This window comes from Streptomyces sp. NPDC051041 (genome assembly GCF_044456065.1).
In the GTDB taxonomy this organism is placed as follows: Bacteria; Actinomycetota; Actinomycetes; order Streptomycetales; family Streptomycetaceae; genus Streptomyces; species Streptomyces glaucus.
The window spans coordinates 27,877-84,983 of sequence record NZ_JBITFM010000012.1 but is presented as its reverse complement, the minus strand read 5'-3'; the positions used below and the strand labels follow the sequence as shown (position 1 = coordinate 84,983).

The window sequence follows — 57,107 nt, the reverse complement described above, 5'->3', positions numbered from 1 at the left end:
GCGCCGAGCAGCTGACCACCCCGCCGAGCCCGGCCCGCCCCTGCGCCCAGGCGCCGATGGCGTCCAGCCACGGCTGCCGGTCCTCGTCGGTGAGCGGGGTTCCGGCCGACATCTTGGCGATGTTGGCCTGCGGGTGGAAGTCGTCGCCCTCGGCGTACGGGACGCCGAGCCGGGCCGCGAGCAGGGGACCGATGGTGGTCTTGCCGGTGCCCGCGACGCCCATGACCACGACGACATGGGGGGTGTTCATGGCTGCCTCACTGTCCGCTGTCTTCGTCGACACGTGATGTCGACGCCACTGAAACCCATTAGGTACGACGAATTCAAGAGCCTGTGACAAGTAAGTCTGACTTTTGTAGGCGTGACCTGCCGCGTACTCTGAGTCGCATGAGCACAGCGGGCCGGGGGCTGCACGGCCGTGTACTGGACACCCTCGGCCCCGAGATCACCGCGGGCGAGTACCCGCCGGGCAGCGTCCTGCGCACGGACGAGCTCGCCCAGCGCTTCGACGTGTCACGGTCCGTCATGCGCGAGGCCGTCCGCGTCCTGGAGTCCATGCACCTGGTCGAGTCCCGCCGCCGCGTGGGCGTGACGGTCCGCCCCCGCTCCGAGTGGAACGTCTACGACCCCCAGGTCATCCGCTGGCGCCTGGCGGGCACCGACCGCCCGCAGCAGCTGCGCTCGCTCACGGTGCTGCGCTCGGCGGTCGAACCGGTGGCGGCGGGCCTGGCGGCGAAGCACGCCACGGCCGAGCAGTGCGCCGAGCTGACCGAGTGCGCCCTCGGCATGGTCGCCAACTCGCGCGGTCACCGGCTGGAGGAGTACCTGGTCCACGACGTGGCCTTCCACCGGGTGATCCTCGACGCCTCCGGCAACGAGATGTTCGCCCGGCTCGGCGACGTCGTCGCCGAGGTCCTGGCCGGCCGCACCCACCACGACGTGATGTTCGACGACCCCGACCCGGCCGCCGTCACCCTCCACGTCCAGGTCGCGGAGGCGGTCCGCGCGGGCGACGCGGTCCGCGCGGAGGAGCTGACCCGCCAGATCACGGTGGGCGCCCTGCAGGAGCTGGACGTCCTGGCGCCGTAGCCGTCGGCCGGCAACCCCGCCCGGAGGATCCCCGGCCGTCGCCGCCGGCCGGGGATCCCGGCGCCCGTCAGTCCAGGAACTCCCCGTCGACGTACACCCACGCCCCGTCGAGCCGCTCGAAGCGGCTCCGCTCGTGCAGCGCGCCGCCCCGGTAGGAGGCCCGGAAGGTCACGGTCCCGGTGGAGTGGAAGGCGGACCCGCCGCTCGTGCCGAGGATCTCCAGCCCGGTCCACCGCGTCCCCGGATCGAGGGCGAGCCGCTCGGGCCGCGTCCGCGGGTGCCAGGTCCGCAGCAGGTATCCCGCGTCCCGCTGCACGAAGGCGCTGTACCGCGAGCGCATCAGCGCCTTCGCGGTCGGCGCGGCCGCGGCCCCGGAGTGGAAGCGGCCGCAGCAGGTCTCGTACGGCTCGGACAGCCCGCACGGGCAGGAACGCGTGGTCATGCCGCCATTCTGCCCGGCGGACGACGGTGCCCGGACAAGCGGAAGACCCCTGGCGAACCAGGGGTCTCGACCGGTGTCCGAGGGGGGACTTGAACCCCCACGCCCGATAAAGGGCACTAGCACCTCAAGCTAGCGCGTCTGCCATTCCGCCACCCGGACAAGGTGTGCGTCGTGCGGGCCTGCCCGCGGCGACGACGTAAACATTACCAGGCTTTCGGAGCCGGCCGATCACCCCCGTCCCGTGTGAACGGCGTGTGACGGGCCGGGACCGGTCTTGGGCGCGGGCGGCGGGGGAGGGAGGATGAGGGGGACCCACCAGCAGTGACAGCGGGAGGAAGCACGTGAGCGAGACGGGCACGGCCGGGACCGTCACCGGCGAGGACGAGGTCGTGGACCTCTGCCGCGAGCTGATCCGGATCGACACCAGCAACTACGGCGACCACTCGGGGCCGGGTGAGCGCAAAGCGGCCGAGTACGTCGCCGAGAAGCTCGCCGAGGTGGGCCTCGAACCGCAGATCTTCGAGTCGCACCCCGGACGCGCCTCCACGGTGGCGCGGATCGAGGGCGAGGACCCGTCCCGGCCCGCGCTGCTCATCCACGGCCACACCGACGTGGTCCCCGCGAACGCCGCCGACTGGACCCACGACCCCTTCTCCGGCGAGATCGCGGACGGGTGCGTGTGGGGGCGCGGGGCCGTCGACATGAAGGACATGGACGCGATGACGCTGGCGGTCGTCCGCGACCGGCTGCGCAGCGGCCGCAGGCCCCCGCGCGACATCGTCGTGGCCTTCCTCGCCGACGAGGAGGCCGGCGGCACCTACGGCGCCAAGTACCTGGTGCAGCGGCACCCGGAGCTCTTCGAGGGGGTCACCGAGGCGATCGGCGAGGTCGGCGGGTTCTCCTTCACCGTCAACGAGAAGCTGCGGCTCTACCTCGTCGAGACCGCCGAGAAGGGCATGCACTGGATGCGGCTCACCGTCGAGGGCACCGCCGGGCACGGCTCGATGACCAACACCGACAACGCGATCACCGAGCTGTGCGAGGCCGTCGCCCGGCTCGGCCGGCACACCTGGCCGGTCCGGGTCACCAAGACCGTGCGGGCCTTCCTGGACGAGCTCTCCGACGCGCTCGGCGTCGAACTCGACCCGGAGAACATGGACGAGACCCTCGCCAAGCTCGGCGGCATCGCCCGCATGATCGGCACGACGCTGCGCAACTCGGCGGCGCCCACCATGCTCGGCGCCGGCTACAAGGTCAACGTCATTCCCGGCCAGGCCACCGCGCACGTCGACGGCCGCTTCCTGCCCGGCTACGAGGAGGAGTTCCTCGCCGACCTCGACCGCATCCTCGGCCCGCGCGTGAAGCGCGAGGACGTGCACGCCGACAAGGCCCTGGAGACCGACTTCGACGGCCGCCTGGTCGACGCCATGCAGAGCGCGCTGAGCGCCGAGGACCCGATCGCGCGGGCCGTGCCGTACATGCTCTCCGGCGGCACCGACGCCAAGTCCTTCGACGACCTGGGCATCCGCTGCTTCGGCTTCGCGCCGCTGAAGCTGCCGCCGGAGCTGGACTTCGCGGGCATGTTCCACGGCGTCGACGAGCGGGTGCCGGTGGAGGGCCTCAAGTTCGGCGTGCGCGTCCTCGACCGGTTCCTCGACGCCTCCTGAGCCGGCATCCGGGCGTCCTTATTCGCCCAGGTGTGCGGAGGTGACCGGGAAGGGTGAATGTGACCATACGCTCGTAGCCCCATTACTCCCTCCTCGTTACTGGTCATGTGATCCGCAACTGGGATCGCGTGTGCCAATGAGGAGGAATCAATGATCAAGAAGGTCGTCGCTGTCGCGGCCGCCACCGGTGGGCTGGTCCTCACGGGCGCCGGCATGGCCGCCGCCGACTCGAGCGCCCACGGTACCGCCGTGCACTCCCCGGGCGTCCTGTCCGGCAACGTCGTCCAGGCGCCCGTTCACGTCCCCGTGAACGTCTGCGGCAACACGGTCTCCGTGATCGGGCTGCTGAACCCCGCCTTCGGCAACACCTGCATCAACAAGTGACGTCGCGCCCCGCCCCCCTGAGGGCCTGAGCCCGTCGGCCCCGGAGCGCGCGCCACGCGCTCCGGGGCCGACCGGCCTTTTCACAGCCCCCTCGGGGGCGGGGCGGAGTCTCGAAGGAGGGAATCAGCAGTGCGACAGGTGACCCGCAAGGGCCTGATGACGGTGGCCGCCGCGACGGGCGTGATCGCCGCCGCGAGCGGCGCGGCCCACGCCCACGGCGGCGCGGCCGCGAGCGGCTCCGCCTCGGGTTCGCCCGGCGTGCTCTCCGGCAACCTGGTGCAGGCGCCGGTGCACGTCCCGGTGAACGTCTGCGGCAACACGGTCGACGTCGTCGGCGTCCTCAACCCGTCGGTCGGCAACACGTGCGCCAACCACGGCGACGGGTCGCCGGGAGGGTACGGCGACTCCGACGGCCACGGGGGGCACGACGGCCACGGAGAGCACGGCGGACACGGCGGCTCGCAGGCCGGCGGACACACCGCCGACTCGCCCGGCGTCGGCTCGGGCAACCACGTCCAGGTACCGATCCACGCCCCGGTGAACGTCTGCGGCAACAGCGTGAACGTCGTCGGCGTCGGCAACGCCGCCCTCGGCGACGACTGCGCGAACGGGAGCGGTTCCGGCGGCGACCGGCCCGCCACCCCGCCGGGCGGTCAGCCCGGTGATCCGGGTGCCCCGGACGGTCCGGGCGGCTCCGGGGACCCGGGCGGCCCCGGTGACCCGGATCGGCCGGACGGTCCGGCGGAGTCCGGCCGGCCCGGCACCCCGGCCGCACCGCCCTCCTCGGGCGAGGCACGGGACGGCGGCTCCCCGCACGCCAACCAGCCGGTCACCCTGTCCGGGGACGGCGCACAGCTCGCGCAGACCGGCAGCGGCCTGCCACTGGGCGCCACGCTGCCGATGAGCGCGGGGGCGCTGCTGGCGGGCGCGGTGCTGTACCGCAAGGCGCGCGCCTCGGCATAGACGGACACGGCGGGCAAGCGGAGCGGGCCCCGCGTGGGCGGGGCCCGCTTCGTATGCGCCACCTCGGATCATCGTGTGTTCACCACGTGGCGCGTACCTGGCGGATGATCCGCCGCCGCAGCCGTACCCGGCGGCTGCCGTCGCGCAGCAGGCTCAGGCGGTACAACTCCCAGTGTCCGTACTCGGCATGGTCCGTCAGCAGTCGTGTCGTCTCCTTGCGGGAGACCCCGCGCGGTACGTACACGTCGACAAATTCGTATTCCGGCATCGCATCTATTGTGCGGTCCGGGGCCCGGTACGGATAGCGTCTGCAGTATGTCTGATGCTGCGCAGCCCACCGCTGCCGAGGTACGCGCCGCCGCCGAGGCGGTCAAGACCGCGCTCGACCGCCACCTGGCCGCGGTCGAACGCAGGTCGGGGGAGGACGACCCGGCCGTCCACGAGGCGTTCAACCAGCTGGCCGCGGCCGCCGAGGCGTACGACGAGCTGCTCTACGACCGCTACGACGAGGTCACGCCCTTCGAGATCCCCGGTGCGGAGGACACGCTGCCGCCGTACACCGGCCCCGAGGAACCGAACGCGCTGAGCGTGCTGATCCGCCGCGACTACGCCGTGGCGGAACCGCAGCGGCTGCTGGCGCAGGCCCGGCGGATCGAGGCGGCGGACGACGAGGCGGGCGCGGACGTCTCCGGCACGGTCCACGGGGCGCTCGGCCTCCTGTTCGGCGAGTTCGAACCGGACGAGATCGCCTCCCGGCACAAGGAGTTCGGCCTGGAGGAGGGCGACTCCACGCTCTGGGTGACGGCCGCGGACGAACCGGCCGAGCCCGGGGAGTGGCTGGAGGCGCCGTTCGAACAGGCCGACCCGCAGCGGGTGGTCTGCCGCTTCGACGTGAGCGCGGTGTTCGACGACGAGGCCGACGACGACCTCGACGACGAGATCGACGAGATCGACGACGAGGCCGAGGACGACGAGGACGATCTCGACGACGACGGCCTGGACGACGAGACCGAGGACGATCCGGAGGACCTGGAGCCGCTGGACGTGAACCACCGGCGGTAGGAGAGGCGACGGCGGCGGCCGCGGGGCGTGTCTGCCCGCGGCCGCCGCCGTCGTCCGTGCGCGAGGACCGGGTCAGCCGGCCGCCGGGACCTGCGAGGCCAGCAGCACCGGCAGACGGGTCGTACGCGGCTTCGCCGGGACCTCGGCCACCGCCCGGTGCAGCGCCTGCTCCACGCCGTGCACCACGGACAGGTGGCGGTCGGCCCGGCCGAACGCCGTGTACACCCAGGGCCGGCTCAGCGCCTGCGCGGCGTCGCCGGGCAGCACCACGACCACCGCGGGCCACCGGCAGCCCGCCGCCTGGTGCGCGGTCAGCGCCCACCCGTGCCGCACGGAGTGCTCCACCTGCTCCCTCGGCACGACGACCGTCTCACCGGCGCAGGACAGGTGCAGTCCGTCGGCGTCGGCCTTCACCACGTGGCCCGGCCGCGTACGGCCCGGGGCGGGGGAGTGGACGACGCGGTCGCCCGGGTCGAAGCCGCCGAAACGGCCGGGACCGGGGTTGAGCCGCTCCTTCAGCGCCGCGTTCAGCGCGCGCGTCCCGACCGCGCCGCCGTGGCCCGGCGTGATCACCTGCGTCTCCTCGGCGGGCACGCCGATCGCGCGCGGCACGGAGTCCACCACGAGCTGCACGGTCCGGTGCACCGCCTCGCCCGCGTCCCGCACCGGCACGATGACGACTTCCTTGCCGGGGGCCGCCACCTGGTTCAGCTCGCCGATGCCGATGCCGGAGACCAGCTCGCCGAGCGGTCCGGGATCGGGGCGCCGCGAGGCGATCTGCGGGCAGATCCGCGCCGCCAGCAGGTCCGCGAAGACCCGCCCCGGCCCCGCGGACCACAGCACCGCCGGGTCTCCGGCCAGCACCAGCCGGGCCCCGTCCGGCAGCGACTCGGTGAGCAGGGCAGCCGCCTCGACGTCCAGCTGCGGGGCGTCCAGCACGACGAGCAGGTCGAGGTCCAGCGCCCCCTCGGCGTCCCGCCCCGGCCCCTCGGCGCCGGCGAGGAGCCCGGCGACGGTGGCGACGGACGGGCCGGCGACGGGGGCGGCCGGGGCGTCGGCGTCCGACGCGGGCCCCGTCGGCGGGGCCGCCCGGCGCAGCAGGGCCGCGAAGCGGTCACGGCCGATCGGGCTGTGCGTGGCGGCCCAGGCGCGCAGCCCCAGGGCGTGCGCCGCGTGCAGCAGCGCCGCCGGCTCCGCCAGGGACGCCTCCGCGCCGGTGTGCAGCACCAGGCCGTGGGAGGCGACCGCGCGGATCAGGTCGGCGGCCGAGCCCTCGGCCGAGGCGGCGGCCCGCTCCCACGCCCCGGCCGGGCCGTCCTGCTTCGGCGCCGAGTTCACCAGTCGTGCCAGGCCGTCGGCGAGGCTCTCCTCCGCGAGCGCGTACCGCTCCAGCCCGGCCAGGACGCGGACCGGGCGCTCCTCCGCGTCCTCGGCCTCCTCGCCCCGCCGGGGCCCGGCCTGTTCCAGGGCGTCCTGGAAGACCAGCGCCTCGCCCTCCGCGACCGTGTTCCGCACGGCCGCGTCCGGGTCCGGCACCCCCCGCTGGGCCAGCGCCGCGGCGAGGGCCGGCAGCTCCAGGGCCGTGTGCCCGGCCAGGGCCGCCTGCTCCAGCAGCCAGACGGTGACCGCGCGGCCCCGCCGCTCGTCGTCCGGGCCGCACTCCGCGCCGAGCAGCGCCCGCGCGAACCCGTCGGCCTGCTCGGGCCGCACCCCGGTGACCCGCAGCAGCTGCCAGGGGTCCGCGCGCAGCAGCTCGTCCGCGCCTTCGCCGAGGACCGCGGCGATGCGGGGGGCGAGCGTCTCCGGCGCGCCGCCCTCGGCGAGCACGCGGCGCACGGCCTGGACGGCTTCCGGCGCCGGGGCCGCGGGGGCGCCCGCCGGCCCGGCCGGCACCGGCTGGGACCGGCGTACCGGCTCGGGCGCGGGGCGGCGCGGGGCGGGCTCGGGTCCGGGCTCGGGCTCGGCGAAGACCTCGGTCACCGGCTTCTCGCCGCTCTCCACGGCCCGCACGGCGGCGAGCAGGTCGGCGGCCTTGCCGCTGAGCTTGGCGCCGGCCTCGATCGGCCCCTTCCTCTCGGCCTTGCGCCGCTCGATGCGCTCCCGCTCGATCCGCTGGGCCAGCAGCTCGGCCTCGGCCTCGGACAGCTCGGTCCCTGTGCCGCCGGCCTCCCCGGCCGACCCGGTCCCCGCGTCCGCGGCGTCCTGTGCGTCCGCGGCGCTCTCCTCGGCGGCGTCCTGCGCGTCCGTGACGCCCTCCCCCGCGGCGTCCCGGGCGCCGTTCTCCCGCGTGGTGCCCGGCGTCCCCGGCTCGGCGTCCTCCGCGGTCTCGGGCTCCGTGCTCACAGCGTGCTCCAGTCGTGATCGGGATAGCGGTGCACGGGCGCCGACACGTCGTCGAGCGCCCGGCAGATCTCGTCAGGAAGACTAAGCGCCTCCACTGACAACGCCGCCGCGAGCTGCCGCGCGTTGCGCGCGCCGACGATGGGCGCGACCACGCCGGGCCGGTCCCGCACCCACGCGAGGGCCACCTGGAGCGGGGTCACCGCGAGCCCGTCCGCGGCCGTCGTCACGGCGTCCACGATGCGGCTCGCCGCGTCGTCGAGGTACGGCGCGACGAAGGGCGCCAGATGCTCGGAGGCGGCCCGCGAGTCCGGCGGCGTCGCGTCGCCCCGGTACTTGCCCGTCAGCACCCCGCGGCCCAGCGGCGAGGAGGGCAGCAGGCCGATGCCCAGGTCGAGGGCGGCCGGCAGCACCTCGCGCTCCACCCCCCGCTGCAGCAGCGAGTACTCCATCTGCGTGCTCGCCAGCCGGGTCCGCGTGCCCGGCGCCGCCAGCTGCCAGGTCGCCGCCTTGGCCAGCTGCCAGCCGCAGAAGTTGGAGACCCCGGCGTAGCGGGCACGGCCGCTGCCGACCGCCAGGTCGACGGCGTGGAGCGTCTCCTCCAGCGGGGTGTGCGGGTCGTAGGCGTGGACGTGCCACACGTCGACGTGGTCCGTGCCCAGGCGGGCGAGCGAGGCGTCCAGCGCGGAGAGCAGATGGCCGCGCGAGCCGTCGAAGCGGCGGTCGGGGTCCGGCACGCTGCCCGCCTTGGTGGAGATGACCAGGTCCTGGCGCGGCACCAGGTTGTCCATCAGTTTGCCGAGCAGGTACTCGGCCTCTCCGTCGCCGTACACGTCCGCGGTGTCGACGAGGGTCCCGCCCGCTTCCCAGAAGGTCTTCAAGAGGTCCGCCGCGTCGTGCTCGTCGGTGTCCCTGCCCCAGGTCAGGGTGCCGAGACCGATGCGGGACACGCGCAGGCCGGTGCGGCCGAGATGCCTCTGCTCCATGAACGCCGAGATTACTGGCCGGAACCTGCCGTGTGGGGGCCTGTGGACAACGGTTTCCGCACGTCGGCCGGAAGCCGGGCCCCCGCCGCCCGGCCCGCGGCCCCGGCCCGCGGCCCCGTCCCGCCGCGGACACTGCCCCGGCAGCCGCCCCCGCGCTAAGGTCTGCGCAAAGGGACGTTACTGATCGGTAAGGGGAATCGGCCATGCAGCTCGGGATCAACCTCGGCTACTGGGGTGCGGGAATGGACGCGGACAATCTCGCCGTGGCCCAGGAGGCCGACCGGCTCGGGTACGCCGTCTGCTGGGCCGCGGAGGCCTACGGCTCCGACGCGGCCACCGTGCTCACCTGGGTCGCCGCGCAGACCGAACGCATCGACGTCGGCTCGGCCATCTTCCAGATCCCGGCCCGCCAGCCCGCGATGACGGCGATGACCGCCGCCACCCTGGACTCCCTCTCCGGCGGCCGCTTCCGGCTCGGCCTCGGCGTCTCCGGCCCGCAGGTCTCCGAGGGCTGGTACGGCGTCAGGTTCGACAAGCCCCTCGCCCGCACCCGCGAGTACGTCGAGATCGTGCGGAAGGCGATGACGCGCGAGCGGCTCACCCACGAGGGCGAGCACTGGACGCTGCCGCTGCCCGGCGGCCCGGGCAAGCCGATCAAGCTGACCGTGCACCCGCAGCGCGAGCACATCCCGCTCTACATCGCCGCGATCGGCCCGAAGAACCTCGAACAGACCGGTGAGATCGCCGACGGCGCGCTCCTCATCTTCCCCTCCGCGGACCACCTGGAGGAGACCGCGATCAGGCACCTGCGCGCCGGCCGCGAGAAGGCGGGCAGGACCCTCGACGGCTTCGACGTCTGCCCGACGCTCCCCCTCGCCGTCGGCGACGACAAGGACGTCGCCGCGCTCGCCGACACCTTCCGTCCCTACACCGCCCTGTACGTCGGCGGCATGGGCAGCCGCAAGCAGAACTTCTACAACCAGCTCGCCCGGCGCATGGGGTACGAGCGGGAGGCCGCCGAGATCCAGGACAAGTACCTGTCCGGCGACAAGCAGGGCGCCGCGGCCGCCGTACCGCACGACCTGATCGACAGCACCACGCTGCTGGGGTCGGTCGACCGGATCGCGGACCGGATGAAGGCCTATGCCGCGGCCGGCGTCACCACCCTGACGCTCGCCCCCGCGGGCCTCACCCTCGACGACCGGATCGCCTCGCTCCGCGCCGGCGTCCAGGCCCTGGAACGCGCCGGGCTCGCCTAGGACGCGCCGGGTCCGCCCGGACGCGTGCGGCCGGCGGAGCTCTCCGCGGCCGTGGTGGGGGCTCGGGGGCCCGCCCCGCCACGGCCGTCGGGAGGACCAACGCGCGCGTGCCCCCTCGGTTACGCCTCCCGCCCCCTGGTCGGGCCGCTCGACCCGTTCTGTGCGGAGCCCGCGCAGGGGGTGCGGCCCCCGGGAAGGGCTCGGCCGATGTTTTCGGCCAAGAGCGTGTTCCGGCGCGGGGGGCAGGGGAGCGCCGTCGTCGACGAGTCGTTCCGGCCGCCGTGTCCCGTCGCGGCCGACGGGGCACGGGGCGGCCGGGAGAGCGCGCGCATCGCGGCGCCGGCCGCCCGGCCCCGGCGGGCCGGGCGGCCCCGCGGCCTACAGCCAGCCGCGCCGTTTGAAGAGCCGGAAGACCAGCACCTCCAGCACGGCCATCACGGCGATCAGCGCCGGATACGACCACACCCAGTGCAGCTCCGGCATGTGGTCGAAGTTCATGCCGTAGATCCCCGCGATCATCGTGGGGATCGCGGCCATGGCCGCCCACGCGGAGATCTTCCGCATGTCGTCGTTCTGCCGCACGCTCATCTGCGCCAGATGCGCCGACAGGATGTCCGACACCAGCCGGTCCAGGCCCTCCACCGACTCGTTCACGCGCGTGAGGTGGTCGTGCACGTCGCGGAAGAAGGGCCGCGCCTTGTCGTCCACGAAGGGCACCGCGGCGCCGAACGGGCCGTTGCCCGCGAGACGGGTCAGCGGCAGCGCCAGCGGGCCGGTGGCCCGGCGGAACTCCAGGATCTGCCGCTTGAAGTTGTAGATCCTGGACGCGGTGTGGCGCGAGCCGCCGTCCTCCGGCGAGAACACCTCCGCCTCCAGCCCCTCCAGGTCGGCCTGCAGCTCGGTCGCCACGTCCAGATAGTGGTCGACGGCGGCGTCGGCGATCGCGTACAGCACCGAGGTGGGGCCCTTCCCGAGCAGCTCGGGCTCCTGCTCCAGGCGGTGCCGCACGGCCTTGAGCGGGGCGCCCTCCCCGTGACGGACGGTCACCACGAACGCGTCCCCCAGGAAGACCATGACCTCGCCGGTGGAGACGGTGTCGCTGTCCGGCTCGTACCCGACCGGCTTGAGGACCATGAAGAGGGAGTCCTCGTAGACCTCCAGCTTGGGCCGCTGGTGCGCCTTGAGGGCGTCCTCGACCGCCAGGGGGTGCAGCGCGAACTCCTGCGTGACCAGGTCGAACTCCTCCTCGGTCGGTTCGTGCAGCCCGACCCAGACGAAACCGCCCGCTCCCCGGGCCTCGCTCAGCGCGTCGGAGAAGTCCTCAGGGCCCTCCGTACGGTGGCCGTCACGGTAGATGGCGCAGTCGACGATCACCGAACGTGTTCTCCTCTCATCCGTGGGCCGACGGGCCCCGTCTTCTCCTCCCCCGCGGCAGGCGGCATACGCCTACCCTGGGCCGCATGCCCACGCTGATCCTGGTCCGGCACGGACGCTCCACCGCCAACTCCGAGGGACTGCTCGCCGGCTGGACGCCCGGCGTCGGCCTCGACGAACGCGGGGCCGCACAGGCCGCCGCCCTGCCCGGGCGCCTCGCCGGGCTGCCCCTCGCCGAGATCGTCACCAGCCCGCTCCAGCGCTGCCAGGAGACGATCCGGCCGCTGCTCCAGGACCGGGGCCGCACGGCGCACACCGACGAACGCATCGGGGAGTGCCACTACGGCGACTGGTCCGGCCGCAAGCTCGCCGATCTCAAGGACGAGCCGCTGATGGAGGTCGTGCAGGCGCACCCCTCGATGGCGGCCTTCCCCGGCGGCGAGTCCATGCGGGCGATGCAGACGCGCGCCGCCGAAGCGGTGCGCGAGTGGAACGCGCGCGTGGAGCGCGACCACGGGCCCGACGCGGTGTACCTCATGTGCTCGCACGGCGACATCATCAAGTCCCTCGTCGCGGACGCACTCGGACTTCACCTCGACCTCTTCCAGCGGATCTCCGTCGAACCGTGTTCCGTCACCGTGATCCGCTACACCCGGCTGCGGCCGTTCCTCGTCCGCCTCGGCGACACCGGCGACTTCGCGTCCCTGGTGCCGCGCGAGACGGACCCCGGCGACGACGCCCCCGTCGGGGGCGGTGCGGGCGCACCGTGATCGTCGGCCGCAGTAGGGTGAAGCGGTCGCAGCAGTGCCTTCCCCGACTCTCAATGGAGACAGGACGTGTCCCGTCAGGTGTTCCTCTACGACCAACCGGACCGCTTCGTGGCCGGTACGGTCGGACTGCCCGGGCGTCGTACGTTCTTCCTCCAGGCCTCCGCCGGCTCCCGGGTGACCAGCGTGGCCCTGGAGAAGACCCAGGTCGCCGCGCTCGCCGAACGCATGGACGAGCTCCTTGACGAGGTCGTGCGCCGCAGCGGCGGCAGCGCCGCCGTCCCCGCCGTGGCGCCCGCCGAGATCACCGACACCGCCCCGCTGGACACCCCCATCGAGGAGGAGTTCCGGGTCGGCACCATGGCGCTGGCCTGGGACGGCGAGGAGCAGCGCATGATCGTCGAGGCGCAGGCCCTGGTGGAGCTCGAAGCCGACTCCGACGAGGACCTCGCCGAGGCCGAGGAGCGGCTCCTGCAGGACGAGGAGAACGGGCCCCCGATGCTGCGGGTCCGGCTGACCGGCGCACAGGCCCGGGCCTTCGCCAAGCGCGCCCTCGACATCGTCAACGCCGGGCGGCCGCCGTGCCCGCTGTGCAGCCTCCCGCTCGACCCGGAAGGACACGTATGTCCGCGCCAGAACGGATACCGCCGCGGAGCGTGACGGCCGCCGACCTGCTCGCGCACGGCGAGCTGACCGTGCGCGGCCGCATCCGCGAGGCGTCCAACGCGGCGCTGTACTGCACGGTGACCCACGAGGGCGAACAGGCCGCCTGCGTCTACAAGCCGGTCGCCGGTGAGCGCCCCCTGTGGGACTTTCCCGACGGCACGCTCGCCCGGCGCGAGGTCGCCGCGTACGAGGTCTCCGAGGCGACCGGCTGGGGCCTCGTCCCGCCCACGGTGCTCCGCGAGGGGCCCTACGGCGAGGGCATGTGCCAGCTGTGGATCGAGGCCGTGCCGGACGCCGAGCTGCTCGCGCTGGTCGAGGGCGAGGAGCCGGAGCCGGGCTGGAAGGCCATCGGGTTCGCCGAGGTCGGCGAGGGACGGACCGCGCTGCTCGTGCACGCCGACGACGAGCGGCTGCGGCGGCTGGCCGTGCTGGACGCCGTGATCAACAACGCCGACCGCAAGGGCGGGCACCTGCTGCCCGCCGCCGGGGGACGGCTGTACGGCATCGACCACGGCGTCACCTTCAACGTCGAGGACAAGCTGCGCACGCTGCTGTGGGGCTGGGCGGGGGAGCCGCTGACCCAGGAGGCCCTGGCGGTGCTCGGCCTGCTGCGGGAGGGGCTGAAGGACGGCGGGGCCCTCACGACGAGACTGGCCGAGCTGATCACCGCCGCCGAGATCGACGCCACGCGCGCGCGGGTCGAGGCGCTGCTGGAGTCCGGAAGGCATCCGGAGCCGGGCGGGGCATGGCCGGCGATTCCCTGGCCACCCGTGTAGGCACGCACCGGAGCGGCGGCGGAGCACATCGGCCGGCCGGGCGCAAGAACGCCGCACCGGCCATCCGGCCTGGTCCGGTTCGTATCCGGAACTTCCGTCCGGTTAGGCTCATGACATGCATGCCTGGCCCGCTTCCGAGGTCCCCGCCCTGCCCGGTCAGGGCCGCGACCTGAGGATCCACGACACCGCGACCGGCGGCCTCGTCACCCTCCGCCCCGGTCCCGTCGCCCGTCTCTACGTCTGCGGCATCACCCCGTACGACGCCACGCACCTGGGGCACGCGGCGACCTACAACGCGTTCGACCTCGTGCAGCGCGTGTGGCTCGACACCAAGCGGCAGGTTCACTACGTCCAGAACGTCACCGACGTCGACGATCCGCTGCTGGAGCGGGCCGAGCGGGACGGCGTCGACTGGGCCGCCCTCGCCGAGAAGGAGACGGCCCTCTTCCGCGAGGACATGACGGCCCTGCGGATGCTTCCGCCGCAGCACTACGTGGGCGCCGTGGAGGCCATACCCGGGATCGTGCCGCTCGTGGAGCGGCTGCGGGACCTCGGCGCCGCCTACGAACTCGAAGGCGACGTCTACTTCTCCGTCGGGTCCGACCCGAACTTCGGGAAGGTCTCCCGGCTCGACGCCGCGGCCATGCGGCTGCTGTCCGCCGAGCGCGGCGGCGACCCGGACCGGCCCGGGAAGAAGAACCCGCTCGACCCCATGCTGTGGATGGCGGCCCGCGACGGCGAGCCCAGCTGGGACGGCGGCTCGCTCGGCCGGGGCCGGCCCGGCTGGCACATCGAGTGCGTGGCCATCGCCCTCGACCACCTCGGCATGGGCTTCGACGTCCAGGGCGGCGGCTCCGACCTCGCCTTCCCGCACCACGAGATGGGCGCCTCCCACGCCCAGGTGCTGACCGGCGAGTTCCCGATGGCCAAGGCGTACGTGCACGCCGGCATGGTCGGCCTGGACGGCGAGAAGATGTCCAAGTCCCGGGGGAACCTGGTCTTCGTCTCGCAGCTGCGGCGCGACGGGGTCGACCCCGCCGCCATCCGGCTCGCGCTGCTCTCCCACCATTACCGGTCCGACTGGGAGTGGACCGACCAGGTGCTGCGGGACGCCGTCGCCCGGCTCGGCCGGTGGCGCTCCGCGGTGTCCCGGCCCGACGGCCCGTCCGCCGACGCGCTCGTCGAGGAGATCCGCGACGCGCTCGCCGACGACCTGGACGCCCCGGCCGCGCTCGCCGCGGTCGACCGCTGGGCCGCGCTCCAGCAGGAGAGCGGCGGCACGGACACGGGCGCGCCCGGTCTCGTGTCGCGCGCCGTCGACGCGCTGCTCGGCGTCGCGCTCTAGGCGTTCCTGAGGGGCGCCCGCTCCGCCGTTCCCCCGGCGGAGCGGGCGCCCCTTCTCGCCGGACGGCCCCGGGGGCGGCCGTAGGGGAGGGTGCGCGCGTCCGCCGGCCGGCCCCGGCCCGGACGCATCGGGGCGCCCGGCGACCGCCCGGCGCCCCGCCCAGGACCCCGCGCCCCGCCGAACCGGCCGGGTTCAGTCCTCGGGCGGCTCCTCGTCGTCCGCGCCCGCCTTCGGCGGCTTCGGCGGCCGGGTCCGGCCGCCGGGGTTGTCCCGCCGGTACGGGGTGCCGGGCGGGCCGTCGCCGCCCTCCGCCGTGGCGTGCCCGCCGGACGGGCCGGCCCCGTCCCGGCGCCGCAGGTACCGCTCGAACTCGCGGGCGATCGCCTCGCCCGACGCCTCCGGCAGCTCCGCGGTGTCCCGGGCCTCCTCCAGCGTCTGGACGTACTCGGCGACCTCGCTGTCCTCGGCGGCCAGCTGGTCCACGCCCACCTGCCAGGCGCGCGCGTCCTCGGGCAGCTCGCCCAGCGGGATGCGCACGTCGATCAGGTCCTCCAGGCGGTTGAGGAGGGCCAGCGTGGCCTTCGGGTTCGGCGGCTGCGACACGTAGTGCGGGACGGCCGCCCACAGCGACACCGCCGGCACGCCGGCGTGCGTGCACGCCTCCTGGAGGACGCCGACGATGCCCGTGGGGCCCTCGTACTTGGTCTCCTCCAGGTCCATGCGGCGGGCCAGGTCCGGGTCGGAGGTGGTCCCGCTGATCGGGACCGGGCGGGTGTGCGGGGTGTCGCCGAGCAGGGCGCCCAGGATGACCACCAGCTCGACACCCAGCTCGTGGGCGAAGCCGAGCAGCTCGTTGCAGAACGAGCGCCAGCGCATGGACGGTTCGATACCCCGGACGAGGACCAGGTCGCGCGGTTTCTCGCCGCCGATCCGGACCACCGACAACCTCGTCGTCGGCCAGGTGATCTTACGGACGCCGCCGTCCAGGAACACCGTGGGACGGTTCACCTGGAAGTCGTAGTAGTCCTCGGCGTCCAGCGCCGCGAACACCTCGCCCTTCCACTCCCGTTCCAGGTGAGCGACCGCGGTGGAGGCGGCGTCGCCGGCATCGTTCCAGCCCTCGAACGCGGCCACCATGACTGGGTCGATCAGCTCGGGAACCCCCTCCAGCTCGATCACCCAGCGCCTCCTTCCGACGTGCCCTCGCGTACGTCCCAACCTTACGGCGTGCCACCGGGGCGTCCGCAGCCCCCTCGCACGGGGAGTGCCCCCATCACTGCCCCGGCAGTCCCCCCGGAACACCCCCGCCCGGCCCCGGTGCCTCACCCGGCCGGGCGGCTCCGCGCCGCACGGCCCGCGCGGCGAGACGCTGCCGGCGGGGACGGCCGGGACGCCGGCCCGAGCCCGGCCGCGGGGGCGAGGAGGTGACGGAAGGGGCGGCCCCGCCGGTGCGGAGCCGCCCCTCGGCGCGGTGCGCCTACTTCCCGTCCAGCAGGTCCTGGACCTTCGCGCGGATCTCGTCCGTGGCCAGGCCGCGGATCGTCAGCGTCGTACGACGGCGCAGCACGTCGTCGACCGTCTCGGCCCACTCGTGGTCCCGGGCCCACACGACCTGGGCCCAGATCTCCGGGGCGTCCGGGTGGACGCGCTCGCCGAGCTTCGGGTTCTCGTTGGCGAGCCGGGCGATGTCGAAGGCCAGCGACCCGTAGTGGGTGGCCAGGTGCCGGGCGGTGTCCACCGCCATGCGCGGGCCGGGCGCCGGGTGGTCCACCAGCAGGCGGTGGGCGACCGCGCGCGGGTTGGCGACGCCCGGCAGCGGCAGCTTCTTCGGCAGCGAGGAGACCGGCTCGAAGTCGTCGCCCAGCGGCCGGCCCGGCAGCGACTCCAGCTTCTTCATCACCGTACGGCCGATGTGGCGGAAGGTGGTCCACTTGCCGCCCGCGACGGACAGCATCCCGCCCCGGCCCTCGGTGACGACCGTCTCGCGCTTGGCCTTGGCGGTGTCGCCGGGGCCGCCCGGCAGCACGCGCAGGCCCGCGAAGGCGTACGTGATCAGGTCCCGGTCCAGCTGCTGGTCGCGGATGGAGAAGGCGGCCTCGTCCAGGATCTGGGCTATGTCCTTCTCGTCGACCGCCACGTCCGCCGGGTCGCCCTCGTACTCCTCGTCGGTGGTGCCGAGCAGCAGCATGTCCTCCCAGGGGAGGGCGAAGGTGATGCGGTACTTGTCGATCGGGGTGGCCAGCGCGGCCCGCCAGGGGGAGGTGCGCTTCAGGACCAGGTGCGCGCCCTTGGACAGGCGGATGGACGGCGCGGCGTTCGGGTCCTCCAGCTTCCGCAGGTGGTCGATCCACGGGCCGGTGGCGTTCAGCACCAGGCGGGCGTCGATGCCGAACTCGGCGCCGGACAGGCGGTCCTTCAGCTCGGCGCCGGTCACCCGGCCCCGGGTGAAGCGCAGGCCCGTCACCTCGGCGTGGTTGAGGACGACCGCGCCCGCCTCGACGGCCGCGCGGACCGTCATCAGCGCCATCCGGGCGTCGTTCATCTGGTCGTCGCCGTACACGGCCACGGCCTTGAGGTTCTCGGTGCGCAGCTCGGGCACGTCCTGCGCGGCCTTGGCCGGGCTGAGCAGGTGGCCCACGCCGTCGCCGAAGGCGGAGAGCGCGGAGTAGGCGAAGACGCCCGCCCCGAGCTTCGCCGCGCCGTGCGGCCCGCCCTTGTACACGGGGAGGTAGAAGGTGAGCGGGTTCGCCAGGTGGGGAGCCACCTGCCGGGAGACCGCACGGCGCTCGAAGTGGTTCTCCGCCACCAGCTTCACCGCGCCGGTCTGCAGGTAGCGCAGACCGCCGTGGAGCAGCTTGGAGGAGGCGGAGGAGGTGGCGCCGGCGAAGTCGCCGGCGTCGACCAGGGCCACCCTGAGACCGGACTGCGCGGCGTGCCAGGCGGTGGAGATGCCCAGAATGCCGCCGCCGATCACGAGGAGGTCGTACGACGCCTTGGAGAGCTGCTCCCGGGTCTCGGCGCGGCTCGGGTTCGAGCCGGAGGCCGGGTGCGTGCCCAGGGCAGGCACGGACTGCAGGGCGGACTGACTGGTCATGCGGTTCTTACTCCTCGTCCTCGAGCCAGCCCATGGTCCGCTCGACGGCCTTGAGCCAGTTCTTGTACTCACGGTCGCGGGTGTCCGCGTCCATGCGGGGGGTCCACTCGGCGGCCCGCCGCCAGTTGGCGCGCAGGTCGTCGGTGCTGTTCCAGAAGCCGACGGCGAGACCGGCGGCGTAGGCGGCGCCGAGGCAGGTGGTCTCGGCGACCATCGGGCGCACCACGGGCGCGTCCAGGACGTCCGAGAGCGTCTGCATCAGCAGGTTGTTGGAGGTCATGCCGCCGTCGACCTTGAGCGTGGCCAGCTGGACGCCGGAGTCCTTCGTCATGGCGTCGGCGATCTCCCGGGTCTGCCAGGCGGTGGCCTCCAGGACGGCGCGCGCGAGGTGCGCCTTGGTGACGTACCGGGTCAGGCCGGCGATCACCCCGCGGGCGTCGGAGCGCCAGTACGGGGCGAACAGGCCGGAGAAGGCCGGCACGAAGTAGGCGCCGCCGTTGTCCTCGACCGACAGCGCGAGGGTCTCGATCTCGGCGGCGGTGGAGATCAGGCCCATCTGGTCGCGCATCCACTGCACCAGCGCGCCGGTGACGGCGATGGAGCCCTCCAGGGCGTACACCGGCTTCTGGCCGTCGATCTGGTAGCCGACCGTGGTGAGCAGCCCGGAGTAGGAGTTGATGATTTTCTCGCCGGTGTTCATCACCATGAAGGTGCCGGTGCCGTACGTCGACTTGGTCTCGCCCTCGGAGAAGCAGGTCTGGCCGAACAGGGCCGCCTGCTGGTCGCCGAGCGCGGAGGCGACCGGGATGCCGCCGAGCAGCTCGCCCAGCGTCCCGCCCTTGATCTCGCCGTACACCTCGGCGGAGGAGCGGATCTCGGGCAGGATCTGCTTCGGCACGCCGATGGACTCGCAGATCCGCTCGTCCCACTCCATGGTGTGGAGGTTCATGAGCAGGGTGCGGGAGGCGTTGGTGACGTCCGTGACGTGCCGGCCGCCGTCGACGCCGCCGGTCAGGTTCCAGATGACCCAGGTGTCCATGGTGCCGAAGAGGATGTCGCCCGCCTCGCAGCGCTCCTTCAGGCCGTCGACGTGGTCGAGCAGCCAGCGGGCCTTGGGGCCGGCGAAGTAGGAGGCGAGGGGCAGGCCGGTCTCGCGGCGGAAGCGGTCCTGGCCGACGTTGCGGCCGAGCTCCTTGCACAGGGCGTCGGTGCGGGTGTCCTGCCAGACGATGGCGTTGTGGACGGGCTCGCCGGTGTTCCTGTCCCACAGCACGGTGGTCTCGCGCTGGTTGGTGATGCCGATGGCCTTGATGTCGTCGCGGGTGATGCCGGCCTTGGCGATGGCCCCGGCGACGACCTCCTGGACGTTGGTCCAGATCTCGGTGGCGTCGTGCTCGACCCAGCCGGGCTTGGGGAAGATCTGCTCGTGCTCCTTCTGGTCGACGGAGACGATCCGGCCGTCGCGGTCGAAGACGATGCAGCGGGAGGAGGTGGTGCCCTGGTCGATGGCGGCGATGAAGGGGCCGGCGGTGTGGGCGTCGGTCACTGTGTGCTCCTGGGGGGTTCCGTGGTGGTGGGGCTGTGCGTACGGCGCGTGCTGTGAGTGCCCTGGTGTGCGGCGGGCTCGGTGCTCCTAAGCGAATGCGACGTTGTAGACGCCTGCGGCGATCGCGCCGCCGATCAGCGGACCGGCGACCGGGATCCAGGCGTAGCCCCAGTCGGAGCCGCCCTTGTTGGGCAGGGGCAGCAGGGCGTGCACGATGCGCGGACCGAGGTCACGGGCGGGGTTGATGGCGTAACCCGTCGGGCCGCCGAGGGAGAGACCGATGCTGACGACCACGAGCGCGGTGATCAGGGCGCCCAGGGTGCCGAGACCGTTGCCGCTGTCGTTCAGTCCCTGGGTGAGGACGGCGAGCACCAGGACGACGGTGCCGACGATCTCCGTTGCGAGGTTCTGCCACACGACCCGGATCTCCGGTCCGGTGGAAAAGATGCCCAGAACCGGCCCGGCGCCCTTCTCCCGGGCCTCCACGGCCTTGGCCGTCGTGGCCTGCGCGCCCGGACCGCCGACGATCTCCCGGTCGGTGAGGTGGGCGTGGAACTGGCCGTAGTAGGCGAGCCAGACCAGGGCCGCGCCGATCATGGCGCCGAGGAGCTGTCCGGCCCAGTAGGCCGGGACGTCGCCCCAGGTGCCGTCCTTGATCGCGAGTGCGAGGGTCACGGCCGGGTTCAGGTGGGCGCCGGACAGCGGCGCCGTGGTGTAGACCGCGGTGAGGACCGCGAAGCCCCACCCGAAGGTGATGGCGAGCCATCCGGCGTTGCGGGCCTTGGAGGCCTTCAGCGTGACGGCGGCGCAGACCCCGCTGCCGAGCAGGATGAGTATGGCGGTACCGATGGTCTCGCCGATGAAGATGTCGGAGCTGGACACCCGCGACTCCTTTGTCCTTCGTCCAGGGAAGCCGAGCCCCGGGTCCCTCCGGGGCTCTGGCGCCCTCATGGGGGTGAGAGCGATGCCGGTCCCTTGGCGTTGTCACACTCTAGCGCGTATTGCCGGTAAGTGTTCGACAATGCCGACCGATGGACGGGAGTCTTGCCTCGGCGTTATGCGTGCGTCAAGAGGCGTGGTGCCGAATGCGGGATCGTTATCGATCGCTGCGGATTGCCGGTCTTTTCGGCCGAGGTGCGCCGGATGTCGCCGGACCCGCGCGTCCGGGCAGGGCGAGGACCGGGACGCCGTACGACGTCCCGGTCCGCCGCGGGGGCCCGACGGCCCTCAGAACCGCCCGGCGCCCAGGTCCCGCGACACCGCGCGGGCGCAGTCCCGCACCGCCGCGATCAGCTCGGGGCGCAGCTCCCCGTCCCGGCACAGCCGCTCCACGGCGCCGGTGATGCCGACCGCGCCGACCGGCATGCGGCGCCGGTCGTGGACGGGGGCGGCGATGGAGGCGACGCCCTCCCAGGTCTCCTCGACGTCGGCGGCGTAGCCCCGCGCGCGGGTGAGGTCCAGGAGGTGTTCGAAGGCGTCCGGCTCGCACACGGTCCGGTCGGTGAACGCCTTGCGGTCGGCCTCCAGGGCCTCGCTGCGCGCGACCGGGTCGTAGGCGGAGAGCACCTTGCCGAGGGCCGTGGAGTGCAGCGGCTGCATGGCGCCGATCTCCAGCACCTGCCGGCTGTCGTCGGGCCGGAAGACGTGGTGCACGATCAGCACGCCCTGCTGGTGCAGGACGCCGAGGTGGACGCTCTCGCCGCTGGAGCGGGCCAGGTCGTCCGTCCACACGAGGGCGCGGGCCCGCAGCTCGTGGACGTCGAGGTACGTCGTGCCCAGGCGCAGCAGCTCGGCGCCCAGCTGGTAGCGCCCGGAGGCGCCGTCCTGCTCCACGAAGCCCTCCTGCTGGAGGGTGCGCAGGATGCCGTGGGCGGTGCCCTTGGCGAGGCCCAGCGAGGAGGCGATGTCCGACAGGCCGAGCCGCCGCTCGCCGCCCGCGAGCAGCCGCAGCATCGCGGCCGCCCGTTCGAGCGACTGGATGTTCCGTGCCATCGCCGTACTGCCTCCGTCCCTGTCGAGCGTCGACTCGCGACGTCGCTGCCGCCGTTCGGCAATGCCGAACACTACCGGTCGATGTCGACCTCTTGCTAATGGTCGGCAGTCATTCCGTTGCGCCATGTGTCCCGGGCAGTCTCCCGGAGCCCGCCGGGAGGCGCCGAGGGCGGCCCCCCGCCCGCCGCCCCGCCCGCCCGCGTCCCGTCCGTCCCGTGGACGCCCTGACCACCGGGCCCCGGTCCCGGCTACTCTGGCGGCGTGCGCCCTCCCGGGGCGTTCCGCGCGGAGTTTCCCGGGAAGAGACGCAAAGCCGACAGCCGTCGCATCCGAGGGAGCCCTTCATGGCCTCGTTGCCGCCCACCTCTTCCACCGACAGCCGGACCCGTGTGTCCGCCCTGCGCGAGGCGCTCGCCACCCGTGTGGTGGTCGCCGACGGCGCGATGGGCACCATGCTCCAGGCCCAGGACCCGACGCTCGAGGACTTTGAGAACCTCGAAGGCTGCAACGAAATCCTGAACGTGACCCGGCCGGACATCGTCCGCGCGGTCCACGACGCGTACTTCTCCGTTGGTGTCGACTGCGTCGAGACCAACACCTTCGGCGCCAACCACTCCGCCATGGCGGAGTACGAGATCTCCGACCGGATCCACGAGCTGTCCGAGGCCGGCGCCCGCATCGCCCGCGAGGTGGCCGACGAGCACGCGGCCCGGGACGGCCGGCCCCGCTGGGTGCTCGGCTCGGTCGGCCCCGGCACCAAACTGCCCACCCTCGGGCACATCCCCTACGGCACGATCCGCGACGGCTACCAGGCCAACGCCGAGGGCCTGCTCGCCGGCGGCGCCGACGCGCTGATCGTGGAGACCACCCAGGACCTGCTCCAGACGAAGGCCTCGGTCCTGGGCGCCCGCCGCGCCATGGAGGCGACCGGCGCCGAGGTGCCCCTGCTGGTCTCGATGGCCTTCGAGACCACCGGCACGATGCTGCTCGGCTCCGAGATAGGCGCCGCCCTCACCGCGCTGGAGCCGCTCGGCATCGACATGATCGGCCTGAACTGCTCCACCGGCCCCGCCGAGATGAGCGAGCACCTGCGCTACCTCACGCGCCACTCCCGTATCCCGCTGCTGTGCATGCCGAACGCGGGCCTGCCCGTCCTCACCAAGGACGGCGCCCACTTCCCGCTCGGCCCCGAGGGCCTGGCCGACGCGCAGGAGACCTTCGTCCGGGACTACGGCCTGTCCCTGGTCGGCGGCTGCTGCGGCACCACCCCCGAGCACCTGCGCCAGGTCGTCGAGCGGGTGCGGGGCGTCACCCCGCCCGAGCGCGACCCGCGCCCGGAGCCGGGCGCCGCCTCCCTGTACCAGAGCGTGCCGTTCCGCCAGGACACCTCGTACCTGGCCATCGGCGAGCGCACCAACGCCAACGGCTCGAAGAAGTTCCGCGAGGCCATGCTGGCGGGGCGCTGGGACGACTGCGTGGAGATGGCCCGCGAGCAGATCCGCGAGGGCGCGCACATGCTCGACCTGTGCGTGGACTACGTCGGCCGGGACGGCGTCGCCGACATGGAGGAGCTGGCCGGCCGCTTCGCCACCGCCTCCACGCTGCCGATCGTGCTGGACTCCACCGAGGTCGACGTCATCCGCGCCGGCCTGGAGAAGCTGGGCGGGCGCGCGGTGATCAACTCCGTGAACTACGAGGACGGCGACGGCCCCGAGTCCCGCTTCGCGAAGGTCACGCAGCTGGCGAAGGAGCACGGGGCGGCGCTGATCGCGCTGACCATCGACGAGGAGGGCCAGGCCCGCACCGCCGAGAAGAAGGTCGAGATCGCCGAACGGCTGATCGCCGACCTGACCGGCACCTGGGGCATCCGCGAGGAGGACATCCTCGTCGACTGCCTGACCTTCACCATCTGCACCGGTCAGGAGGAGTCCCGCAAGGACGGCGTCGCCACCATCGAGGCGATCCGCGAGCTGAAGAGGCGCCACCCGGACGTGCAGACCACGCTGGGCCTGTCGAACATCTCCTTCGGCCTCAACCCGGCCGCCCGGATCCTGCTGAACTCCGTCTTCCTCGACGAGTGCGTCAAGGCCGGCCTGGACTCCGCGATCGTCCACGCCTCGAAGATCCTGCCCATCGCCCGCTTCGACGAGGAGCAGGTCACCACGGCCCTCGACCTGATCTACGACCGCCGCCGCGAGGGCTACGACCCCCTCCAGAAGCTGATGCAGCTGTTCGAGGGCGCGACGGCCAAGTCGCTGCGGGCCTCCAAGGCCGAGGAACTGGCCGCCCTGCCGCTGGACGAGCGCCTCAAGCGCCGCATCATCGACGGCGAGCGCAACGGCCTGGAGGCCGACCTCGACGAGGCCCTGCGCGAGCGCCCCGCCCTGGAGATCGTCAACGAGACCCTGCTGGACGGCATGAAGGTGGTCGGCGACCTGTTCGGCTCCGGCCAGATGCAGCTGCCGTTCGTGCTGCAGTCCGCCGAGGTGATGAAGGCGGCGGTGGCCCACCTGGAGCCGCACATGGAGAAGACGGACGAGGCCGGCAAGGGCACCATCGTGCTGGCCACCGTCCGCGGCGACGTCCACGACATCGGCAAGAACCTCGTCGACATCATCCTGTCCAACAACGGCTACAACGTCGTCAACCTCGGCATCAAGCAGCCGGTCTCCGCGATCCTGGAGGCCGCCGAGGAGCACCGGGCCGACGTGATCGGCATGTCCGGCCTGCTGGTGAAGTCCACGGTGATCATGAAGGAGAACCTGGAGGAGCTCAACCAGCGCGGCCTGGCCGCCCGCTACCCGGTCATCCTCGGCGGCGCGGCCCTCACCCGGGCCTACGTCGAGCAGGACCTGCACGAGATCTACGAGGGCGAGGTCCGCTACGCCCGGGACGCCTTCGAGGGCCTGCGCCTGATGGACGCCCTCATCGGCGTCAAGCGCGGCGTGCCCGGCGCGAAGCTGCCCGAGCTCAAGCAGCGCCGGGTGCGCGCGGCCGCCGTGGAGATCGAGGAGCGGCCCGAGACCGGGCATGTCCGCTCCGACGTCGCCACCGACAACCCCGTCCCCACCCCGCCGTTCTGGGGCACCCGGGTGATCAAGGGCATCCAGCTCAAGGAGTACGCGAGCTGGCTGGACGAGGGCGCCCTGTTCAAGGGCCAGTGGGGCCTGAAGCAGGCCCGCACCGGCGAGGGGCCGACGTACGAGGAGCTCGTGGAGACCGAGGGCCGGCCCCGGCTGCGCGGCCTGCTGGAGCGGCTCCAGACGGAGAACCTGCTGGAGGCGGCCGTGGTCTACGGCTACTTCCCGTGCGTCTCCAAGGACGACGACCTGATCCTCCTGGACGAGGCCGGCCACGAGCGCACCCGCTTCACCTTCCCGCGCCAGCGCCGCGGCCGCCGGCTGTGCCTGGCCGACTTCTTCCGCCCGGAGGAGTCCGGCGAGACGGACGTCGTCGGCCTCCAGGTCGTCACCGTCGGCTCGCGCATCGGCGCGGAGACCGCCCGGCTGTTCGAGGCCAACGCCTACCGCGACTACCTCGAACTGCACGGCCTGTCCGTGCAGTTGGCCGAGGCGCTCGCCGAGTACTGGCACGCGCGCGTGCGCGCCGAGCTCGGCTTCGCCGGCGAGGACCCGGACGGGATGCAGGGCATGTTCGAGCTGAAGTACCGGGGCGCCCGCTTCTCCCTCGGCTACGGCGCCTGCCCCGACCTGGAGGACCGCGCCAAGATCGCCGACCTGCTCCGGCCCGAGCGCATCGGCGTCCACCTGTCGGAGGAGTTCCAGCTCCACCCCGAGCAGTCCACCGACGCCATCGTGCTCCACCACCCGGAGGCGAAGTACTTCAACGCCCGCTGAGGGGCCTTCGGGCCCTCCGGACGCCGCCGGACGGCGCCCGGTCGCACGGCGGGGAACCCCGGCCGTGTGACCGGTGTGCCACGGGGTACCGCCTGTACCAGGCGCTTCGTCCGCATGCGTCGTACACTGGTCGATCCACCGCAGGCCGGTTCCCCTCGTGGGAACCGGCCTGATCGTCCCTCAAGGAGGCACGTCCGGATGACGAGTACGGTCCCCGCGCCCGGAACCCTTCCCCGAGTGCTCGGCTCCGCCCGAGCGGGGAAGACCCCCACGGCCCAAGACTCCGCCCTGCAGGCCGTGCTCCTCGACATGGACGGAACCCTGGTGGACACCGAGGGGTTCTGGTGGGACGTGGAGGTCGAGGTGTTCGCCGCCCTCGGACACACCCTCGACGAGTCCTGGCGCCACGTCGTGGTCGGCGGTCCGATGTCCCGCAGCGCCGGTTTCCTGATCGAGGCCACGGGCGCCGACATCAGCCTCGCCGAGCTCACCGTGCTGCTGAACAAGGGCTTCGAGGACCGCATCGACCACTCCCTGCCGCTCATGCCGGGCGCCGCCCGGCTGCTGGCGGAGCTGCACCAGCACGAGATCCCCACCGCCCTGGTCTCCGCCTCGCACCGGCGCATCATCGACCGGGTGCTGGCCTCGCTGGGCCCCCATCACTTCGCCCTGACCGTCGCCGGGGACGAGGTGCCGCGCACCAAGCCCCACCCCGACCCGTACCTGACCGCGGCCGCCGGACTCGGCGTCGACCCGGCCGGATGCGCCGTCGTCGAGGACACCGTGACCGGGGTCGCCGCCGCGGAGGCGGCCGGCTGCCATGTCGTGGCGGTGCCGTCGGTGGCCCCCATCGCCCCGGCCGCCCGGCGGACCGTCGTCTCCTCGCTGGAAGAGGTCGACCTGGCATTTCTGCGCGGGCTGATGACGCAAATGCGCTAACCCTTCACCCAGCGTGCAGAGGCGATAGGGACCGAATTCCGGAACCCGAGTCCAGGTCGAACGCGAAGGCTTGTCGGAGGAATTCAAGCCCGTCCGGCAGGACGTATTCCGGGAGCCGTACGCCTTGTTCCCGGTGTGACGTTCCCCACGTCTCAAGGGGTCGACAGGCGGCCTCACGTGTGCTGTTCACCCCTTTTCGGTGGGCGCCGGGGTGCCTTTGTGTCCTGATTGGTGAAGCGCTGCACTAATCCTTCCCCTGTCGGGTTTTCGGTCTGTCCGCGCCCGGTTCCGCTGCGTGATGGCGGCTCAACTCCGGTGGCCGCGAGCCCCCGTGCGGGCGCGGACTAATCTCATCGCGAGAACCTCGCCCCTACCACCCGTGATCCGCCGCGACACCCATGCATGTCGGATACACGGACCCGACAGCTCTGGAGAAAATCGAGCATGAACCGCAAGACTTTGGTGCTGCCGGCCGTGGTCGGCCTGCTCGCGCCGGTGCTCGCCGCGTGCGGCGGGTCCGACAGCGGCAGCGGCGGCGGTGACGCGATCGTCGTCGGCACCACGGACCGGTTCACCGCCTCGAAGAAGGTCCCCGCGCCTCTCGACCCGGCCTACGCCTACGACGTCGGCACCTGGAACATCCTGCGCCAGACCGTGCAGACCCTGATGGTCCAGCCGCGCGGCGACGGCGAGCCGGTGCCCGAGGCCGCCGAGAAGTGCGGTTTCACCGACACCGGCAACGAGCGCTACGCCTGCACCCTGCGCGACGGCCTGAAGTTCGCGAACGGCGACCCCGTCACCGCGGCGGACGTGAAGTACTCCATCGACCGGGCCCGCTCGATCAAGGCCGACAGCGGCGTGTTCGCCCTGCTGTCCACCATCGACACCGTCGAGACGCAGGGTGACCGCGAGGTCATCTTCCACCTCAAGACCGCCGACGCCACCTTCCCGTTCAAGCTGTCGACCCCGGTCGCGGGCATCGTCAACCCGGACGACTACGCGAAGGACGAGCTGCGCGACGGCTTCGACGTGGACGGCTCCGGCCCGTACACGCTGGAGTCCGAGGTGAAGAACAACGAGCTGGTCAAGGCCGTGTTCACCAAGAACCCCAGTTACAAGGGGACGTTGGAGGTGAACAACGACAAGGTGGAGATGGTCTCCTTCGCCGACGCCGACGCCATGGGCGCCGCGCTCGACAAGGGCGACATCGACGTCATGACCCGCACCATGTCGCCGGAGCAGATCCGCAAGCTCTCCAACGACTCCGACGACGCCGTCGACCTCGTCGAGATGCCCGGCCTGGAGATCCGCTACCTGGGCTTCAACACCGACGCGCCGACGGTGAGGTCCAAGGCCGTCCGCAAGGCGATGGCCCAGATCATCAACCGCAACGAGCTCATCTCCAAGGTCTACGGATCCCAGGCCGAGCCGCTGTACTCGATGGTCCCGGCCAGCATCACCGGCCACTCCAACTCGTTCTTCAACAGGTACGGCGACCCGAGCGTCACCAAGGCCAAGTCGCTGCTGAGCCAGGCCAACGTCACCACCCCGGTGAAGCTGACGCTGCACTACACCACCGACCACTACGGCCCGGCCACCAAGAAGGAGTTCGAGGAGCTGCAGAAGCAGCTGAACGCCAGCGGCCTGTTCGACGTCAGTATCAAGGGCACCCCCTGGGAGACCTTCCGCCCGGCCGAGCAGAGCGGCAAGTACGACGTCTACGGCATGGGCTGGTTCCCGGACTTCCCCGACGCCGACAGCTACCTCGCGCCGTTCCTCGACGAGGACAACACCCTCGGTCTGCCGTACGCCAACAGCACCATCCGCAACTCCCTGATCCCGGACTCCCGCCGCGAGGCCGACCGGCTCTCCGCCACCGAGAGCCTGACGGAGATCCAGGACATGGTCGCCGACGACGTACCGCTGCTGCCGCTGTGGCAGGGCAAGCAGTACGTGGCCGCGCGGGACGACGTGACGGGCACCGCGTACGTCGTCAACTCCTCCTCGACCCTGCAACTGTGGGAGCTCGGCCGTGGTGTGAGCGGCTGACCCCTCCTGCCCCGGGGCCCCGGACGGCGGCTCCGGGGCCCGATCATGCAACGACAAGGCACCTGCAAGTGAACGTGCGTAACCCGTGGCCGGTCCTGCCCGTCGTGGTCGGACTGGCCTCCGGCCTGTTGACCGGCTGTGGAACGGAGACCGGCGGATCCGCGGCCGGCGACTCCTCCGTGGTGGTGGGGATGTCCGACGACGTCCTGGCCACGGACCCGGCCGCCGGCTACGACCCAGGGTCCTGGCTGCTGTTCAACAACGTCTTCCAGTCCCTGCTGAGCTTCCCCAAGGGAGCCACCGAGCCGCAGCCGGAGGCCGCCGAGAGGTGCGTCTTCACGGACACCGCGACGAAGGTCTACACCTGCACGCTGAAGAGCGGGCTCAAGTTCAGCAACGGTGACCCGCTCACCTCGAAGGACGTCAAGTTCTCCTTCGACCGCATGCTGGCGATCAACGACCCCGACGGCCCCGCGGTCATGTTCCCCACGCTCGAGAAGGTCGAGACGCCGGACGAGAAGACCGTCGTCTTCCGCCTCGGCACCCCCGACGCCACCTTCCCGAGCAAGATCGCCTCCGGTGCCGGCTCCATCGTCGACCACCGGCAGTACGACGCGCAAGGGCTGCGCGAGGACGGCGAGGCGGTCGGCTCCGGCCCGTACAAGCTGGAGTCGTTCGGCGAGGACCGGGCCGTCTTCTCGATCAACCAGCACTACAGGGGCACCGCCGAGGCCCAGAACGACGGCGTGACCCTGAGGTTCTTCCACGGCGACCAGACCGCGCTGAAGAAGGCGCTCATGGACGGCGAGGTCGACGTCGCCTACCGCGGCCTCAGCGCGACCGACATCGCGGACATCGAGAAGGCCGACGACGGCACCGGCAACGGCGTCGAGGTCGTCGAGGGCAGCAGCGCCGAGGTCCAGCACCTGGTGTTCAACATGGACGACCCGGTGGCCGGGAAGCGCGGCGTGCGCCGGGCCATCGCCCACCTGCTCGACCGCGACGCCCTCATCGAGGACGTCTACCAGGGCACGGCGACCCCGCTGTACTCGATCGTCCCGGCCGGTATCGCGGGCCACAACACGGCGTTCTTCGACACCTACGGCGCCCGCCCCTCCAGGTCCAGGGCCGCCGCCGCGCTGCGCGCCGAGGGCATCACCGGCAAGGTGAAGCTGACCCTGTGGTCGACCCCGTCCCGCTACGGCCCGGCCACCGACCAGGAGATGGAGGCGATCGCGCAGCAGCTCAACGCGAGCGGGCTGTTCGACGCCGACGTCGAGTCGGTCGCCTTCGACCAGTACGAGAAGGACGTCGCCGCGGGCCGGTACGGTGTGTACGTCAAGGGCTGGGTCCCCGACTACCCCGACCCCGACAACTTCACGGCCCCCTTCTTCGGCAAGGGCAACGTGCTGGGCAACAACTACGGCAACAGCACGATCACCGGCTCGCTCATCCCGCGCACCGCCGCCGAGACCGACCGCTCCGCCACCGACGAGGAGTTCGGCCGGCTGCAGGACATCGTCGCCGAGGAGATCCCCGTCCTCCCGGTCTGGCAGGCCAAGCAGTACGCCGTCGTCCAGGACGGCGTCTACGGCCTGGAGTCCTGCCTGGACGCCTCGACCGTGTTCCGGTTCTGGGAGCTCAGCAAGCCCTGACGGACGGGCCCACCCACGCGGAAGGGCGCCCCCTCCGCCCGGAGGGGGCGCCCTTCCGCGCCGCGCACCGGCCGCCCTACTGCGCGCCGGGGCGCACCAGCCCGCTCTCGTAGGCGTACACCGCGGCCTGCACCCGGTCGCGCAGCCCCAGCTTGGTCAGGACATGACCCACGTGCGTCTTGACGGTGGTCTCGCTGACGAACAGGTCGGCGGCGATCTCCGCGTTGGACAGTCCGCGCGCCACCAGCTTCAGCACCTCGACCTCGCGGTCGGTGAGCGTGTGCAGGGCGTCCGGGACCGGCTCGTCGCCCGAGGGGAGATGCGTGGCGTACTTGTCGAGCAGCCGCCTGGTGATGCTCGGGGCGAGCATCGCCTCGCCGGCGGCCACCACGCGGATCGCCTGCACCAGCTCGCCCGCCGGGGCGTCCTTCAGCAGGAAGCCGCTGGCACCGGCCCTCAGCGCCTCCACCACGTACTCGTCGAGGTCGAAGGTGGTCAGCACCAGCACCTTCGCCGGGCCGTCCCGCCCGGGGCCGGTGATCTGCCGGGTCGCCTCCACGCCGTCCATCCGCGGCATGCGGATGTCCATCAGCACCACGTCGGGCTGCAGGGCCCGCACCTGGTCGAGGGCCTGGAGGCCGTCCCCGGCCTCGCCGACGACGGCGATGTCCTGCTCCGCCTCCAGGATCATCCGGAAGCCCGTACGCAGCAGAGGCTGGTCGTCGACCAGTAGGACGCGGATGGCCACGCAAGTCTCCTTCGCTAGTCCGGCCCCATTCTGCCCTGCGGCCCGGCCGCCGGCCCGGCCGCCCCGACCGGCAGCGGGTAGGGCGGGGGAGTGCCGCCGAACTCCGGACAGTGCGCCTGGTGGTCGCACCAGCCGCACAGCCTGGTGGGGCGCGGACGCCAGTCGCCCGTCTCGGTCGCCTGCCGGATCGCCTCCCACAGCGCCAGCAGCTTGCGCTCGACGCGCTCCAGGTCGGCGGGGACCGGGTCGTACGTCAGCACGTCACCGCTGCCGAGATAGACGAGCTGGAGGCGGCGCGGGACCACCTTCTTCAGCCGCCAGACGACGAGGGCGTAGAACTTCATCTGGAACAGGGCGCTCTCGGCGTACTCGGGCCGGGGCGCCCTGCCCGTCTTGTAGTCGACGATCCGCACCTCGCCGGTGGGCGCGACGTCGACCCGGTCGATGATGCCGCGCAGCCGCAGCCCGGACTCCAGCTCGGCCTCGACGAACAGCTCGCGCTCGGCGGGCTCCAGGCGGCTCGGGTCCTCCAGCGTGAACCAGCGCTCGACGAGCCGCTCCGCCTCACCGAGCCAGCGCGCCAGCCGCTCGCCCTCCGGATCGTCCGCGAACAGCTCCGCGACCTCCGGCCTGGTCTCGCGCAGCCGCTCCCACTGGCCCGGGACGAGGGCCTTCGCCCGCGGAGGCGTGCGCTCGGCCGCCGGGGCGTCGAAGAGCCGCTCCAGCACGGCGTGCACCAGGGTGCCCCGGGTCGCCGCCTCGCTCGGCTTCTCCGGCAGCCGGTCGATGACGCGGAACCGGTACAGCAGGGGGCACTGCATGAAGTCGTTGGCGCGCGAGGGCGAGAGCGCGGCGGGGACCGCGGCGGCCGCGGCGGGGGCAGCGGTGTCCGCGGCCGCCGCCGTCGTCGCCGGCCCGGCCGGGGCCGGCGGATCGGCCGACGCGGCCGGGCTGCTGGGGGCCTGCGCGACGCCCTCGGTGCTCGTCTCCATGTCCCCAGACCTTACGGCCCGCCACCGACAGTGCCCAGCCGTGGCCGTGACGTGCGCGGCGGAGGGCGGCCGCAGGGGTGCCGGGGCGGACCGGGGCGCCGCGGCCGCATACCATCGACCTGAGACCCTCCCGCCCGGCAGGCGCGGGAGACGCTTCGAACGAGGGGACACCGTGGACGTGAGCGGCGGGAGCGGGCAGCCGCGGTCCGGCAACGACGAGTCGGCCGAGCACCAGGCGGGGCCTGCGACCCCGCCTGCCGGCCCGGACGCGAGCGGCCGCCCCGGCACCCCCGCGACCGCCCCGGAACCGCAGCCCGGCGAGGGCGCCCCGGCCGACGGCCGGACGGCGGAGGAGGGGACGGACGGCCCGGCCGACGGGGACGCGGTACGGGAGCGGGACCGCGGGGAGGCCCACGGGGACCCGCTCCGCAAGCGGACCCCGGACGAGCCCGCCCCCGGCCACGCACCGCCGTCCCCCGCCGCCGGCGACCCCGCTCCGGCCCGTGACCCCCACGACCGCGCGCACGCGCGCTCCGGCACCGGCCGGGGCCGGCCGCCGCAGCGGCCCCCGGAGAGCCGCGGAGGGCTGCTGATGGGGCGGCCGTTCGGGGTGCCCGTGTACGTGGCGCCCAGCTGGTTCCTCGTCGCCGCGCTGATCACCTGGGTGTTCGGCGGGCAGCTCGACCGCGTGCTGCCCGAGCTCGGCGCCGCCCGCTACCTGGTGTCCCTCTTCTTCGCGGTGGCCTTCTACGCCTCCGTCCTGGTCCACGAACTCGCCCACACCGTCGCCGCCCTGCGCTTCAAGCTCCCGGTCCGCCGCATCCAGCTCCAGTTCTTCGGCGGCGTCTCCGAGATCGAGAAGGAGGCCGAGACCCCCGGCCGCGAGTTCGTCCTGGCCTTCGTCGGCCCCCTGCTCTCCCTCGTCCTCGCCGGTGCGTTCTACCTCGCCCTGCAACCCGTGGAGCCCGGCACCGTCCCCGGCGTCCTGCTGGCCGGCCTGATGATCTCCAACCTGATCGTGGCCGCCTTCAACCTCCTGCCCGGCCTCCCCCTGGACGGCGGCCGCATGCTCCGCGCCGTCGTCTGGAAGATCACCGGCAAGCCGATGAGCGGCACGGTCGCCGCCGCCTGGGTCGGCCGCGCCCTCGCCGTCTCCGTCCTCATCGGGCTGCCCCTGCTCACCCAGTCCGGCGCGCTCGGCTCCGACGCCGTGGACAACGTCGGCATGGACACGGTCCTGGACGCCCTGCTCGCCGCGATCCTCGCCGCGATCATCTGGACCGGCGCCGGCAACAGCCTGCGCATGGCCCGCCTGCGCGAGCACCTGCCCGAGCTGCGCGCCCGCACCCTCACCCGCCGCGCGGTCCCCGTCGAGTCCGACACCCCGCTGTCCGAGGCCCTGCGCCGCGCCAACGCCGCCGGAGCCCGCGCCCTGGTCGTCGTCGACACCGACGGCACCCCCCTGTCGATCGTCCGGGAGGCCGCCATCGTCGGCGTACCCGAGCACCGCCGCCCCTGGGTCGCGGTCGGCGGCCTCGCCCAGGAGCTCACCGACGGCATGCGCGTCTCGGCGGAGCTGGCGGGGGAGGGGCTCCTGGACGCCCTGCGCGCCACCCCGGCGACCGAGTACCTGGTGGTCGAGGAGACCGGTGAGATCTACGGCGTCCTGTCCGCGGCCGACGTGGAGCGCGCCTTCGTCAGGGCCATGGCCCGCCCCAGCTGAGGACCGCTCCCCCGAAGCGGTGGTCGGCGGCCCCCTCGGGTGCCGGTAGGCTGGTCGCATGTCCGAACCGACCGGTGCCGCCCGCAGGCGCGGGCCCTTCAAGGTCGGGGACCAGGTACAGCTGACCGACCCCAAGGGCCGCCACTACACGTTCACGCTCGAGGCCGGGAAGAACTTCCACACCCACAAGGGTTCCTTCCCGCACGACGAACTGATCGGCGCTCCCGAGGGCAGCGTTGTCCGCACCACCGGGAACGTCGCCTATCTCGCGCTGCGCCCCCTGCTCCCCGACTACGTCCTGTCCATGCCCCGCGGGGCAGCCGTCGTGTACCCGAAGGACGCGGGGCAGATCCTCGCCTTCGCCGACATCTTCCCCGGCGCGCGCGTCGTGGAGGCCGGCGTCGGCTCCGGCTCGCTCAGCGCCTTCCTGCTGCGCGCCATCGGCGACCAGGGCATGCTGCACAGCTACGAGCGCCGTGCCGACTTCGCGGAGATCGCGCAGGCGAACGTCGAGCGCTACTTCGGCGGCCCGCACCCCGCCTGGCAGCTCACCGTGGGCGACCTCCAGGACAACCTGTCCGACGCCGACGTCGACCGCGTCATCCTCGACATGCTGGCCCCCTGGGAGTGCCTGGAGGCCGTCTCCAAGGCGCTCGTGCCCGGCGGCATCCTGTGCTGCTACGTCGCGACCACCACCCAGCTCGCCCGGACCGTCGAGTCCATCCGGGAGATCGGCTGCTTCAACGAGCCCACCTCCTGGGAGACGATGATCCGCAACTGGCACGTCGAGGGCCTGGCCGTCCGCCCCGACCACCGGATGATCGGCCACACCGGCTTCCTGCTCACCGCCCGCCGCCTCGCCGACGGCGTCGAGCCGCCCATGCGCCGCCGCCGCCCCGCCAAGGGCGCCTACGGCGAGGACTACACCGGCCCCAACGCCGACGGAGGCGCCGGCCGCTGAGACGGCCCGCGCCGGACACAACACACGGGCGCCGGTGCCGAGTTCCCCCGCGCCGGAGGGAACCCGGCACCGGCGCCCGTGTGTTGACACGGCACCGGAATCCGTAAGCGCGCAGGTCCGGAACCCGCCCCCGCCGTTCCCCCGCCCTGTGACGTGTGGCACGATGCTGGCCATCCCACCGGCACAGCCCTCACAGGAGACACTCCTCGTGCAGCCTTCCGCCGTCCCGGAACTCGCCCACACGCACACCCGCCCGATCCACTGGGTCGCCACCGCCACCGCTGTCGCCGCCGTCGTCGCCCTGTCCTCGGTGCTCCAGCCCGGCTCCGCGACGGCGGCCCAGGCGGCCGGTGCCGGGACGAAGGCCGCGGCCCCGGCGGAGGCCGCGCCGCCCGACCCGGCGGGCGTCGCCTTCCCCCTCGAATGCGGCCCGGTGGAGGCCGTGGTGAAGAAGAAGGCGTCCGGCGACCTCGACGGCGACGGCAGGCCCGAGACGGTGGCCGTGGTGCACTGCGACTCGCCCATGGGCACCCCGCCCGACGGCGTCTACGTCCTCGCCCCGGGCGCCGCGGGCGGCGAGCCCCGCGTGGTGGCCACCCTCGTCGACCCCGAGGACCGCACCAACGTCACCGACTTCTCCGTACGGGACGGAGCCGTCCACGCCACGCTCCTCGGCTACTCCTCGTCCGACGTGCCCAGTTGCTGCCCCGACCTGAAGGACGACGTGAAGTGGCGGTGGGAGAACGGCGCGTTCATCCGCTCGACACCGTCCCAGGCCCGCTCGGTGTGAGAAGTGTGAGAAAACAGACAGTAATCACGCGGGGTGCTTATTTGGTCACTCCGCGTCCGGGCCGTAGATCTCGACCCTGTCCGAAACTCGACGCACGTGGATGCACTCGCCGGGACATTCCTTCGCGGAGTCGATCACATCCGTGAGAAGGGGCAGCGGCACGGGCGTTGCCGCTCCCCTGTCCTGCAGAAGCTCCTCGTCCGGGCCCTTGACGTAGGCCAGACCGTCGATGTCCAGCTCGAACACCTCGGGCGCGTACTGGGCGCAGATGCCGTCACCGGTACACAGGTCCTGGTCGATCCAGACCTCCAGTGCCTCGCCGTCGACTCCGGCCGCCTGCTGCACGCTCATCTCTCCTGCCGCTTCCTGCCCCGAGCCGGTCGAGAATCCGGCCAGCTCTGACGGGTGTTGAACGCTTCGACCCTACCTCCGACTGGGTTCCAATCATGTTCGGTGGGTATTCCCCTGGCGTGAGGGAGAGCGCAAGGGTGAAGATCGGACACACCCCGACAGTCTTTGTGATCTAGGGGTTTCAATCGGCACCCGCCCAGGTAGGGTCTGGAAGCGTCCAGCTCCCCTTGGAGGAGGTGAGGACCGTGGCAGCCCACGACGACGACATGAACCGCGGCATCCGCCCGGGACGCGGGTCCGAAGACCCGGCCGGGCAGATTGCCTATCTCGAGCAGGAGATCGCCGTCCTGCGACGCAAGCTCGCCGACTCTCCGCGGCACACGAGAATTCTCGAAGAGCGGATCGTCGAGTTGCAGACCAATCTGGCCGGCGTGTCCGCGCAGAACGAGCGGCTCGCCAGTACGCTCCGCGAGGCCCGCGACCAGATCGTGGCCCTCAAGGAGGAAGTCGACCGGCTCGCCCAGCCGCCGGCCGGCTTCGGTGTCTTCCTGCAGGCGAACGAGGACGGCACCGCCGACATCTTCACCGGGGGCCGCAAGCTCCGGGTGAACGTCAGCCCCAGCGTCGAGCTCGACGAACTGCGGCGCGGCCAGGAAGTCATGCTCAACGAAGCGCTCAACGTGGTCGAGGCCATGGAATTCGAGCGCGTCGGGGACATCGTCACCCTCAAGGAGATCCTGGAGGACGGCGAGCGCGCCCTGGTGCTCGGGCACACCGACGAGGAGCGGGTGGTGCGGCTCGCCGAGCCGTTGCTGGACGTGACCATCCGCCCCGGCGACGCCCTGCTGCTCGAACCCCGATCGGGCTACGTCTACGAGGTCGTGCCGAAGAGCGAGGTCGAGGAACTCGTCCTCGAAGAGGTCCCGGACATCGGCTACGAGCAGATCGGCGGCCTGGGCAACCAGATCGAGGCGATCCGTGACGCGGTCGAGCTGCCGTACCTCTACCCGGACCTGTTCAAGGAGCACGAGCTCCGCCCGCCCAAGGGCGTGCTGCTCTACGGCCCGCCCGGATGCGGCAAGACGCTGATCGCCAAGGCCGTGGCCAACTCGCTGGCCAAGAAGGTCGCCGAGGTGACCGGCCAGGCCGCCGGCAAGAGCTTCTTCCTCAACATCAAGGGCCCCGAGCTGCTGAACAAGTACGTCGGCGAGACCGAGCGGCAGATCCGCCTGGTCTTCCAGCGGGCCCGTGAGAAGGCCAGCGAGGGCACTCCCGTGATCGTCTTCTTCGACGAGATGGAGTCCCTGTTCCGCACCCGCGGCTCCGGTGTCAGCTCGGACGTGGAGAACACCATCGTCCCGCAGCTGCTCGCCGAGATCGACGGTGTGGAGGGCCTGCAGAACGTGGTCGTGATCGGCGCCTCCAACCGCGAGGACATGATCGACCCCGCGATCCTGCGGCCCGGCCGGCTCGACGTGAAGATCAAGATCGAGCGTCCGGACGCCGAAGCGGCCAAGGACATCTTCGGGAAGTACCTCACCGAGCGCCTTCCGCTGCACGAGGAGGACCTCGCGGAGCACGGCGGCGACAAGGCGGCCACCGTCCAGGCGATGATCCAGACGGCGGTGGAGCACATGTACGCCGAATCCGAGGAGAACCGCTTCCTGGAGGTCACCTACGCGAACGGCGACAAGGAAGTTCTCTATTTCAAGGACTTCAACTCCGGCGCCATGATCGAGAACATCGTCGGCCGCGCCAAGAAAATGGCGATCAAGGACTTCCTGGAGAAGAACCAGAAGGGCCTTCGGGTCTCCCACCTGCTCCAGGCCTGCGTGGACGAGTTCAAGGAGAACGAGGACCTGCCCAACACCACGAATCCGGACGACTGGGCCCGGATCTCCGGAAAGAAGGGCGAGCGGATCGTGTACATCCGTACGCTCGTCACCGGAAAGCAGGGCGCGGACACCGGACGCTCCATCGACACGGTGGCGAACACCGGTCAGTACCTGTAAAAGGCAGGGCGGCTGCGGGTGCCCTCAGCGGGTACCCGCAGCCGACTGTTTTTCGGGGCCACGGCTGGAGCACAGCAATGACGCAAATGATCTCCCCACCAGCGCAAAGGCGTTCTAGGCTCTTCCGTACCGCCGAGTCGCGCAGTGCGGGGACGGGCACCGCACACGCAATCGAGCGCCGGCGGTATCTGAGCGACGCCCACGACCGAGGGCGCCGTCGGGCAAGGAGGGCCGCATGACCGTACGGCGAGTAATGGGCATCGAGACGGAATACGGGATCTCTGTCCCCGGCCACCCGAATGCCAATGCCATGCTCACCTCGTCCCAGATCGTCAACGCCTATGCGGCGGCGATGCACCGGGCCCGCCGGGCCCGCTGGGATTTCGAGGAGGAGAACCCGCTGCGGGACGCGCGAGGCTTCGACCTCGCCCGCGAGGCGGCCGACTCCAGCCAGCTCACCGACGAGGACATCGGCCTGGCCAATGTGATCCTCACCAACGGAGCGCGGCTCTACGTCGACCACGCGCACCCCGAGTACAGCGCGCCCGAGGTCACCAATCCCCGGGACGCCGTCCTGTGGGACAAGGCCGGCGAGCGGATCATGGCGGAGGCCGCGGAACGGGCCGGCCGGCTGCCCGGTGCCCAGCCCATCCACCTGTACAAGAACAACACCGACAACAAGGGCGCCTCCTACGGCACGCACGAGAACTACCTGATGAAGCGGGAGACCCCCTTCTCGGACATCGTGCGCCACCTCACGCCCTTCTTCGTCTCCCGGCAGGTCTTCGCCGGAGCCGGCCGCGTCGGCATCGGCCAGGACGGCCACGAGCACGGCTTCCAGCTCAGCCAGCGCGCGGACTACTTCGAGGTCGAGGTCGGCCTGGAGACCACGCTCAAGCGGCCGATCATCAACACCCGCGACGAGCCCCACGCCGACGCGGAGAAGTACCGCCGCCTGCACGTGATCATCGGCGACGCGAACCTGTCGGAGATCTCGACGTACCTGAAGCTGGGCACGACGGCGCTGGTGCTGTCGATGATCGAGGACGGCTTCATCGCCGTCGACCTGGCCGTCGACCAGCCCGTGCGCACCCTCCACCAGGTCTCGCACGACCCGTCCCTGAAACACCTGGTCACGCTCCGCAGCGGCCGGACGCTCACCGCGGTCCAGCTGCAGATGGAGTACTACGAGCTGGCGCGCAAGTACGTGGAGGAGCGGTTCGGGGCGGACGCCGACGAGCAGACCAAGGACGTCCTGTCCCGCTGGGAGGACACCCTCACCCGCCTGGAGAACGACCCGATGAGCCTGGCCGGCGAGCTGGACTGGGTCGCCAAGCGGGAGCTCATGGAGGGCTACCGGCGCCGCGACAACCTCGACTGGGACGCCGCGCGGCTCCACCTGGTGGACCTGCAGTACGCCGACGTGCGCCCCGAGAAGGGCCTGTACAACCGCCTGGTGGCCCGTGGGCGCATGAAGCGGCTGCTGGACGAGGCGGAGGTCGAGCGGGCCCGTACGAAGCCGCCCGAGGACACGCGGGCGTACTTCCGCGGGCGCTGCCTGGAGCAGTACGCGGACGACGTGGCGGCGGCCTCCTGGGACTCGGTGATCTTCGATCTGCCGGGCCGGGACTCGCTCCAGCGGGTCCCAACCCTGGAACCGCTTCGCGGAACGCGTAATCACGTCAAGGAGCTCCTGGACCGCTGTCGTACGGCGGAGGACCTGGTCAGGGTCCTGTCCGGCGGCTGAGTGGGTACTCGTGCCGAGTCGGCCGGGCAGGGTGGAAAATCCCGGGCCCGGGAATCATCGAGGTGGCCCCCGTACGTTGGAGAGACTGCGGGGCCACTGTCAGACCCGGCTTGTAGGGTCTGATCTTGACCGAGCAACTGTGTCGGGCGAACCGAGCGGGGTGAGGGTGATGGCGACCAAGGACACCGGCGGCGGACAGCAGAAGGCCACCCGGTCCACCGAGGAGGTCGAGGAGCAGGCGCCGGAGGCGCAGGGCTCGGAGGACCTCAAGGAGCGGCACGAGAAGCTCTCGGACGACGTGGACTCGGTACTGGACGAGATCGACGACGTGCTCGAGGAGAACGCCGAGGACTTCGTGCGCTCCTTCGTGCAAAAGGGTGGCCAGTAGGCCCTGCTCGCCTTCGGACGGAAGGCGGACGGGCGGGCGAGCGACGGACGAGCGGAGGGGGAAGCGCTGCGCGCGGCACGGTGCGGCCGTGCCGCGCGCAGCGCTTCGCCCGGCCGGCGCCGGGAGCCGGGAGCGGCGGGTTCCCGCTCCGTCCCCGCCGTCGCCTCCGCCGAGTATGTGGATCACCCCCGGAAGGCGGGTAGGGTCCGTGCCGTATCGTGCTCCCGCCGCCTCGCCGGCGGGAGCAGTTCCAAGGATCGGCCCGACGTCACAGGGCGGGCTGCCGCATACGTGGAAGGAATCGCGTGGAAGCCAACACTCGTAGCACCGGGCGTCTACCAGCTGCCTTCCTGACGCCAGGGTCTTCCTCCTTCATGGACTTCCTGTCCGAGCACCAGCCCGAACTGCTGCCGGGCAACCGGACGTTGCCGCCCCTGCAGGGAGCGGTCGAGGCGCCGCACGGCACGACCATCGTGGCCGTCGCCTTCCCCGGCGGCGTGGTGCTCGCCGGTGACCGGCGGGCCACCATGGGCAACGTCATCGCCCAGCGGGACATCGAGAAGGTCTTCCAGGCCGACGAGTACTCCGCGGTGGGCATCGCCGGCACGGCGGGTCTGGCCGTGGAGATGGTGAAGCTGTTCCAGCTGGAGCTGGAGCACTTCGAGAAGGTCGAGGGGGCGCAGCTGTCCCTGGAGGGCAAGGCGAACCGCCTGTCGACCATGATCCGCTCCAACCTCGGCATGGCGATGCAGGGCCTGGCCGTGGTGCCGCTGTTCGCCGGATACGACGTGGACCGCGCCCAGGGCCGCATCTTCTCCTACGACGTCACGGGCGGCCGCTCCGAGGAGCGGGGCTACGCGGCCACGGGCTCCGGCTCGATCTTCGCGCGCGGTGCGATGAAGAAGCTCTTCCGTGACGACCTGACCGAGGCCGAGGCCACGACGCTGGTGGTGCAGGCCCTGTACGACGCGGCAGACGACGACTCGGCGACCGGTGGCCCCGATGTCGCCCGCCGGATCTATCCCATCGTCACCGTGATCACCGAGGACGGCTTCCGCCGGCTCACCGAGGACGAGGCGTCCGGGATCGCCCGCTCCGTCCTGGAGCGGCGGCTGGAGCAGCCCGACGGGCCGCGCGCCGCGCTGCTGTAGGCGGCGGGCGCTTTTCTCGCCAGGGTGGTCCAGTGACTTCGACGGAACCTTAAGGAAAGGGACGGACAACCGGTGTCGACGCCGTTCTATGTCTCACCTCAGCAGGCCATGGCCGACCGGGCGGAATACGCCCGCAAGGGCATCGCCCGTGGTCGCAGCCTGGTCGTGTTGCAGTACGCCGACGGCATCGTGTTCGTCGGTGAGAACCCGTCCCGCGCGCTGCACAAGTTCAGCGAGATCTACGACCGGATCGGCTTCGCGGCCGCCGGCAAGTACAACGAGTACGAGAACCTGCGGATCGGCGGCGTCCGCTACGCCGACCTGCGGGGCTACACCTACGACCGGAACGACGTGACCGCGCGCGGTCTCGCCAACGTCTACGCGCAGACGCTGGGCACGATCTTCTCCAGCGTGGGCGAGAAGCCGTACGAGGTGGAACTGGTCGTGGCCGAGGTGGGGGAGACCCCGGAGCAGGACCAGATCTACCGGCTGCCGCACGACGGGTCGATCGTGGACGAGCACGGCTCGGTGGCGGTCGGCGGCAACGCCGAGCAGATCAGCAGCTACCTGGACCAGCGGCACCGGGACGGGATGTCGCTGGCGGAGGCGCTGAAGCTGGCCGTACAGGCCCTGTCCCGCGACACCAACGGCAGCCAGCGGGAGATCCCCGCGGAGCGGCTGGAGGTGGCGGTGCTGGACCGTACGCGGCCGCAGAAGCGCAAGTTCAAGCGGATCGGCGGCGCGCAGCTGTCGCGGCTGCTCGAAGCCGCCGACGGGCCGGACGGCTCGAAGGAGTCCTCCGGCTCCGAGACGGAGTGACCGTCCGTATCCCGTGACGCGCCCCGGCCTGTGGAGGCCGGGGCGCGCGTGTCTTCGGCGGCCGGGCGGGGACGCGTGTGTCCTCGAGGGGCGGCGGGGCACGGGTGCCGGTGCCCGCGGCGCGGGGAGCCTGCCGCGGATGTGCCGGAGCGCCCGCGGCGGTCCGCGCGGCCGAGCGGGGGCGAGCGGGGACGGGTGCCCGCGGCGCCTGCGGCCGCTCGGCGGGCCGGGGCCGTGCCGGGGGGTGCGCGGAGGCGTCCGTCCGTCAGCGCGGCGGGGCCGTGGAGCTCCGTACGACCAGGTGCACCGGGATGTCGCCGGCCTCGGGGGTGCGGCCCTCCAGGACCGCCAGCAGGGCCCGCATGCCGCGTTCGCCGAAGAGCTCCGCGTCCAGGCGGACGGTGGTGAGCTCCGGGTCGATGGCCGTGGCGAGGGCGAGGTCGTCCAGCCCGGTCACCGACAGGTCGTCGGGGACGCGCAGGCCGAGGCGGCGGGCCGCCTTGTACGCGCCGGCGGCCAGTTTGTCGTCGTCGCAGACGACCGCGGTGGGGCGAGGACCGGGGGCGGCGAGGGCGGCCTCGGCGGCGGCGCGGGCGCCGTCGATGGAGATGGGGGCGCGGGCCGTGCGGAGCGAGGCGCCGGGGACACCGCCGACGCGGGCGGCCAGCTCGCGGGCGCGCACCTCGAAGGTCCAGGACGGCACGTCCGCGGCCAGGTGCAGGAAACGGCGGTGGCCGAGGGCCAGGAGGTGCTCCGCGATCTGGCGCACACCGTCCGCGATGTCGAGGTTGACGGTGGCCGCGCCCAGGCTGCCCTCGGGATCGCTGTCCAGCATCACCAGGGGCAGCTGGTCGCCGCGGATCGCCGTGAGGGCGTCGGCCGCCATGGAGGAGGCGATGACGCCGTCCAGGGCGGCCTGGGCGGACGCGAAGGGGTCCCGGGCCGGGCCGATGCCCTCGGGGGAGGGGTAGAGGACCACGCCGAAGCCGTGCTCGGCGGCCACCCGGGCGGCGCCCGTGTAGACGCCGGCGAAGAACTCCGTGGTCAGGGCCGGCACGACCAGGAGCACCGTGCGGGTACGGCCCAGGCGCAGATTGCGGGCCGCCAGGTTCGGACGGTAGCCCAGGTCGCGCGCGGCCTCGCGGACGCGCTGCGCCGTGGCCTCCGAGACCCGGCCGCGCCACTTCCCGCCGAGGACCAGGGAGACCGCGGCCTGGGAGACGCCGGCGGCCCGGGCGACGTCCCGGCTGGTGGGGCGGGTGCTGCCTCGTACCACCGTCGGCCTGCTCCTTCGTCTGGACGCGTGAACAGCGGACATGGTACGTATGAGAGGCGTGGTTATACGTAAAACTTGACGTGGGCGAGGCGAGGAAGGGCGGATCATGGCCGCGGGGTACCTGGAGATCCTCAGGGCGAGACACGCCGTCCGGCTGCTCGTCGGCACGCTCGTGGGACGGCTGCCCAACGCGACGGCCGCCATCGCGATCGTGCTGTTCGTCCGGGCGGAGGGCGGCACGTACACCCTCGCGGGCGCGCTGGCGGCCGTGTACGGCGTCGCCAACGCCGTGGGGCAGCCCGTCCTCGGACGGCTCGTGGACCTGTACGGGCAGCCGCGCGTGCAGTTGCCCGCCGCGCTGGCCTCGGCGCTGGCCATGGCGGTCTTCGCCGGTGCCGGCACCTCGGCGCTGCCGCTCGCCCACGCCGCCGTGGCGGCCGCCGGGCTCTTCACGCCGCCCCTGGAAGGCGGTCTGCGGGCGCTGTGGCCGAGTGTGCTGCGCAAGGAGGAGCAGGTGCACACGGCGTACGCCATGGACGCCGTGGCGCAGGAGGTGATGTTCACCGTCGGGCCGCTGCTCGTGACGCTGTGCGTGTCGCTGTGGTCGGCCCAGGCCGCGCTGCTGGTGCTGAACGTCATCGGAGTGCTCGGGGCGCTCTGCGTGGTGCTGTCGCCGCCCTCGCGGGCCTGGCGGTCGGCGCCGCGCGAGGCGCACTGGCTCGGGGCGCTGCGCTCGCCGGGGCTGCTCGCGCTGCTGGGCGCGTTCCTGTTCGTCGGGATCGCCCTCGGATCCATCACGGTGGCCGCCGTGCCGTACGCGGACGACCACGGCGGCGACGCGGTGTACGGCTGGCTGATGGCAGCCCTGGGGCTCGGCGCGCTCGTCGGCGGGAGCGTCTACGGGGCCCGGCGGTGGACCGGCGAGCCCGCGCGGCGACTGCGCGTCCTGGTGGCCCTGCTGGCGGTGTGCTACCTGCCGCTGACGCTGATGCCGGGCGTGGCGGCCATGGTGGCGCTCACCGCGCTCGCCGGGGTCTTCCTCGCGCCGTCCATCGCCTGCGCGTTCGTCCTGGTCGACCGGCACGCGCCGCGCGGCACGGTCACCGAGGCGTTCTCCTGGCTGGTGACGATGTTCACGGTCGGTCACTCCGTCGGCACGGGGATCGCCGGCCCGGTCGTCGAGGCGGGCGGGGCCCTGTGGGGCTTCGCCGTGCCCGGCGCCGCGGGAGGCGTGTCCCTGCTGGTTTTGCTGGCCACCGGGCGGGTACTCGGCACGTCCCCGGGACGAGCGGTGATTGCGGCACGTTCGGAAAATGATCCAAATCGTGCCGTCGAACCCCGTTTCAGTTCCGGGGATCAGGCGTAATGTTCCCTCATGGACCGCCGCATTTTCGGGCTGGAGAACGAGTACGGCGTCACGTGCACGTTCAGGGGACAGCGCCGTCTGTCGCCTGACGAGGTGGCGCGGTACCTCTTCCGCCGTGTCGTGTCATGGGGCCGCAGCAGCAATGTCTTCCTGCGCAACGGCGCCCGCCTCTATCTCGACGTGGGGTCGCATCCGGAATACGCCACTCCCGAATGTGACGATGTGATCGAACTCGTCACCCACGACAAGGCGGGCGAGCGCATTCTCGAGGGACTCCTGGTGGACGCGGAACGACGCCTGCACGAGGAGGGAATCGCGGGCGACGTCTACCTCTTCAAGAACAACACCGACTCGGCGGGAAACTCCTACGGCTGCCACGAGAACTATCTGGTGGCCCGGCACGGGGAGTTCTCGCGGCTCGCGGACATCCTCATCCCGTTCCTGGTGACCAGGCAGCTGCTGTGCGGCGCGGGCAAGGTGCTGCAGACGCCGCGCGGTGCCGTGTACTGCGTCAGCCAGCGGGCCGAGCACATCTGGGAGGGCGTCTCCTCGGCGACGACCCGCTCCCGGCCGATCATCAACACCCGCGACGAGCCGCACGCGGACGCCGAGCGCTACCGCCGGCTGCACGTCATCGTGGGCGACTCGAACATGTCCGAGACGACCATGCTGCTCAAGGTCGGCGCCACCGACCTGGTGCTGCGCATGATCGAGGCGGGCACCGTGATGCGCGACCTCACCCTGGAGAACCCGATCCGGGCGATTCGCGAGGTCAGCCACGACATCACCGGCCGCCGCAAGGTCCGCCTGGCCAGCGGCCGCGAGGCCTCCGCCCTGGAGGTGCAGCGCGAGTACTACGAGAAGGCGCTGGACTTCTGCGAGCGCCGCGGCATCCGCACCGGCACGGTGGAGCAGGTGCTGGAACTGTGGGGCCGCACGCTGGACGCGATCGAGACCGAGGACCTCGACCGCATCGGCACCGAGATCGACTGGGTCATGAAGTACAAGCTCATCGAGCGGTACCGCAGCAAGCACAACATGACCATGTCGCATCCGCGGGTCGCGCAGATAGACCTCGCCTATCACGACATCCATCGCCGTCGTGGCCTGTACTACCTGCTGGAGAAGAAGGGGCAGGCCGCCCGGATCTGCAACGACCTGAAGATCTTCGAAGGCAAGTCGGTGCCGCCGCAGACCACGCGGGCGCGGCTGCGCGGCGACTTCATCCGGCGGGCCCAGGAACAGCGCCGCGACTTCACCGTCGACTGGGTCCATCTCAAACTCAATGACCAGGCCCAGCGCACGGTGCTGTGCAAGGACCCGTTCCGTTCCGTGGACGACCGGGTGGAGAAGCTGATCGCCGGAATGTGAGGCGGCGAACGGGACGTCCGACGTGGGGCACGTGCTCCGCGCGGCATGCCGGAACGCCACACGGGCGCCGTACGTTTCCCGTACGGCGCCCTTCTCACGCCGTAGAGTTGCGCGCACGTCATCCACAAGATCGATCGATTACGAGGCCCCATCGTGCGCCGACGCTCACTTCTGATTGCCGTACCCACAGGACTGGTCACGCTCGCCGCATGCGGCGACGAAGGGTCCGACTCGAGCAAGGCCACCGAAAGCGCCTCCCCCTCGGCGTCGGCCACCTCGGCCGCGCCGCCGCCGAAGATCGTCGACGGCCCGCTGCCCGCGATCACCGCGGGCAGGGGGTTCGGTGAGAAGCCGACGGTCGCCAAGGGCAGCGGCGAGCCGTCGGAGCAGCTCGCGGTGAAGACGGTCATCGCGGGCAGCGGCAGGACGGTGGCCGAGAACGACTACGTCGTGGCCCACTACCTCGGCCAGATCTGGGACTCCGCGAAGGTCTTCGACAACTCCTACGACCGCAGGACCCGCCTGGTCGTCCAGCTCGCCCAGGGCAGCATCATCGACGGCTGGCGCTACGCCCTGACCGGCAGGAAGACCGGCAGCCGCGTCGAGATGGCCGTCCCGCCCACCTGGGGCTACGGCTCGCAGGGCAACCAGCAGGCGGGCATCGAGGGCACCGACACGCTGGTGTTCGTGGTCGACGTGGAGGACGCCTTCAACGCCAGGAGCTCGGCGAAGGGCACCGAGGTCGCCCAGGACGACATCGGCCTGCCCAAGGTCGGCACCAACACCGACGGCGCGGCGCCCGCCATCGAGGTCCCCCGGAGCGACGCGCCGAAGAAGCTGGTGGCGAACTACGTCATCGAGGGCGACGGCGAGAAGGTCGCCGCCACCGACAGCGTCCTCGTGCAGTACAAGGGCGTGCTGTGGGACGGCGGCAAGGAGTTCGACTCGTCGTACGCCAACAAGCAGCTGGTGTCGTTCGGGCTCCAGCAGGTCGTCAAGGGCTGGGCGCAGGGCCTGACCGGCAAGAAGGTCGGCAGCCGGGTCCTCATCGTCATCCCCCCGGAGCTGGGCTACGGGGACAATCCGCCGGCCGGCAGCGGTATCGCGAAGGACTCCACCCTGGTCTTCTCGGTCGACATCCTGGCGAAGATGTGATCCCCGGGGATGTAAGACTGTGGGTGTTCGCCTTTCCGCAGACAAGCAGGAGCTAGAGACGTGAGCATCGACAAGCCCGAGATCGACTTCCCGGGCGGCGAGCCCCCGGCGGATCTCGAGATCAAGGACATCTGGGAAGGCGACGGCCCGGTCGCGCAGGCGGGCCAGACCGTCACCGTGCACTACGTCGGTGTCGCCTTCAGCACGGGCGAGGAGTTCGACGCCAGCTGGAACCGAGGCACCCCCTTCCGCTTCCCGCTGGGCGCGGGCCGGGTCATCAAGGGCTGGGACCTGGGCGTGCAGGGCATGAAGGTCGGCGGCCGCCGCCAGCTGACCATCCCCGCCCACCTCGCCTACGGCAACCAGAGCCCGACCCCGGCGATCAAGCCCGGCGAGACCCTGATCTTCGTGGTCGACCTGCTCGGCGTCTGACCAGGACCCGGCCGGACCGATCACCCGGGGCCCATGTCCGTCCGGGCATGGGCCCTCGGCTTTTGCCGTGCCGCCGTGGAGCGGTACGGTCGTCGGTCGTAAGCACCACAGGAAGCGAAGGGCGTCGATGGCCATTGCCAAGGCCGAGCGGCTGATGAATCTGGCGCTGTGTCTGCTCGGGACGCGGCGGCCGCTCAGCAAGCGCGAGCTGCGCGAGTCCATCGAGGCCTACCTCGAAGCGGGCAGCGACGACTCCTTCAACCGGATGTTCGAGCGGGACAAGGACGACCTGCGCGAACTCGGGCTGGTCATCGAGACCGTCGAGGGCCTGGACGGCGAGGTCGGCTACCTGGCCCGCCGTGACAGCAACCGCCTTCCGCCCATCACCCTCGACGCCGAGGAGGCCGCCGCGCTGGGGCTCGCCGCCAAGGTGTGGCAGCAGGCCCGGCTCGCGGGCGCGGCCAGCGGAGCCCTGCAGAAGCTGCGCGCGGCCGGGCTGCCCGAGGACGTCGACCCCTACGGGGCCCACGGCGCGCTGGAGCCCCGCATCCCGGTGCACGAGGCCGCCTTCGAGCCGCTGATGCTGGCCTGCCGCGACCGCCGCCCGGTCGTCTTCGAGTACCGCAAGGCCACCGCCGCCCACCCCGGGACCCGGCACGTCGAGCCGTGGGCGCTGGAGTGCTGGCGCGGCCACTGGTACCTGGCGGGCTGGGACCGCGACCGGGGCGCCGAGCGCGTGTTCCGGCTGTCCCGGATCACGGGGAAGGTGCGTTCGCGCGGCGGCCGGTTCACCGCTCCCGTCCCGGACGTCGTCACCGTCCGGGAGACCGTCGCGAGCTGGGCCGGGGAGATCGCCGACCGCTCCGCGCGGATCCGGCTGCGCTCGGGCGCGGGCTACCCCCTTCGGGCGAAGGCCACCTCGGTGCGGGAACTCGGCGACGGCTGGGACGAGTTGGAGATTCCGTACGGGCACGGTCTGGACGCCTGGCTGGTCGAGTTCGGGCCGGACGTGGTGGTCCTGGAGCCGGCCGAGCTGCGCGCCGACGTGGTGGACCGGCTGCGCGCCGTCGCCAAGGGCTGAGGGGGAGCGGGAAACACAGTGGCAGGCAAACCGGTCAGGCCCACGAACGCCATCGACCAGACCCGGCGGATGCTCTCCCTGGTGACGTACCTCAGGGAGCGCCCCGGAGCCCGGATCGAGGACGTGGCGCGCGCCTTCGGGATCACCGAGGACGAGCTGGTCTCCGACCTCGACGTGCTGCCCATGTGCGGCACCAGCTTCCGCGGCGGCGACCTGCTCGACATCGACACCGACGGCGAGCGCATCTGGTGGCACAACCCCGACGACGTCGCGGAGCCGCTGCGGCTCGCCGCCGACGAGGCCACCGCCCTGCTCGTCGCCGCCCGCGCCGTGGCGACGCTGCCCGGTCTGCGCGAGAGCGACCGGCAGGCGCTGCTGCGGGCCACGGCCAAGGTGGAGGCCGCGGCCGGCGAGGCGGCCGGCGCCAGCTCCCGCCTGTCGGTGACCTTCGAGTCCGAGGGCGGCGTCTTCGCCGACGTCGACCGGGCGATCTCCGAGCGGCGCCGGCTGTGGATCCGCTACTACTCGCCCGCCCGCGACGAGGTCACCGAGCGCGAGATCGACCCGATCCGCCTGGTCAGCGTCGGACACACCTACGTGGAGGCCTGGTGCCGGCGCTCCGAGGCGCGCCGCACCTTCCGGCTCGACCGGGTCGCGGAGATCAGGATCCTGGACGAGCCGTCCGCGCCGCCCGAGATCGAGCTGCGGGACCTGTCCGAGGGGCTGGTGCAGCCGGCCGCCGAGGACCCGCAGGTCGTCGTGGAGGTCGGCCCGGGCGGGCGCTGGGTCGCCGAGTACTACCCGCACGACAGCGCGGAAGAGCTGACCGACGGAGGTCTGCGCATCACGCTGCGCACCCCCGACCCGGCGTCGCTCAGACGCCTGGCGCTCCGGCTCGGGCGCGACGGCCGGATCGTCTCGCCGCCCGAACTCGCCGACAGCGCCCGCCAGGCGGCCCGCGAGGCGCTGGCGGCGTACGACGGGATCGGGGCGCGGGAGCCGCGCGGAGCGCTGGCGGCCCACGACGGGCAGGACGACGGGCGCGAGTGAGCGCGCCGGTGCCGAGGCCGGAACGGGCGAAGGCACCACAGGACCGAGGACGGCCGCCCCGCCGGCACCGGCGGTGGCGTCCCGGAGGCGAACGACCGGAAAAAGGGGAGCGAGGGCTTTGAGCGAGTCTGCGAAGTCTGGTGCGCGGGGCATGACGGTGGCGTCCGCGTTCGCCGGGATGAGAAGCGTGTCCCCGGTGGTGTTCAGGGCGGGCTGCCCCGACTGCCGGGGCCGCTTCGAGCTCGCCGCGAGCGCTCTGCGCCTGGCCATCGGCGCCTCCAGCCGCACCACCTTCTACTCCTTCACCTGCCCCGAGTGCGGTGTCCTGGTCCGCAAGCCGGCGGGGGAGCGGATCGTGGAGCTGCTCACCGGGGGCGGTGTGCGGACCCTGCGCCTGCATTCCACCCTCTGAGGGCCGGGCCGGGGAGAGGGTCTAGGCTCGACGCCATGCTCTGGCCGATGTTCGCGGTAGCTGTGGGTTTCCTGGGTCTCGCGGTGCTCGGGGTGCTGGCCGTGCGGGTCTTCGTGGAGGCGCAGCGCCTCGGCCGGCAGGTCTCCGACTCCGCGCGCCGCATCAACCGGGCCGCCGAGGAACTGGAGCGCGCCGCGGCCGCCGCGGGCCGCGCCGTGGACGCGCTGTGAGGCGCACCACCGGTGGCCGCGAGTCCCGCGTGACAGGCGCTCCGGGCCGCTTCACCCTGTCGGCTCGCCGGTTCCGGCAGGTACGCTGCTGATCGCGGCCCGGAGAACGAGGCCCGGACCGCGGACGGGAGTACGCACAGGGGTTGCACGGGGATTGCCCCCCGTTCACCCCCCGGCGTTACGATCGCTGACAACGCGATCGATCGGACACATGTCCGGCCGATCGGACAGCACCCCACCCAAGCCGCCTCGGTGAGAAGGTAAAGACTTATGTTCGGAAGGCTCGGAGCCCCCGAGATCATTCTCATCCTCGTCGTCATCATCCTGCTGTTCGGCGCGAAGAAGCTTCCGGACATGGCGCGGTCGCTCGGCAAGTCCGCGCGCATCCTCAAGAGCGAGGCCAAGGCGATGAAGGAGGAGAGCAAGACCTCCCCCGCCCCGGCCGGGCCGCCCGCCGGCGAGGAGCCGCCCGCGCAGCGCACCATCCAGGCCGCTCCCGGCGACGTGACGAGCTCGCGCCCGGTCACGGAGCCGACGGACACGACCAAGCGCTGACCTGGAGCCGGTGACCTCCGGCCCCGCCGTACGAGATGGGAACGTGGGTTGCTGAAGCCTGCCCGCAAGAAGGAGAAGGATCCCGAGGGGCGGATGCCCCTCGCGGAACACCTGCGTGAGCTCCGCAACCGGCTGGCGAAAGCCGTTCTGGCCATCGTCGTCGTCACCGTCGTGGCCGCCTTCTTCTACAACGACATCATCAACTTCTTCACCAAGCCGATCCTGGAGTCGGTCGGCTGTTCGAAGACCTTCGAGGAACTGACACGGCCTTCCTCCGGCACCGAGCCGTGCGCGCAGATCACGATCAACGGTCTGATCACGCCGTTCACCCTGGCGCTGAAGGTGTCCCTGATGGCCGGTGTGGTGCTGGCCGCGCCGGTCTGGCTCTACCAGCTGTGGGCGTTCGTCGCCCCCGGCCTGCACCGGCACGAGAAGAAGTACGCCTACGCCTTCGTCGGCACGGGTTTCCCGCTCTTCCTCACCGGTGCCTTCTTCGCGTACAAGGTGCTGCCCACCACCGCGGAAGTGCTGATCGACTTCACGCCGGTCAACATCGACAACCTGCTGCCGCTCGACGACCTGCTCGACCTCGTCACGCGCATGGTCATCGTCTTCGGCCTCTCCTTCGAGCTGCCCCTGCTGCTGGTCATGCTCAACTTCTCCGGGGCCATCTCCGGCCGGCGCATGCTCGGCTGGTGGCGCGGCATGATCATGGGCATCACGCTCTTCGCGGCCATCGCCACGCCCAGCACCGACCCGTTGACCATGGTGATGCTCGCCGGACCGATCTGGGTGCTGTACTTCGCCGCCGTGGCCGTCGCGCTGCTCAACGACCGGCGCAGGCGCCGCCGCGAGGCCCTGGGCCCCGCCGACGACGAGGCTTCCGAGCTGGACCTCACCCCCGAGGACATCGGCGGGATCGAGCCCGTGACGGCCACCCCCGCCCTGCCGGAGCAGGCGGGCCGGGACCGGGTCAACGGGTACGACGACGTGACCTGAGCCGCTCCCGCCCGGCCGCTCCGGCTGCCGGAGCGGCCGTCCCCCCGCTCGCGGGCGGGGCCGGTGCCCCGGGCCCGGCCCCGCGGGCGGCACGGGCCGGGCCGTCGGCGCTGAGCTGCGAGGATCCGGGATTCGCCGGGACCTGATCCGGATAATGATCGTCCTGTTGTCGGTGGTGCCCGGTACGCTCGAAAGTACGATGACAGAGGACCTCTCTCCGGCCGAGCGGTACGCGGCAGCACGCAGGCGCGCTGCCGAGCAGGCCACCGCGCTCGCCTCCTTCCGCGAGATGTACGACTTCGGCCTCGACCCCTTCCAGATCGAGGCCTGCCAGGCACTCGAGGCGGGGAAGGGCGTCCTGGTCGCCGCGCCCACCGGCTCCGGCAAGACGATCGTGGGCGAGTTCGCCGTCCACCTCGCCCTGCGGCAGGGCAAGAAGTGCTTCTACACGACCCCCATCAAGGCGCTGTCGAACCAGAAGTACGCCGACCTGTGCCGTCGCTACGGCACCGGCAAGGTGGGCCTGCTCACCGGCGACAACAGCGTCAACTCCGACGCCCCGGTGGTCGTGATGACCACGGAGGTGCTGCGGAACATGCTGTACGCCGGCTCGCAGACCCTCCTCGGCCTCGGCTACGTGGTCATGGACGAGGTGCACTACCTCTCCGACCGCTTCCGGGGCGCCGTCTGGGAGGAAGTGATCATCCACCTTCCCGAGTCGGTGACGCTGGTGTCGCTGTCCGCGACCGTGTCGAACGCCGAGGAGTTCGGCGACTGGCTCGACACTGTCCGCGGCGACACCGAGGTCATCGTCTCCGAGCACCGGCCCGTGCCGCTGTTCCAGCACGTGCTGGCCGGACGCCGGATGTACGACCTGTTCGAGGAGGGCGAGGGCCACAAGAAGGCCGTCAACCCCGACCTCGTGCGGATGGCGCGCATGGAGGCGAGCCGCCCGTCGTACCCGGACCGGCGGCGGGGCCGCGCCATGCGCGAGGCCGACCGGGAGCGGGAGCGCAGACAGCGGACGCGGGTGTGGACGCCGAGCCGGCCCGAGGTCATCGAGCGCCTGGACGCCGAGGGCCTGCTGCCCGCGATCACCTTCATCTTCAGCCGCGCCGCCTGCGAGGCCGCCGTCCAGCAGTGCCTGTACGCGGGCCTGAGGCTCAACGACCAGGAGGAGCGGGAGCAGGTCCGCGCCCTGGTCGAGGAGCGCACCTCCTCCATTCCGCCCGAGGACCTGCACGTCCTGGGCTACTACGAGTGGCTGGAGGGCCTGGAGCGCGGGATCGCCGCCCACCACGCGGGCATGCTGCCGACCTTCAAGGAGGTCGTCGAGGAGCTGTTCGTGCGCGGCCTGGTCAAGGCCGTCTTCGCCACCGAGACCCTCGCCCTCGGCATCAACATGCCGGCCCGTTCGGTGGTGCTGGAAAAGCTCGTCAAGTGGAACGGCGAGCAGCACGCCGACATCACCCCCGGCGAGTTCACCCAGCTCACAGGGCGTGCCGGGCGGCGGGGCATCGACGTCGAGGGCCATGCCGTGGTGCTCTGGCAGCGCGGCATGAACCCCGAGCACCTGGCGGGGCTGGCCGGCACGCGGACGTATCCGCTGCGCTCCAGCTTCAAGCCGTCGTACAACATGGCGGTCAACCTGGTCGAGCAGTTCGGCCGGCACCGTTCGCGGGAACTGCTGGAGACCTCCTTCGCGCAGTTCCAGGCGGACAAGTCGGTCGTCGGCATCTCGCGGCAGGTACAGCGCAACGAGGAGGGGCTGGAGGGCTACAAGGCCTCCATGACCTGCCACCTCGGCGACTTCGAGGAGTACGCGCGGCTGCGCCGCGAGCTGAAGGACCGCGAGACCGAGCTGGCCCGGCAGGGCGCGGTCCAGCGGCGGACGGAAGCGGCCGTCGCGCTGGAGAGGCTCAAGCCCGGCGACGTCATCCACGTCCCCACCGGCAAGTACGCCGGTCTCGCGCTGGTCCTGGACCCGGGCCTGCCCGCCGGCCGTTCCAACGGCCACCGCGGCTTCGAGCACCACGACGGTCCGCGCCCGCTGGTGCTCACCGCCGAGCGGCAGGTCAAGCGGCTGGCGTCCATCGACTTCCCCGTTCCGGTCGAGCCGCTGGAGCGGATGCGGATCCCGAAGTCCTTCAACCCGCGCTCGCCGCAGTCCCGCCGGGACCTCGCCTCCGCGCTGCGCAGCAAGGCCGGGCACATCGAGCCCGAGCGGCACCGCAAGCGCCGGGCCGTCGCCGCGGACGACCGGGAGATCGCGCGGTTGCGCAAGGCGATCCGCGCGCATCCCTGCCACGGGTGCAACGACCGGGAGGACCACGCCCGCTGGGCCGAGCGCTACCACCGGCTGCTGCGGGACACCTCGCAGCTGGAGCGGCGCATCGAGGGACGGACGAACACGATCGCCCGTACGTTCGACCGGATCGTGGCGCTGCTGACCGAGCTGGACTACCTGCGCGGTGACGAGGTGACCGAGCACGGCAAGCGGCTCGCGCGGCTGTACGGCGAGCTGGACCTGCTGGCCAGCGAGTGCCTGCGCGCGGGCGTCTGGGAGGGGCTCTCCCCGGCGGAGCTCGCCGCCTGCGTCTCGGCGCTGGTGTACGAGGCGCGGGCCGCCGACGACGCGATGGCGCCGAAGCTGCCGTCCGGCAAGGCCAAGGCCGCGCTCGGTGAGATGGTCCGGATCTGGGGGCGCCTCGACGCCCTGGAGGAGGAGTTCCGGATCCGGCAGACCGAGGGCGTGGGGCAGCGTGAGCCGGATCTCGGGTTCGCCTGGGCCGCGTACATGTGGGCCTCCGGGAAGGGACTCGACGAGGTGCTGCGCGAAGCGGAGATGCCCGCCGGGGACTTCGTGCGGTGGTGCAAGCAGGTGATCGACGTGCTCGGCCAGATCTCCGCGGCGGCTCCCGCGGAGGGGTCGAGCGTGCCGAAGGCCGCGCGCAAGGCGGTCGACGGGCTGTTGCGGGGAGTGGTCGCCTACTCGTCGGTGGGGTGACCCGCCGCCCGGCACGGATCCGGGCCGGGCGGAAGCGGCCGCTCGCCCCGCGCCCCCCGCGGGCGCGCCCGCGGGGGGGGGGGGCCGCCGTGGAACCGCTGCGCGGCGGCCCGCACAGGCCCGGCGTGGCTGCGTCCGCTGCCCGTGTACGCGCCGGCCCGACGCCCAGCAGGCGGTGATCAAGACGGTGCTGCGGTCCGTCGAGTACGAGGAGATCCAGCGCGAGGCGGCCCGGCGTTCCTTCATCGACATCGCGCGCCGCGTCCGGGCGATCGTCCACCAGCAGAAGGTCCGGCAGCGCCTCGTGCGCTGGTGGCGCGGCTACTGACCGGCGGCCCAGTCCTCGGGCGACGCCCAGGCCGCGAGCACCCGGCCGCTGCGGAACCGGCGGTCCGCCCCCGTGACCGGGTCGGTGAACTCCAGGCTCCGTGCCAGCAGCTGGAGCGGCCGCCGGAAGTCGCCGGCCGGCCCGGGACCGGTCACCTCGGGGTAGAGCGGATCGCCGAGGATCGGCACACCGAGCGCGGCCATGTGCACGCGCAGCTGGTGCGTCTGCCCGGTGCCGGGCACCAGCCGGTACCGGGCGAGCCCGTCGGCCGCCCGGTGCTCGATCAGCTCGATCCGGCTGACCGCGTTCGGCTCGCCCGGCACCTCCCGCGCGGTCAGCACCCCGCGCTCCTTCACGATCCGGCTGCGCACGGTCCGGGGCAGGACGAGCGAGGGGTCGTACGGGGCGATCGCCTCGTACTCCTTGCGCACCCGGCGGTCGCGGAACAGCGTCTGGTACGCGCCGCGCTCCTCGGGCCGCACGGTGAACAGCACCAGCCCGGCGGTGAGCCGGTCGAGGCGGTGCGCGGCGGTGAGCGCCGGGACGCCCAGCTCCCGGCGCAGCCGCGCGAGCGCGGTCTCGGCGACATGGGCGCCGCGCGGAGTGGTGGCCAGGAAGTGCGGCTTGTCGACGACGACGAGATGCTCGTCCCGGTGCACCACCTCCAGCGGGAACGGCACCGGCACCTCGGCGGGCAGCTCCCGGTGGAACCACACGAACATCCCCGGCCGGTACGGCGCGTCCGGCGCCACCGGCCGCCCGTCCGCGCCGACGACCAGCCCCGCGTCGAACATGCCGTCGACGACGCCGGGGCCCGCGCCGGACAGCCGCTCCACCAGGTGCTCCCGCACCGTGGCCCACGCCCCGCCGGCCGGCAGCCGCACCCGCACCGGGTCCACCCCGTGGCGCTGGGGCAGGGGTGCGGGCGGGGCAGGGGCACGGCGTCTCATCGCGAGCAAGGGTACGAGGAGGCGTACGCCGCCGGAAAACCGCTGGGCCCGCCGCCGCGGCCGTGGGCAGGATGAGGACCATGCCCTACCTCACCGGTCCGGTCCTGCCCGCCGGCGCCCTCGCCCGCACGCCGCAGCCCACCCTCCGCACCGGCGACGGACTCCTCCTGCGCCCCTGGACGGCCCGGGACGCGCCCGCGGTCCACGAGATCTTCCAGGACCCCGTCCTGCGCCAGTGGCACGTCCGGGCCGCCGACTCGCAGGAGGAGGTCGCCGGCTGGATCGAGGAGTGGCGCACGGCCTGGAAGGAGGAGCGGTCCGCGCAGTGGGCCGTGGCCGAGGCCGCCGGCGACCGGCTGCTGGGGCGGGTCGCGCTGCGCGAGATGAGGCTCGACGAGGGCGTCGCCGAGGTGGCGTACTGGACCGCGGCGGCGGCCCGCGGCCGGGGCGTCGCGGCCCGTGCCGCGACCGCCCTCGCCGCCTGGGCCCTCGACGAGATCGGCTTCCACCGCCTGGAACTCCTGCACGCCGTCCGCAACGAGGCCTCCTGCCGGGTCGCGGCCAAGGCGGGCTTCGCCCTGGAGGGCACCAAGCGCAGCGCCGCCCTGCACGCCGACGGCTGGCACGACATGCATCTGCACGCGCGCGTGCAGGGCGACTGAACCGGACGGCGGCTTCCCGCCGGCCGCGCGGAGCGGGGCCGGCGTCACACCGGCCCCGCGCACGACGGGCCGGCGTCGTACCGGCCCGTGCGCGGTGAGCCGGCGGCGCACCGGCACGGCCGGGGCGCAACCGGGCACCGCCGCGGCGTCCCCGGGCGCCGGCGGGCGGGCACCGGTCGCGCGGGCGTCGCCCCGCCGGGGGGGGGGGGGGGGGGTTTTTATTGGGCGTCCCCCGCGCGGGCGGCGGCGGGGGGGGACCGGCGGGGGCGCCCCGCGGGGCCCGCAGACGCCCCGGGTGG

General features: G+C 72.4%; 51 protein-coding genes and 1 tRNA gene (1 of these 52 running past the window's edge). 35 read left to right on the top strand and 17 right to left on the bottom strand.

Annotated elements, in window-relative coordinates:
• Positions 1 to 250 carry the start of a gluconokinase gene (locus ACIBAI_RS19760; protein WP_399035903.1) on the bottom strand. The gene continues 269 nt to the left of window position 1, outside the view, so 250 of the gene's 519 nt are visible here — the first part of the coding sequence; it begins with the start codon at positions 248 to 250; its stop codon lies beyond the left edge, outside the window.
• A gap of 137 nt (positions 251 to 387) precedes the next feature.
• Here ACIBAI_RS19760 and ACIBAI_RS19755 point away from each other — a divergent pair, with 137 nt between their 5' ends.
• A complete protein-coding gene (locus ACIBAI_RS19755; protein WP_399035901.1) occupies positions 388 to 1,089 on the top strand; it encodes a FadR/GntR family transcriptional regulator in 702 nt (233 codons plus the stop codon).
• Positions 1,090 to 1,156: 67 nt separating this feature from the next.
• Here the strand turns inward: ACIBAI_RS19755 and ACIBAI_RS19750 are convergent, their stop codons facing one another.
• Together ACIBAI_RS19750 and ACIBAI_RS19745 are read right to left on the bottom strand one after the other, a co-directional pair.
• Positions 1,157 to 1,531, bottom strand: a complete 375-nt coding sequence (locus ACIBAI_RS19750) for a YchJ family protein (protein ID WP_399035900.1) — start codon at positions 1,529 to 1,531, stop codon at positions 1,157 to 1,159.
• Positions 1,532 to 1,605: 74 nt separating this feature from the next.
• Positions 1,606 to 1,690, bottom strand: a tRNA-Leu gene (locus ACIBAI_RS19745).
• Positions 1,691 to 1,872: 182 nt separating this feature from the next.
• Between ACIBAI_RS19745 and ACIBAI_RS19740 the strand changes: the two genes are divergently transcribed.
• The 3 genes from ACIBAI_RS19740 to ACIBAI_RS19730 all read left to right on the top strand — a co-directional run bounded on the left by ACIBAI_RS19740 (position 1,873) and on the right by ACIBAI_RS19730 (position 4,545).
• Entirely contained in the window at positions 1,873 to 3,198 is a 1,326-nt protein-coding gene (locus tag ACIBAI_RS19740) for a M20/M25/M40 family metallo-hydrolase (protein WP_399035898.1), read from the top strand.
• Positions 3,199 to 3,348: 150 nt separating this feature from the next.
• Positions 3,349 to 3,582, top strand: coding sequence for a chaplin ChpH (gene chpH, locus ACIBAI_RS19735; protein ID WP_399035896.1), 234 nt, complete (start codon positions 3,349 to 3,351; stop codon positions 3,580 to 3,582).
• Positions 3,583 to 3,711: 129 nt separating this feature from the next.
• Complete coding sequence (locus tag ACIBAI_RS19730; RefSeq protein ID WP_399035895.1) at positions 3,712 to 4,545, top strand: chaplin; 834 nt, start codon at positions 3,712 to 3,714, stop codon at positions 4,543 to 4,545.
• Positions 4,546 to 4,624: 79 nt separating this feature from the next.
• Here ACIBAI_RS19730 and ACIBAI_RS19725 read toward each other — a convergent pair whose 3' ends face one another.
• On the bottom strand, positions 4,625 to 4,813 hold the full coding sequence (locus tag ACIBAI_RS19725; RefSeq protein WP_027758838.1) for a DUF5703 family protein: 189 nt from the start codon (positions 4,811 to 4,813) through the stop codon (positions 4,625 to 4,627).
• Positions 4,814 to 4,860: 47 nt separating this feature from the next.
• On the opposite strand from ACIBAI_RS19725, the gene ACIBAI_RS19720 reads away from it, so the two are divergent.
• Positions 4,861 to 5,607 carry a hypothetical protein gene (locus ACIBAI_RS19720; protein WP_399035892.1) on the top strand — a complete coding sequence of 249 codons (747 nt, stop codon included), beginning with the start codon at positions 4,861 to 4,863 and terminating at the stop codon, positions 5,605 to 5,607.
• A gap of 72 nt (positions 5,608 to 5,679) precedes the next feature.
• Here the strand turns inward: ACIBAI_RS19720 and ACIBAI_RS19715 are convergent, their stop codons facing one another.
• Positions 5,680 to 7,950, bottom strand: a complete 2,271-nt coding sequence (locus ACIBAI_RS19715; RefSeq protein ID WP_399035889.1) for a helix-hairpin-helix domain-containing protein — start codon at positions 7,948 to 7,950, stop codon at positions 5,680 to 5,682.
• Positions 7,947 to 8,933, bottom strand: coding sequence for an aldo/keto reductase (locus ACIBAI_RS19710; protein ID WP_399035886.1), 987 nt, complete (start codon positions 8,931 to 8,933; stop codon positions 7,947 to 7,949). The genes ACIBAI_RS19715 and ACIBAI_RS19710 overlap by 4 nt, the downstream gene beginning before the upstream one ends.
• Before the next feature lie 203 nt (positions 8,934 to 9,136).
• On the opposite strand from ACIBAI_RS19710, the gene ACIBAI_RS19705 reads away from it, so the two are divergent.
• Positions 9,137 to 10,192, top strand: coding sequence for an LLM class F420-dependent oxidoreductase (locus ACIBAI_RS19705; protein ID WP_399035884.1), 1,056 nt, complete (start codon positions 9,137 to 9,139; stop codon positions 10,190 to 10,192).
• A 378-nt stretch (positions 10,193 to 10,570) separates the two neighbouring features.
• Here ACIBAI_RS19705 and corA read toward each other — a convergent pair whose 3' ends face one another.
• Positions 10,571 to 11,566, bottom strand: a complete 996-nt coding sequence (corA, locus tag ACIBAI_RS19700; RefSeq protein ID WP_399035883.1) for a magnesium/cobalt transporter CorA — start codon at positions 11,564 to 11,566, stop codon at positions 10,571 to 10,573.
• A gap of 86 nt (positions 11,567 to 11,652) precedes the next feature.
• Between corA and ACIBAI_RS19695 the strand changes: the two genes are divergently transcribed.
• From ACIBAI_RS19695 to mshC, 4 genes are all read left to right on the top strand, one after another.
• Positions 11,653 to 12,336 carry a histidine phosphatase family protein gene (locus ACIBAI_RS19695; protein WP_399035881.1) on the top strand — a complete coding sequence of 228 codons (684 nt, stop codon included), beginning with the start codon at positions 11,653 to 11,655 and terminating at the stop codon, positions 12,334 to 12,336.
• Between the two features lie 66 nt (positions 12,337 to 12,402).
• Positions 12,403 to 12,993, top strand: coding sequence for a DUF3090 domain-containing protein (locus ACIBAI_RS19690; protein WP_399035878.1), 591 nt, complete (start codon positions 12,403 to 12,405; stop codon positions 12,991 to 12,993).
• Complete coding sequence (locus ACIBAI_RS19685) at positions 12,957 to 13,775, top strand: SCO1664 family protein (RefSeq protein ID WP_399035876.1); 819 nt, start codon at positions 12,957 to 12,959, stop codon at positions 13,773 to 13,775. The genes ACIBAI_RS19690 and ACIBAI_RS19685 overlap by 37 nt, the downstream gene beginning before the upstream one ends.
• A 115-nt stretch (positions 13,776 to 13,890) precedes the next feature.
• Positions 13,891 to 15,120, top strand: a complete 1,230-nt coding sequence (mshC, locus tag ACIBAI_RS19680; RefSeq protein ID WP_399035874.1) for a cysteine--1-D-myo-inosityl 2-amino-2-deoxy-alpha-D-glucopyranoside ligase — start codon at positions 13,891 to 13,893, stop codon at positions 15,118 to 15,120.
• A 192-nt stretch (positions 15,121 to 15,312) separates the two neighbouring features.
• Here the strand turns inward: mshC and ACIBAI_RS19675 are convergent, their stop codons facing one another.
• The 5 genes from ACIBAI_RS19675 to ACIBAI_RS19655 all read right to left on the bottom strand — a co-directional run bounded on the left by ACIBAI_RS19675 (position 15,313) and on the right by ACIBAI_RS19655 (position 21,752).
• Positions 15,313 to 16,299, bottom strand: a complete 987-nt coding sequence (locus tag ACIBAI_RS19675; protein WP_399035872.1) for a PAC2 family protein — start codon at positions 16,297 to 16,299, stop codon at positions 15,313 to 15,315.
• A 298-nt stretch (positions 16,300 to 16,597) separates the two neighbouring features.
• Positions 16,598 to 18,214: an FAD-dependent oxidoreductase gene (locus ACIBAI_RS19670; RefSeq protein WP_399035870.1), complete on the bottom strand. Its 1,617-nt coding sequence runs from the start codon at positions 18,212 to 18,214 to the stop codon at positions 16,598 to 16,600.
• A gap of 7 nt (positions 18,215 to 18,221) precedes the next feature.
• Positions 18,222 to 19,760 (bottom strand): glycerol kinase GlpK, encoded by a 1,539-nt coding sequence (gene glpK, locus ACIBAI_RS19665; RefSeq protein ID WP_399035868.1) that lies wholly within the window; start codon positions 19,758 to 19,760, stop codon positions 18,222 to 18,224.
• Between the two features lie 87 nt (positions 19,761 to 19,847).
• Positions 19,848 to 20,642, bottom strand: a complete 795-nt coding sequence (locus ACIBAI_RS19660; protein ID WP_399035866.1) for an MIP/aquaporin family protein — start codon at positions 20,640 to 20,642, stop codon at positions 19,848 to 19,850.
• Between the two features lie 345 nt (positions 20,643 to 20,987).
• Complete coding sequence (locus ACIBAI_RS19655) at positions 20,988 to 21,752, bottom strand: IclR family transcriptional regulator (RefSeq protein WP_399035865.1); 765 nt, start codon at positions 21,750 to 21,752, stop codon at positions 20,988 to 20,990.
• A gap of 344 nt (positions 21,753 to 22,096) precedes the next feature.
• On the opposite strand from ACIBAI_RS19655, the gene metH reads away from it, so the two are divergent.
• The 4 genes from metH to ACIBAI_RS19635 all read left to right on the top strand — a co-directional run bounded on the left by metH (position 22,097) and on the right by ACIBAI_RS19635 (position 30,252).
• Positions 22,097 to 25,609: a methionine synthase gene (metH, locus tag ACIBAI_RS19650; RefSeq protein ID WP_399035863.1), complete on the top strand. Its 3,513-nt coding sequence runs from the start codon at positions 22,097 to 22,099 to the stop codon at positions 25,607 to 25,609.
• A gap of 198 nt (positions 25,610 to 25,807) precedes the next feature.
• On the top strand, positions 25,808 to 26,548 hold the full coding sequence (locus tag ACIBAI_RS19645) for an HAD family hydrolase (protein WP_399035861.1): 741 nt from the start codon (positions 25,808 to 25,810) through the stop codon (positions 26,546 to 26,548).
• A 444-nt stretch (positions 26,549 to 26,992) separates the two neighbouring features.
• Positions 26,993 to 28,597, top strand: a complete 1,605-nt coding sequence (locus ACIBAI_RS19640; RefSeq protein ID WP_399035859.1) for an ABC transporter substrate-binding protein — start codon at positions 26,993 to 26,995, stop codon at positions 28,595 to 28,597.
• Positions 28,598 to 28,665: 68 nt separating this feature from the next.
• Complete coding sequence (locus ACIBAI_RS19635) at positions 28,666 to 30,252, top strand: ABC transporter substrate-binding protein (RefSeq protein WP_399035857.1); 1,587 nt, start codon at positions 28,666 to 28,668, stop codon at positions 30,250 to 30,252.
• 76 nt (positions 30,253 to 30,328) lie between these two features.
• Here ACIBAI_RS19635 and ACIBAI_RS19630 read toward each other — a convergent pair whose 3' ends face one another.
• Positions 30,329 to 31,000 carry a response regulator gene (locus tag ACIBAI_RS19630; RefSeq protein WP_399035856.1) on the bottom strand — a complete coding sequence of 224 codons (672 nt, stop codon included), beginning with the start codon at positions 30,998 to 31,000 and terminating at the stop codon, positions 30,329 to 30,331.
• A 14-nt stretch (positions 31,001 to 31,014) separates the two neighbouring features.
• Positions 31,015 to 31,992 (bottom strand): RecB family exonuclease, encoded by a 978-nt coding sequence (locus ACIBAI_RS19625; protein ID WP_399035853.1) that lies wholly within the window; start codon positions 31,990 to 31,992, stop codon positions 31,015 to 31,017.
• Positions 31,993 to 32,164: 172 nt separating this feature from the next.
• Here ACIBAI_RS19625 and ACIBAI_RS19620 point away from each other — a divergent pair, with 172 nt between their 5' ends.
• The 3 genes from ACIBAI_RS19620 (at position 32,165) to ACIBAI_RS19610 (ending at position 35,466) form a co-directional block, all read left to right on the top strand.
• A complete protein-coding gene (locus tag ACIBAI_RS19620) occupies positions 32,165 to 33,715 on the top strand; it encodes a site-2 protease family protein (protein WP_399035850.1) in 1,551 nt (516 codons plus the stop codon).
• 58 nt (positions 33,716 to 33,773) lie between these two features.
• Positions 33,774 to 34,676, top strand: coding sequence for a tRNA (adenine-N1)-methyltransferase (locus ACIBAI_RS19615; protein ID WP_399035848.1), 903 nt, complete (start codon positions 33,774 to 33,776; stop codon positions 34,674 to 34,676).
• A gap of 208 nt (positions 34,677 to 34,884) precedes the next feature.
• Entirely contained in the window at positions 34,885 to 35,466 is a 582-nt protein-coding gene (locus tag ACIBAI_RS19610; protein ID WP_399035847.1) for a hypothetical protein, read from the top strand.
• 45 nt (positions 35,467 to 35,511) lie between these two features.
• On the opposite strand, the gene ACIBAI_RS19605 is transcribed toward ACIBAI_RS19610, so the two are convergent.
• Entirely contained in the window at positions 35,512 to 35,817 is a 306-nt protein-coding gene (locus tag ACIBAI_RS19605; protein ID WP_399035845.1) for a ferredoxin, read from the bottom strand.
• Between the two features lie 245 nt (positions 35,818 to 36,062).
• Between ACIBAI_RS19605 and arc the strand changes: the two genes are divergently transcribed.
• The 5 genes from arc (at position 36,063) to prcA (ending at position 41,934) form a co-directional block, all read left to right on the top strand.
• Positions 36,063 to 37,829 (top strand): proteasome ATPase, encoded by a 1,767-nt coding sequence (gene arc / locus ACIBAI_RS19600; RefSeq protein WP_399035843.1) that lies wholly within the window; start codon positions 36,063 to 36,065, stop codon positions 37,827 to 37,829.
• A gap of 235 nt (positions 37,830 to 38,064) precedes the next feature.
• Entirely contained in the window at positions 38,065 to 39,576 is a 1,512-nt protein-coding gene (gene dop / locus ACIBAI_RS19595; RefSeq protein ID WP_399035841.1) for a depupylase/deamidase Dop, read from the top strand.
• Positions 39,577 to 39,745: 169 nt separating this feature from the next.
• Positions 39,746 to 39,964: a ubiquitin-like protein Pup gene (locus ACIBAI_RS19590; protein ID WP_344603303.1), complete on the top strand. Its 219-nt coding sequence runs from the start codon at positions 39,746 to 39,748 to the stop codon at positions 39,962 to 39,964.
• Between the two features lie 305 nt (positions 39,965 to 40,269).
• Entirely contained in the window at positions 40,270 to 41,115 is an 846-nt protein-coding gene (prcB, locus tag ACIBAI_RS19585; protein ID WP_399035840.1) for a proteasome subunit beta, read from the top strand.
• A 72-nt stretch (positions 41,116 to 41,187) separates the two neighbouring features.
• Entirely contained in the window at positions 41,188 to 41,934 is a 747-nt protein-coding gene (gene prcA, locus ACIBAI_RS19580; protein WP_399035838.1) for a proteasome subunit alpha, read from the top strand.
• 265 nt (positions 41,935 to 42,199) lie between these two features.
• Here the strand turns inward: prcA and ACIBAI_RS19575 are convergent, their stop codons facing one another.
• Positions 42,200 to 43,210, bottom strand: coding sequence for a LacI family DNA-binding transcriptional regulator (locus tag ACIBAI_RS19575; protein WP_399035837.1), 1,011 nt, complete (start codon positions 43,208 to 43,210; stop codon positions 42,200 to 42,202).
• 106 nt (positions 43,211 to 43,316) lie between these two features.
• Here ACIBAI_RS19575 and ACIBAI_RS19570 point away from each other — a divergent pair, with 106 nt between their 5' ends.
• The 12 genes from ACIBAI_RS19570 (at position 43,317) to ACIBAI_RS19515 (ending at position 55,196) form a co-directional block, all read left to right on the top strand.
• On the top strand, positions 43,317 to 44,576 hold the full coding sequence (locus ACIBAI_RS19570; RefSeq protein WP_399035835.1) for an MFS transporter: 1,260 nt from the start codon (positions 43,317 to 43,319) through the stop codon (positions 44,574 to 44,576).
• 9 nt (positions 44,577 to 44,585) lie between these two features.
• Positions 44,586 to 45,947, top strand: a complete 1,362-nt coding sequence (pafA, locus tag ACIBAI_RS19565; protein WP_399035834.1) for a Pup--protein ligase — start codon at positions 44,586 to 44,588, stop codon at positions 45,945 to 45,947.
• Positions 45,948 to 46,100: 153 nt separating this feature from the next.
• Positions 46,101 to 47,102, top strand: a complete 1,002-nt coding sequence (locus ACIBAI_RS19560) for an FKBP-type peptidyl-prolyl cis-trans isomerase (RefSeq protein ID WP_399035832.1) — start codon at positions 46,101 to 46,103, stop codon at positions 47,100 to 47,102.
• Positions 47,103 to 47,162: 60 nt separating this feature from the next.
• Positions 47,163 to 47,534: an FKBP-type peptidyl-prolyl cis-trans isomerase gene (locus tag ACIBAI_RS19555; RefSeq protein WP_344603289.1), complete on the top strand. Its 372-nt coding sequence runs from the start codon at positions 47,163 to 47,165 to the stop codon at positions 47,532 to 47,534.
• A gap of 127 nt (positions 47,535 to 47,661) precedes the next feature.
• Positions 47,662 to 48,615, top strand: a complete 954-nt coding sequence (locus ACIBAI_RS19550) for a helix-turn-helix transcriptional regulator (RefSeq protein WP_399035830.1) — start codon at positions 47,662 to 47,664, stop codon at positions 48,613 to 48,615.
• An 18-nt stretch (positions 48,616 to 48,633) separates the two neighbouring features.
• Entirely contained in the window at positions 48,634 to 49,665 is a 1,032-nt protein-coding gene (locus ACIBAI_RS19545) for a helix-turn-helix transcriptional regulator (protein WP_399035829.1), read from the top strand.
• 118 nt (positions 49,666 to 49,783) lie between these two features.
• Positions 49,784 to 50,077 (top strand): hypothetical protein, encoded by a 294-nt coding sequence (locus ACIBAI_RS19540; protein ID WP_399035828.1) that lies wholly within the window; start codon positions 49,784 to 49,786, stop codon positions 50,075 to 50,077.
• Positions 50,078 to 50,112: 35 nt separating this feature from the next.
• Complete coding sequence (locus ACIBAI_RS19535) at positions 50,113 to 50,307, top strand: hypothetical protein (RefSeq protein WP_399035826.1); 195 nt, start codon at positions 50,113 to 50,115, stop codon at positions 50,305 to 50,307.
• Between the two features lie 270 nt (positions 50,308 to 50,577).
• On the top strand, positions 50,578 to 50,862 hold the full coding sequence (gene tatA / locus ACIBAI_RS19530) for a Sec-independent protein translocase subunit TatA (protein WP_344603279.1): 285 nt from the start codon (positions 50,578 to 50,580) through the stop codon (positions 50,860 to 50,862).
• Between the two features lie 48 nt (positions 50,863 to 50,910).
• On the top strand, positions 50,911 to 51,861 hold the full coding sequence (gene tatC, locus ACIBAI_RS19525) for a twin-arginine translocase subunit TatC (RefSeq protein WP_399035824.1): 951 nt from the start codon (positions 50,911 to 50,913) through the stop codon (positions 51,859 to 51,861).
• Between the two features lie 154 nt (positions 51,862 to 52,015).
• Positions 52,016 to 54,868: a DEAD/DEAH box helicase gene (locus ACIBAI_RS19520; protein WP_399035822.1), complete on the top strand. Its 2,853-nt coding sequence runs from the start codon at positions 52,016 to 52,018 to the stop codon at positions 54,866 to 54,868.
• 175 nt (positions 54,869 to 55,043) lie between these two features.
• Positions 55,044 to 55,196, top strand: coding sequence for a hypothetical protein (locus tag ACIBAI_RS19515; RefSeq protein WP_399035820.1), 153 nt, complete (start codon positions 55,044 to 55,046; stop codon positions 55,194 to 55,196).
• Here the strand turns inward: ACIBAI_RS19515 and ACIBAI_RS19510 are convergent.
• Positions 55,190 to 56,146 carry an RluA family pseudouridine synthase gene (locus ACIBAI_RS19510; protein ID WP_399035819.1) on the bottom strand — a complete coding sequence of 319 codons (957 nt, stop codon included), beginning with the start codon at positions 56,144 to 56,146 and terminating at the stop codon, positions 55,190 to 55,192. The genes ACIBAI_RS19515 and ACIBAI_RS19510 overlap by 7 nt on opposite strands.
• An 80-nt stretch (positions 56,147 to 56,226) precedes the next feature.
• Here ACIBAI_RS19510 and ACIBAI_RS19505 point away from each other — a divergent pair, with 80 nt between their 5' ends.
• Entirely contained in the window at positions 56,227 to 56,808 is a 582-nt protein-coding gene (locus ACIBAI_RS19505) for a GNAT family N-acetyltransferase (RefSeq protein WP_399035818.1), read from the top strand.
• Positions 56,809 to 57,107: the final 299 nt, after the last annotated feature.

Coding starts and splice junctions, on each gene's coding strand:
- ACIBAI_RS19755 (WP_399035901.1), top strand. CDS start 388: ATGAGCACAGCGGGCCGGGGGCTGCACGGCCGTGTACTGGACACCCTC.
- ACIBAI_RS19750 (WP_399035900.1), bottom strand. CDS start 1,531: ATGACCACGCGTTCCTGCCCGTGCGGGCTGTCCGAGCCGTACGAGACC.
- chpH (WP_399035896.1), top strand. CDS start 3,349: ATGATCAAGAAGGTCGTCGCTGTCGCGGCCGCCACCGGTGGGCTGGTC.
- ACIBAI_RS19725 (WP_027758838.1), bottom strand. CDS start 4,813: ATGCCGGAATACGAATTTGTCGACGTGTACGTACCGCGCGGGGTCTCC.
- ACIBAI_RS19720 (WP_399035892.1), top strand. CDS start 4,861: ATGTCTGATGCTGCGCAGCCCACCGCTGCCGAGGTACGCGCCGCCGCC.
- ACIBAI_RS19710 (WP_399035886.1), bottom strand. CDS start 8,933: ATGGAGCAGAGGCATCTCGGCCGCACCGGCCTGCGCGTGTCCCGCATC.
- ACIBAI_RS19705 (WP_399035884.1), top strand. CDS start 9,137: ATGCAGCTCGGGATCAACCTCGGCTACTGGGGTGCGGGAATGGACGCG.
- ACIBAI_RS19695 (WP_399035881.1), top strand. CDS start 11,653: ATGCCCACGCTGATCCTGGTCCGGCACGGACGCTCCACCGCCAACTCC.
- ACIBAI_RS19685 (WP_399035876.1), top strand. CDS start 12,957: ATGTCCGCGCCAGAACGGATACCGCCGCGGAGCGTGACGGCCGCCGAC.
- mshC (WP_399035874.1), top strand. CDS start 13,891: ATGCATGCCTGGCCCGCTTCCGAGGTCCCCGCCCTGCCCGGTCAGGGC.
- ACIBAI_RS19670 (WP_399035870.1), bottom strand. CDS start 18,214: ATGACCAGTCAGTCCGCCCTGCAGTCCGTGCCTGCCCTGGGCACGCAC.
- ACIBAI_RS19655 (WP_399035865.1), bottom strand. CDS start 21,752: ATGGCACGGAACATCCAGTCGCTCGAACGGGCGGCCGCGATGCTGCGG.
- metH (WP_399035863.1), top strand. CDS start 22,097: ATGGCCTCGTTGCCGCCCACCTCTTCCACCGACAGCCGGACCCGTGTG.
- ACIBAI_RS19645 (WP_399035861.1), top strand. CDS start 25,808: ATGACGAGTACGGTCCCCGCGCCCGGAACCCTTCCCCGAGTGCTCGGC.
- ACIBAI_RS19640 (WP_399035859.1), top strand. CDS start 26,993: ATGAACCGCAAGACTTTGGTGCTGCCGGCCGTGGTCGGCCTGCTCGCG.
- ACIBAI_RS19625 (WP_399035853.1), bottom strand. CDS start 31,992: ATGGAGACGAGCACCGAGGGCGTCGCGCAGGCCCCCAGCAGCCCGGCC.
- ACIBAI_RS19615 (WP_399035848.1), top strand. CDS start 33,774: ATGTCCGAACCGACCGGTGCCGCCCGCAGGCGCGGGCCCTTCAAGGTC.
- ACIBAI_RS19605 (WP_399035845.1), bottom strand. CDS start 35,817: ATGAGCGTGCAGCAGGCGGCCGGAGTCGACGGCGAGGCACTGGAGGTC.
- dop (WP_399035841.1), top strand. CDS start 38,065: ATGACCGTACGGCGAGTAATGGGCATCGAGACGGAATACGGGATCTCT.
- ACIBAI_RS19590 (WP_344603303.1), top strand. CDS start 39,746: ATGGCGACCAAGGACACCGGCGGCGGACAGCAGAAGGCCACCCGGTCC.
- ACIBAI_RS19570 (WP_399035835.1), top strand. CDS start 43,317: ATGGCCGCGGGGTACCTGGAGATCCTCAGGGCGAGACACGCCGTCCGG.
- pafA (WP_399035834.1), top strand. CDS start 44,586: ATGGACCGCCGCATTTTCGGGCTGGAGAACGAGTACGGCGTCACGTGC.
- ACIBAI_RS19550 (WP_399035830.1), top strand. CDS start 47,662: ATGGCCATTGCCAAGGCCGAGCGGCTGATGAATCTGGCGCTGTGTCTG.
- ACIBAI_RS19535 (WP_399035826.1), top strand. CDS start 50,113: ATGCTCTGGCCGATGTTCGCGGTAGCTGTGGGTTTCCTGGGTCTCGCG.
- tatA (WP_344603279.1), top strand. CDS start 50,578: ATGTTCGGAAGGCTCGGAGCCCCCGAGATCATTCTCATCCTCGTCGTC.
- ACIBAI_RS19520 (WP_399035822.1), top strand. CDS start 52,016: ATGATCGTCCTGTTGTCGGTGGTGCCCGGTACGCTCGAAAGTACGATG.
- ACIBAI_RS19510 (WP_399035819.1), bottom strand. CDS start 56,146: ATGAGACGCCGTGCCCCTGCCCCGCCCGCACCCCTGCCCCAGCGCCAC.
- ACIBAI_RS19505 (WP_399035818.1), top strand. CDS start 56,227: ATGCCCTACCTCACCGGTCCGGTCCTGCCCGCCGGCGCCCTCGCCCGC.